At 66.6% G+C, this 55,419-nt stretch carries 53 protein-coding genes, 2 tRNA genes, 3 pseudogenes and 2 riboswitches (1 of these 60 only partly in view); of the genes and pseudogenes, 19 read left to right on the top strand and 39 right to left on the bottom strand.

What is annotated here, in order from left to right:
* Positions 1-24: 24 nt before the first annotated feature.
* On the bottom strand, positions 25-1,794 hold the full coding sequence (locus FHW94_RS16005; RefSeq protein ID WP_246866178.1) for an amidohydrolase: 1,770 nt from the start codon (positions 1,792-1,794) through the stop codon (positions 25-27).
* Positions 1,795-1,894: 100 nt separating this feature from the next.
* On the opposite strand from FHW94_RS16005, the gene FHW94_RS16000 reads away from it, so the two are divergent.
* On the top strand, positions 1,895-3,061 hold the full coding sequence (locus tag FHW94_RS16000) for an aminotransferase (protein WP_168556826.1): 1,167 nt from the start codon (positions 1,895-1,897) through the stop codon (positions 3,059-3,061).
* A 107-nt stretch (positions 3,062-3,168) separates the two neighbouring features.
* Complete coding sequence (locus FHW94_RS23735; RefSeq protein ID WP_168556825.1) at positions 3,169-3,363, top strand: YqaE/Pmp3 family membrane protein; 195 nt, start codon at positions 3,169-3,171, stop codon at positions 3,361-3,363.
* Positions 3,364-3,370: 7 nt separating this feature from the next.
* Here FHW94_RS23735 and FHW94_RS15990 read toward each other — a convergent pair whose 3' ends face one another.
* The 4 genes from FHW94_RS15990 to FHW94_RS15975 all read right to left on the bottom strand — a co-directional run bounded on the left by FHW94_RS15990 (position 3,371) and on the right by FHW94_RS15975 (position 6,417).
* On the bottom strand, positions 3,371-4,063 hold the full coding sequence (locus FHW94_RS15990) for a glutamine amidotransferase (protein ID WP_168556824.1): 693 nt from the start codon (positions 4,061-4,063) through the stop codon (positions 3,371-3,373).
* 72 nt (positions 4,064-4,135) lie between these two features.
* Positions 4,136-4,309: a hypothetical protein gene (locus tag FHW94_RS15985; protein ID WP_168556823.1), complete on the bottom strand. Its 174-nt coding sequence runs from the start codon at positions 4,307-4,309 to the stop codon at positions 4,136-4,138.
* Positions 4,310-4,616: 307 nt separating this feature from the next.
* Complete coding sequence (locus FHW94_RS15980) at positions 4,617-4,775, bottom strand: hypothetical protein (RefSeq protein WP_168556822.1); 159 nt, start codon at positions 4,773-4,775, stop codon at positions 4,617-4,619.
* 49 nt (positions 4,776-4,824) lie between these two features.
* Complete coding sequence (locus tag FHW94_RS15975; RefSeq protein WP_168556821.1) at positions 4,825-6,417, bottom strand: isocitrate lyase; 1,593 nt, start codon at positions 6,415-6,417, stop codon at positions 4,825-4,827.
* A gap of 146 nt (positions 6,418-6,563) precedes the next feature.
* Here FHW94_RS15975 and FHW94_RS15970 point away from each other — a divergent pair, with 146 nt between their 5' ends.
* The 5 genes from FHW94_RS15970 (at position 6,564) to FHW94_RS15950 (ending at position 11,066) form a co-directional block, all read left to right on the top strand.
* Positions 6,564-7,982 (top strand): helix-turn-helix transcriptional regulator, encoded by a 1,419-nt coding sequence (locus tag FHW94_RS15970; protein WP_168556820.1) that lies wholly within the window; start codon positions 6,564-6,566, stop codon positions 7,980-7,982.
* Positions 7,983-8,169: 187 nt separating this feature from the next.
* Positions 8,170-8,679 carry an N-acetyltransferase gene (locus tag FHW94_RS15965; protein WP_168556819.1) on the top strand — a complete coding sequence of 170 codons (510 nt, stop codon included), beginning with the start codon at positions 8,170-8,172 and terminating at the stop codon, positions 8,677-8,679.
* 22 nt (positions 8,680-8,701) lie between these two features.
* A complete protein-coding gene (locus FHW94_RS15960) occupies positions 8,702-9,277 on the top strand; it encodes a DUF1285 domain-containing protein (RefSeq protein ID WP_168556818.1) in 576 nt (191 codons plus the stop codon).
* Entirely contained in the window at positions 9,277-9,885 is a 609-nt protein-coding gene (locus FHW94_RS15955; protein ID WP_210425698.1) for a CoA pyrophosphatase, read from the top strand. The genes FHW94_RS15960 and FHW94_RS15955 overlap by 1 nt, the downstream gene beginning before the upstream one ends.
* Positions 9,882-11,066, top strand: coding sequence for a CCA tRNA nucleotidyltransferase (locus tag FHW94_RS15950; protein WP_168556816.1), 1,185 nt, complete (start codon positions 9,882-9,884; stop codon positions 11,064-11,066). The genes FHW94_RS15955 and FHW94_RS15950 overlap by 4 nt, the downstream gene beginning before the upstream one ends.
* Positions 11,067-11,085: 19 nt before the next feature.
* Here the strand turns inward: FHW94_RS15950 and cobU are convergent, their stop codons facing one another.
* The 14 genes from cobU to cbiE are packed head-to-tail and all read right to left on the bottom strand — an operon-like array spanning position 11,086 to position 22,706.
* Entirely contained in the window at positions 11,086-11,604 is a 519-nt protein-coding gene (cobU, locus tag FHW94_RS15945) for a bifunctional adenosylcobinamide kinase/adenosylcobinamide-phosphate guanylyltransferase (RefSeq protein WP_168556815.1), read from the bottom strand.
* Positions 11,597-13,054, bottom strand: coding sequence for a cobyric acid synthase (locus FHW94_RS15940; protein WP_168557003.1), 1,458 nt, complete (start codon positions 13,052-13,054; stop codon positions 11,597-11,599). Before FHW94_RS15940 ends, cobU begins: the two co-directional genes overlap by 8 nt.
* Before the next feature lie 2 nt (positions 13,055-13,056).
* A complete protein-coding gene (gene cbiB, locus FHW94_RS15935; protein ID WP_168556814.1) occupies positions 13,057-13,998 on the bottom strand; it encodes an adenosylcobinamide-phosphate synthase CbiB in 942 nt (313 codons plus the stop codon).
* Complete coding sequence (locus FHW94_RS15930; protein WP_246866205.1) at positions 13,991-14,977, bottom strand: aminotransferase class I/II-fold pyridoxal phosphate-dependent enzyme; 987 nt, start codon at positions 14,975-14,977, stop codon at positions 13,991-13,993. Before FHW94_RS15930 ends, cbiB begins: the two co-directional genes overlap by 8 nt.
* The gene (gene cobS / locus FHW94_RS15925) at positions 14,974-15,696 is read right to left on the bottom strand and encodes an adenosylcobinamide-GDP ribazoletransferase (RefSeq protein ID WP_168556812.1); all 723 of its coding nucleotides are present in this window, start codon (positions 15,694-15,696) and stop codon (positions 14,974-14,976) included. The genes FHW94_RS15930 and cobS overlap by 4 nt, the downstream gene beginning before the upstream one ends.
* A complete protein-coding gene (locus FHW94_RS15920; RefSeq protein ID WP_168556811.1) occupies positions 15,693-16,262 on the bottom strand; it encodes a histidine phosphatase family protein in 570 nt (189 codons plus the stop codon). The genes cobS and FHW94_RS15920 overlap by 4 nt, the downstream gene beginning before the upstream one ends.
* Positions 16,259-17,275 (bottom strand): nicotinate-nucleotide--dimethylbenzimidazole phosphoribosyltransferase, encoded by a 1,017-nt coding sequence (cobT, locus tag FHW94_RS15915; protein WP_168556810.1) that lies wholly within the window; start codon positions 17,273-17,275, stop codon positions 16,259-16,261. The genes FHW94_RS15920 and cobT overlap by 4 nt, the downstream gene beginning before the upstream one ends.
* Positions 17,272-17,679, bottom strand: coding sequence for a DUF1636 domain-containing protein (locus FHW94_RS15910; RefSeq protein ID WP_168556809.1), 408 nt, complete (start codon positions 17,677-17,679; stop codon positions 17,272-17,274). Before FHW94_RS15910 ends, cobT begins: the two co-directional genes overlap by 4 nt.
* A gap of 23 nt (positions 17,680-17,702) precedes the next feature.
* Positions 17,703-18,311 (bottom strand): cob(I)yrinic acid a,c-diamide adenosyltransferase, encoded by a 609-nt coding sequence (cobO, locus tag FHW94_RS15905; protein WP_168556808.1) that lies wholly within the window; start codon positions 18,309-18,311, stop codon positions 17,703-17,705.
* Positions 18,298-19,065 carry a precorrin-6A synthase (deacetylating) gene (gene cobF, locus FHW94_RS15900; RefSeq protein WP_168556807.1) on the bottom strand — a complete coding sequence of 256 codons (768 nt, stop codon included), beginning with the start codon at positions 19,063-19,065 and terminating at the stop codon, positions 18,298-18,300. The genes cobO and cobF overlap by 14 nt, the downstream gene beginning before the upstream one ends.
* Positions 19,062-20,372 (bottom strand): cobyrinate a,c-diamide synthase, encoded by a 1,311-nt coding sequence (locus FHW94_RS15895; RefSeq protein ID WP_168556806.1) that lies wholly within the window; start codon positions 20,370-20,372, stop codon positions 19,062-19,064. Before FHW94_RS15895 ends, cobF begins: the two co-directional genes overlap by 4 nt.
* Positions 20,369-21,133, bottom strand: coding sequence for a precorrin-4 C(11)-methyltransferase (gene cobM / locus FHW94_RS15890; RefSeq protein WP_168556805.1), 765 nt, complete (start codon positions 21,131-21,133; stop codon positions 20,369-20,371). Before cobM ends, FHW94_RS15895 begins: the two co-directional genes overlap by 4 nt.
* Positions 21,130-21,507 (bottom strand): cobalamin biosynthesis protein, encoded by a 378-nt coding sequence (locus FHW94_RS15885; protein ID WP_168556804.1) that lies wholly within the window; start codon positions 21,505-21,507, stop codon positions 21,130-21,132. The genes cobM and FHW94_RS15885 overlap by 4 nt, the downstream gene beginning before the upstream one ends.
* On the bottom strand, positions 21,504-22,706 hold the full coding sequence (gene cbiE / locus FHW94_RS15880) for a precorrin-6y C5,15-methyltransferase (decarboxylating) subunit CbiE (RefSeq protein ID WP_168556803.1): 1,203 nt from the start codon (positions 22,704-22,706) through the stop codon (positions 21,504-21,506). Before cbiE ends, FHW94_RS15885 begins: the two co-directional genes overlap by 4 nt.
* On the opposite strand from cbiE, the gene FHW94_RS15875 reads away from it, so the two are divergent.
* On the top strand, positions 22,705-23,466 hold the full coding sequence (locus tag FHW94_RS15875) for a cobalt-precorrin-6A reductase (protein WP_168556802.1): 762 nt from the start codon (positions 22,705-22,707) through the stop codon (positions 23,464-23,466). The two genes, cbiE and FHW94_RS15875, sit on opposite strands and share 2 nt — an antisense overlap.
* Here the strand turns inward: FHW94_RS15875 and cobJ are convergent.
* The 7 genes from cobJ to FHW94_RS15840 form a co-directional block, all read right to left on the bottom strand.
* On the bottom strand, positions 23,430-24,191 hold the full coding sequence (gene cobJ / locus FHW94_RS15870) for a precorrin-3B C(17)-methyltransferase (RefSeq protein ID WP_168556801.1): 762 nt from the start codon (positions 24,189-24,191) through the stop codon (positions 23,430-23,432). The two genes, FHW94_RS15875 and cobJ, sit on opposite strands and share 37 nt — an antisense overlap.
* Positions 24,188-24,919: a precorrin-2 C(20)-methyltransferase gene (gene cobI / locus FHW94_RS15865; protein ID WP_168556800.1), complete on the bottom strand. Its 732-nt coding sequence runs from the start codon at positions 24,917-24,919 to the stop codon at positions 24,188-24,190. The genes cobJ and cobI overlap by 4 nt, the downstream gene beginning before the upstream one ends.
* Positions 24,916-25,545 (bottom strand): precorrin-8X methylmutase, encoded by a 630-nt coding sequence (locus FHW94_RS15860; RefSeq protein WP_168556799.1) that lies wholly within the window; start codon positions 25,543-25,545, stop codon positions 24,916-24,918. The genes cobI and FHW94_RS15860 overlap by 4 nt, the downstream gene beginning before the upstream one ends.
* A complete protein-coding gene (locus FHW94_RS15855; protein WP_168556798.1) occupies positions 25,529-26,671 on the bottom strand; it encodes a cobalamin biosynthesis protein CobG in 1,143 nt (380 codons plus the stop codon). The genes FHW94_RS15860 and FHW94_RS15855 overlap by 17 nt, the downstream gene beginning before the upstream one ends.
* Complete coding sequence (cobN, locus tag FHW94_RS15850) at positions 26,668-29,928, bottom strand: cobaltochelatase subunit CobN (RefSeq protein ID WP_168556797.1); 3,261 nt, start codon at positions 29,926-29,928, stop codon at positions 26,668-26,670. The genes FHW94_RS15855 and cobN overlap by 4 nt, the downstream gene beginning before the upstream one ends.
* An 11-nt stretch (positions 29,929-29,939) precedes the next feature.
* The gene (gene cobW, locus FHW94_RS15845; RefSeq protein ID WP_168556796.1) at positions 29,940-30,977 is read right to left on the bottom strand and encodes a cobalamin biosynthesis protein CobW; all 1,038 of its coding nucleotides are present in this window, start codon (positions 30,975-30,977) and stop codon (positions 29,940-29,942) included.
* A gap of 192 nt (positions 30,978-31,169) precedes the next feature.
* Positions 31,170-31,393, bottom strand: a riboswitch (cobalamin riboswitch).
* 69 nt (positions 31,394-31,462) lie between these two features.
* The gene (locus tag FHW94_RS15840; protein ID WP_349237533.1) at positions 31,463-32,509 is read right to left on the bottom strand and encodes a HoxN/HupN/NixA family nickel/cobalt transporter; all 1,047 of its coding nucleotides are present in this window, start codon (positions 32,507-32,509) and stop codon (positions 31,463-31,465) included.
* Positions 32,510-32,673: 164 nt separating this feature from the next.
* A riboswitch (cobalamin riboswitch) is annotated at positions 32,674-32,913 on the bottom strand.
* Positions 32,914-33,092: 179 nt separating this feature from the next.
* On the opposite strand from FHW94_RS15840, the gene FHW94_RS15835 reads away from it, so the two are divergent.
* A complete protein-coding gene (locus FHW94_RS15835; RefSeq protein ID WP_168556794.1) occupies positions 33,093-34,055 on the top strand; it encodes a hypothetical protein in 963 nt (320 codons plus the stop codon).
* Between the two features lie 18 nt (positions 34,056-34,073).
* Here the strand turns inward: FHW94_RS15835 and FHW94_RS15830 are convergent, their stop codons facing one another.
* Positions 34,074-34,934 carry an oxygenase MpaB family protein gene (locus FHW94_RS15830; protein WP_349237532.1) on the bottom strand — a complete coding sequence of 287 codons (861 nt, stop codon included), beginning with the start codon at positions 34,932-34,934 and terminating at the stop codon, positions 34,074-34,076.
* Between the two features lie 132 nt (positions 34,935-35,066).
* Positions 35,067-37,328: a TonB-dependent receptor gene (locus FHW94_RS15825; protein WP_168556792.1), complete on the bottom strand. Its 2,262-nt coding sequence runs from the start codon at positions 37,326-37,328 to the stop codon at positions 35,067-35,069.
* Between the two features lie 916 nt (positions 37,329-38,244).
* Here FHW94_RS15825 and FHW94_RS15820 point away from each other — a divergent pair.
* A complete protein-coding gene (locus tag FHW94_RS15820) occupies positions 38,245-39,141 on the top strand; it encodes a LysR substrate-binding domain-containing protein (protein WP_168556791.1) in 897 nt (298 codons plus the stop codon).
* An 899-nt stretch (positions 39,142-40,040) separates the two neighbouring features.
* Positions 40,041-41,216 (top strand): hypothetical protein, encoded by a 1,176-nt coding sequence (locus tag FHW94_RS23080; protein ID WP_210425697.1) that lies wholly within the window; start codon positions 40,041-40,043, stop codon positions 41,214-41,216.
* A gap of 20 nt (positions 41,217-41,236) precedes the next feature.
* Here the strand turns inward: FHW94_RS23080 and FHW94_RS15810 are convergent, their stop codons facing one another.
* The 3 genes from FHW94_RS15810 to FHW94_RS15800 form a co-directional block, all read right to left on the bottom strand.
* A complete protein-coding gene (locus FHW94_RS15810; protein ID WP_168556790.1) occupies positions 41,237-45,547 on the bottom strand; it encodes an ATP-binding protein in 4,311 nt (1,436 codons plus the stop codon).
* A gap of 213 nt (positions 45,548-45,760) precedes the next feature.
* Positions 45,761-46,063, bottom strand: coding sequence for a type II toxin-antitoxin system RelE/ParE family toxin (locus tag FHW94_RS15805; protein WP_168556789.1), 303 nt, complete (start codon positions 46,061-46,063; stop codon positions 45,761-45,763).
* Positions 46,064-46,065: 2 nt separating this feature from the next.
* Complete coding sequence (locus FHW94_RS15800; protein ID WP_168557001.1) at positions 46,066-46,311, bottom strand: type II toxin-antitoxin system ParD family antitoxin; 246 nt, start codon at positions 46,309-46,311, stop codon at positions 46,066-46,068.
* A 207-nt stretch (positions 46,312-46,518) separates the two neighbouring features.
* Between FHW94_RS15800 and FHW94_RS15795 the strand changes: the two are divergent.
* From FHW94_RS15795 to FHW94_RS23350, 4 genes and pseudogenes are all read left to right on the top strand, one after another.
* A pseudogene (locus tag FHW94_RS15795) lies at positions 46,519-46,923 on the top strand (tyrosine-type recombinase/integrase); the annotation flags it as partial.
* A pseudogene (locus FHW94_RS15790) lies at positions 46,922-47,501 on the top strand (arsenical-resistance protein); the annotation flags it as partial. The pseudogenes FHW94_RS15795 and FHW94_RS15790, both read left to right, overlap by 2 nt.
* A 2-nt stretch (positions 47,502-47,503) precedes the next feature.
* Entirely contained in the window at positions 47,504-48,262 is a 759-nt protein-coding gene (gene arsH, locus FHW94_RS15785; protein ID WP_168556788.1) for an arsenical resistance protein ArsH, read from the top strand.
* Positions 48,263-48,563: 301 nt separating this feature from the next.
* Positions 48,564-48,840 (top strand): annotated as a pseudogene (locus FHW94_RS23350) (transposase); the annotation flags it as partial.
* Positions 48,841-48,924: 84 nt separating this feature from the next.
* On the opposite strand, the gene FHW94_RS15780 reads toward FHW94_RS23350, so the two are convergent.
* Positions 48,925-50,139, bottom strand: coding sequence for an integrase arm-type DNA-binding domain-containing protein (locus FHW94_RS15780; protein WP_168556787.1), 1,215 nt, complete (start codon positions 50,137-50,139; stop codon positions 48,925-48,927).
* A gap of 163 nt (positions 50,140-50,302) precedes the next feature.
* A tRNA-Thr gene (locus tag FHW94_RS15775) sits at positions 50,303-50,378 on the bottom strand.
* 206 nt (positions 50,379-50,584) lie between these two features.
* Between FHW94_RS15775 and FHW94_RS15770 the strand changes: the two genes are divergently transcribed.
* Together FHW94_RS15770 and FHW94_RS15765 are read left to right on the top strand one after the other, a co-directional pair.
* Entirely contained in the window at positions 50,585-50,833 is a 249-nt protein-coding gene (locus FHW94_RS15770; RefSeq protein WP_168556786.1) for a DUF465 domain-containing protein, read from the top strand.
* 149 nt (positions 50,834-50,982) lie between these two features.
* Positions 50,983-51,059, top strand: a tRNA-Met gene (locus tag FHW94_RS15765).
* Positions 51,060-52,588: 1,529 nt separating this feature from the next.
* Here the strand turns inward: FHW94_RS15765 and FHW94_RS23345 are convergent.
* From FHW94_RS23345 to FHW94_RS23595, 6 genes are read right to left on the bottom strand one after another with little or no spacing between them, the layout of a single operon-like run.
* Positions 52,589-52,747: a hypothetical protein gene (locus tag FHW94_RS23345; protein ID WP_246866176.1), complete on the bottom strand. Its 159-nt coding sequence runs from the start codon at positions 52,745-52,747 to the stop codon at positions 52,589-52,591.
* Positions 52,747-53,025 (bottom strand): hypothetical protein, encoded by a 279-nt coding sequence (locus FHW94_RS15750; RefSeq protein ID WP_168556785.1) that lies wholly within the window; start codon positions 53,023-53,025, stop codon positions 52,747-52,749. Before FHW94_RS15750 ends, FHW94_RS23345 begins: the two co-directional genes overlap by 1 nt.
* Positions 53,022-53,879, bottom strand: coding sequence for a DNA adenine methylase (locus tag FHW94_RS15745; protein ID WP_168556784.1), 858 nt, complete (start codon positions 53,877-53,879; stop codon positions 53,022-53,024). The genes FHW94_RS15750 and FHW94_RS15745 overlap by 4 nt, the downstream gene beginning before the upstream one ends.
* A complete protein-coding gene (locus FHW94_RS15740; RefSeq protein ID WP_168556783.1) occupies positions 53,876-54,499 on the bottom strand; it encodes an MT-A70 family methyltransferase in 624 nt (207 codons plus the stop codon). Before FHW94_RS15740 ends, FHW94_RS15745 begins: the two co-directional genes overlap by 4 nt.
* Positions 54,499-54,798, bottom strand: coding sequence for a hypothetical protein (locus tag FHW94_RS15735; RefSeq protein ID WP_168556782.1), 300 nt, complete (start codon positions 54,796-54,798; stop codon positions 54,499-54,501). Before FHW94_RS15735 ends, FHW94_RS15740 begins: the two co-directional genes overlap by 1 nt.
* Positions 54,799-54,800: 2 nt before the next feature.
* Positions 54,801-54,923, bottom strand: coding sequence for a hypothetical protein (locus tag FHW94_RS23595; protein ID WP_282599593.1), 123 nt, complete (start codon positions 54,921-54,923; stop codon positions 54,801-54,803).
* A gap of 28 nt (positions 54,924-54,951) precedes the next feature.
* Between FHW94_RS23595 and FHW94_RS15730 the strand changes: the two genes are divergently transcribed.
* Both FHW94_RS15730 and FHW94_RS15725 read left to right on the top strand, forming a co-directional pair.
* Positions 54,952-55,188: a hypothetical protein gene (locus tag FHW94_RS15730; protein ID WP_168556781.1), complete on the top strand. Its 237-nt coding sequence runs from the start codon at positions 54,952-54,954 to the stop codon at positions 55,186-55,188.
* Positions 55,185-55,419, top strand: partial view of a hypothetical protein gene (locus tag FHW94_RS15725; RefSeq protein ID WP_168556780.1) — the 5' portion only. 230 nt of this gene lie beyond the right edge of the window; the window shows 235 of its 465 coding nt (coding positions 1-235); the start codon lies at positions 55,185-55,187; the stop codon falls past the right edge of the window. The genes FHW94_RS15730 and FHW94_RS15725 overlap by 4 nt, the downstream gene beginning before the upstream one ends.

Raw genomic sequence — 55,419 nt, 5'->3', positions numbered from 1 at the left:
CATGGCCGCGCTGCCCATGGGCGTTTACCCCCGGGTTCGGCTGTCATAGACCAGCTTGCCGCCCACAAACGTCATGTCCACCTTGCCTTTGAGCAGGGCTTCGGGCGCAACCGTCAGCGGATCGAACGGCAGCACGATCATGTCGGCCAGCTTGCCCGGTTCCAGCGTGCCTTTCTGGTTCTCTTCCCATGAAAGCCAGGCGCCGTTGGCGGTGTACATGCGGATCGCCTCGGCCCGCGACACCGCTTCTTCCGCGCCATGCACCGCGCCGCTCGGCCCCTTGCGCGTGATCGCCGCATAGAGGCCGACCAGCGGCCCCACCGGCAGGTTGTCGCTGCCAAAGGCCATGAACAGCCCGAACTTCTTCACCGGCGTGGCGATCGCATTGTTGTGGGCCAGCCGCCAATCGTCGAGCACCTGGGTATAACGGTCTTCCAGGTTGTAGAGGAAATTGGGCTGCTGCGCGATCATCACATGATCGCGCGCCATGGTCTGCATCGTCGCCACTGGCGGCAGAATGGTGAAATGGTCGGTGAACCAGCGGCGATCGGCGGGCTTGTGCGCCGGATCGGGGATCGTGCCCAGCGCCTTGTCATAGGCGGCGACGGTCTGGACGATGGCCGCATCGCCGATGCAGTGCAGCCCCAACTGCCAGCCCGCCCTTGCGGCGGTATCGACCATCGCCTGCAATTGCGCATCGGTGAACCGCCCCTTGCCGCGAAAGCCGGGCTGGCCCTTGTAATCGGCCAGGAGCCAGGCGGTCGGCCCGGTAAAGCCGCCGTCCACCGCGTTTTCACCGATCGCGCCCAGCCGCACGCGGTTGTCGCCATAGCCGGTGTGGTGCGGAAAGGCCTTGAGCCGCTCTGCCCCGGGATAGCTGATGTACATGGTTACGCGGGGCAGGCTGTCGCCCATTTCCGCATAGAGGGCGCGCGCGCGGCGAAACGTCATGCCCGCGCCCAGCAGGTCCAGCCCCTGTTCGCCCGGCTTGGGCCCGCCCGCGCCATAGGGTTCATCGTCGATCGATCCGCTGGCATCGTGGAAACTGGTGATGCCCAGCGCCAGGATCGATTTGAGCCAGGTGACCGTCGCCGGCTTCATCACGTCCCAGCCGGGCTGCGGGATCAGGCGCAACACCGCGCCATAGCTTTCGCGGATGATCCCGTTGGGTTCGCCGCCCGTATCATGTTCGATCAGGCCGCCGGCCGGATCGGGCGTGTTGCGATCGATGCCCGCCAGTTTCAGCGCCAGCGAATTGGCCACCGCCGAATGGGACCCGGCCCGCACCAGCAGCACGGGATTGTCGGGCGCCGCGGCATCGAGATCGGCGCGGGTGATATTGCGCTTTTCCGCCAGGTTGGCTTCCTGCCAGCCATAACCGGTGATCCACTGGCCCGGTCCCAGCGCGTGCGCCTTGTCGCGCAGCATGGCCTGCACCTCGGCCATGCTGGTGGCCGACGCCACGGCAATGTCGCTCGGCTTGATCGGGGCGGGATGCAGGTGCGTGTCGATGAAACCGGGCATCAGGGTGCGCCCGTGCAGATCCACCACGTTTCGGGCGCGATAGCGGGCCAGCAGCCCTTCCCCGCCCACGGCAACAATACGATCGCCTTTGACGGCCACTGCCGAGGCCACGGAAAACCGCCTGTCCACCGTCAGGACATGGCCGTTGTGCAGGATCAGGTCAGCCTGCACGGCGCCGGCATGCCCCCGGGCCAGCGCCACCGGCGCTGCCCCTGCCGCCGCCACCGTCATTGCCGCTGCGGCCACGCCGCAAAGCCACGTCCTGCCCATGATCTGCCTGCCCCCTTGATCGTTGCCAGCCACGCTAGCAAATTGTGATCGCAGTGCAACGGCCCTTGCCGCGCGGTGTCGCGCGCATAGAATGGCCGCCATGACCACGCCGTGCCTGAACCCGCTGTACGCCCAGATGCCGACCACGATTTTCGAGGCCATGTCGGGCCTGGCGCGGCAACACGGGGCGATCAACCTGGGCCAGGGCTTTCCCGATGGGCCGCCCCCGCCCGCGCTGGCGCAGGCCGCCGCGCGCGCCATGGCAGAACGATCGCAGCAATATCCGCCGATGGCCGGCGTACCCGAACTGCGCGATGGCGTGGCCGCGTTCTATGGCCGGCGCCAGGGCCTGGCCCTTTCGCGCGAGCACGTGATTGTCACCTCGGGCGCGACGGAGGCGGTGGCCGCCGCAATCCTGGCCACGGTGCAGCCCGGTGACGAGGTGCTGGTGCTGGCCCCGGCCTATGACGCCTATGCCCCGTTGGTGCGCCGCGCCGGGGGCGTGCCGGTGTTCGTCGCGCTCCGCCCGCCGGCCTGGGCCATGCCGATCGACGCCTTGCACGCCGCGATCACGCCACGAACGCGCGCGCTCATTCTCAACGATCCGCTCAATCCCACCGGCACCGTGACCACCGCTGCCGAGCGCGCCGCATTGGCTGCACTGTGCGTGAAGGCCAATCTTGTCGCCATCTGCGACGAGGTGTGGGAAGTGGTGCGCTTTGATAGCCAGCCTCACGCGTCGCTGATGGCCGAGCCGGGCATGGCCGCCCGCACGATCAAGATCGGTTCGGCCGGCAAGATCTTCGGCGCCACGGGCTGGAAAGTGGGTTGGCTGGTGGCCGATCCGGCGCTGGCGGCCGTGGTGGCCCGTGCACACCAGTTCCTTACCTTCACCACGCCGCCGATGCTGCAATGGGCCGTGGCCGAGGGGCTGGCCGATGATGCGCTGATCGATAGCCAGGTGGCCGACTGGGCCGCTTCGCGTGCGGCGCTGCTGCGGGCCCTTGCGGCCCATGGCTTTGCCGTGCTGCCGGGCACGGCCACGTGGTTTTCCTGCATCGACCTGGCGCAAAGCGGCTTCACCCTGGATGACACCACCTTTGCCACCCGCGCCGTGGCCGAAGCCGGCGTCGCCACGATCCCGCTGTCGGCCCTCTGGGAAGGGTCGCCCGCGCCGCGCCACATCGTGCGGCTGTGCCACTGCAAGCCGGCCGCAATGGTGGAGGAAGCCGTGGCGCGCCTGGCAGCGTGGCGGGATGGGCTTTGACGCCTATCGCCTGCCGACGCCCATCGGCCCTTCATCGACAAGGCATTGCCCGCCGTCGCCGGCTTCCTATCTTCAACAGGCTCGCAACCGAAATCCCGGAGAATGCCGTGCTCTACCTTGTGGCGATCCTGTTTCCGCCGCTCGCGCTGTTGCTGGTGGGCAAGCCATTCCAGGCGGTGCTCAACCTGTTCCTGTGCCTGTTGTTCTGGATTCCCGGTGTCGTGCACGCGCTGTTCGTGGTGCATTCGGCCAAGGCAGACGCGCGCACGCAGCGCATCGTGACGGAACTGCGCCGGCGCTGAAGCGGGCCTAGGCCAATCCTGCCAGCCATTCCCCGATCATGGCCCGGCCGGCCTGAACCGCGCCACCGCCGTGGGCATCGTGCGCGTGGCGCAGCGAGGCCTCGGTGTGGCCGGCGGCCGAAACATCCTCGGGGGATTGCTCGATCCAGGCGTCAAACCGCGGATCTTCGCCCATTTCGGCGTGGAATTGCAGGGCCAGCAGGTTCTTGCCACGGCGAAACGCCTGGTGGGCATAGACATGGCTTGACGCCAGCAGTTCCGCATTGGGTGGCAGCGTGAAGGTGTCGCCATGCCAATGCAGCACCGGCACGCCGGCAACATGGCGCAGCGGGCTGTCGGCAACGTGCACCTGCACGGGGTGGAAACCCACTTCCTTGGCATGGCCGCGATAGACATCCGCGCCCAGCGCTGCGGCGATCATCTGCGCGCCAAAGCACACCCCCAGCGTGGGCCGGTCGGCTGCCAGGCGCAGTGCCAGGCGGCGCATCTGGCAGCGGATCCAGGGATGCTCGATCTGGTCATAGATGCCCATCGGCCCGCCCATCATGATCAGCAGGTCGGGCTCGCGCAGGTCCAGCGCCGGAAAGGCCGGATCGGACACATCGATCCGGTCAACCACATAACCGGCCTCTTCGATCGGCTGACGATAGCCGGCCACCCCTTCGTAGGGCACGTGGCGGATGATCAACGCAGACTTCATGGGCCTCTATCGTGAACAATCGGTTTCAGGCGGGCAAGCGCACCCTTGGGGTTTTCTACAGGGGTCTTGTCGTCACAGGCCCAGCCGGCGGAAAAATTCCTCCGCCGTGCTGGGCCGTTCGCCATCCGGCCGCGCGGCGCCCAGCGTGCCCCACGAAGGGTGCGGCAGGGGCGCGGCAACGCGAAGGGATGCCGGCTGGCGGGAAATTCGGCGGGCCAGTTTGGGCTGGGCAAGCAAACGGGACATTCGCATTCTCCTTTTTACGGGGCCGAACACGAACCTGGCCACATGGCCTCGCTTTCGTGCGCTTTAGCTTTTGGTGACGCGGAGCAAGCTGGCAGGATCAAAAGCCGCGATCGGACATGCCGATGCATTTTCTCTACTGATTCGGTTGATAAAGGTCATTCGAGAAATGCTGAAGGCTGCCCAAGATTTCCTTGGCCTGTCGAGCACGCCAAGCCCCGGCCAAGAAGAAGGCCCGCCGCGCGCCCTTGGGCGTGCGACGGGCCAGCCTTTCCTCCCCAGGAAAAGCGAAGTCGTCCGATCCTTCGGCTTAGCGCCCGATGGCGCTGCCGAGGCGGTGATAGAGGTGCGAGAACTTCACCGATTCGGGCTTGTCCTCGATATCCTTGAGGTAGTGCAGCACGGCCTCGCGGATCAGCTTGAAGTCCTCGGTCGAGAGGACTGCACGGGCACGGGCAGGTTCAGCCATTGTCCTTCTCCTTCGTGTTGGGTTCGCTTCTCTTGATTCTTGGCCCGGCTCAGGCCGCGAACTGGTTCATCGTGTTGTGTGCGCCGCCGGCCTTGAGCGCGGCTTCGCGGGCGAAGTATTCCTTGTGATCGTCGCCGATGTCCGATCCGGCCATGGCCTGGTGCTTGACGCAGGCAATGCCCTGGCGGATTTCCTGGCGCTGCACGCCTTTCACGTAGCCCAGCATCCCGGCCTCGCCGAAGTATTCGCGGGCGAGGTTGTCGGTGCTGAGCGCGGCGGTGTGATAGGTCGGCAGCGTGATCAGGTGGTGGAAAATGCCCGCCTCGCGCGCCGCATCGCGCTGGAACGTGCGGATGCGCTCGTCGGCCTCTGCCGCCAGCGGCGTTTCGTCATAGTCCACGCTCATCAGCCGCGCCCGGTCATAGCCGCTCACGTCCTTGCCTTCCGCCGCCCAGGCGTCGAACACCTGCTGGCGGAAATTGAGCGTCCAGTTGAAGCTGGGCGAGTTGTTGTAGACCAGCTTGGCATTGGGGATCACTTCGCGGATGCGCGAAACCATCCCGCCGATCTGGCCGATGTGCGGCTTTTCGGTTTCGATCCACAGCAGGTCCGCACCGTTCTGCAGGCTGTTGATGCAATCGAGCACGCAACGGTCTTCCCCGGTGCCGGGGCGGAACTGATAGAGGTTCGAAGGCAGGCGCTTGGGCTTCACCAGTTGCCCGTCGCGGGTGATCAGCACGTCGCCATGGCCCAGCGTGGCGGCGTCGACCGGCTCGCAATCAAGGAAGCTGTTGTACTGGTCGCCGATGTCGCCGGCTTCGCGGGTGAAAGCGATCTGCTTGGTCAGGCCCGCACCCAGCGAGTCCGTCCGCGCCACGATCACGCCATCGTCCACGCCCAGTTCGAGGAACGCGTAACGGACCGCGCGGATCTTGGCGATGAAGTCCTCGTGCGGAACGGTGACCTTGCCATCCTGGTGGCCGCACTGCTTTTCATCGGAAACCTGGTTTTCGATCTGGATGCAGCAGGCGCCCGCCTCGATGAACTTCTTGGCCAGGAGATACGTCGCCTCGGCGTTGCCGAACCCGGCGTCGATATCGGCCACGATCGGCACGATGTGCGTTTCGTGGGTGTCGATATCGTGCTGGATCTTGGCCGCACGCACCTGGTCACCTGCCGCGCGCGCCGCGTCCAGATCGCGGAACAGCTGGTTCAATTCGCGCGCATCGGCCTGGCGCAGGAACGTGTAAAGCTCTTCGATCAACGCGGAAACGCTGGTCTTCTCGTGCATCGACTGGTCGGGCAGCGGCCCGAATTCGCTGCGCAGCGCGGCGACCATCCAGCCCGACAGGTAGAGGTAGCGCCCCTTGGTGGTGCCGAAGTGCTTCTTGATGGAAATCATCTTCTGCTGGCCGATGAAGCCGTGCCAGCAGCCCAGCGACTGGGTGTAATTGGCTGGATCGGCATCATAGGCAGCCATGTCGCGGCGCATGATCGCGGCGGTGTAGCGCGCGATGTCCAGCCCGGTGCGAAAGCGGTTCTGCAGGCGCATGCGCGCCACGCTCTCGGCGGCGATGCCGTCCCAATGGGTATTGGGCGTGATCGTGCGATCGGCCTCGATGATCGATTGCTGGTACGTCATGGCATGTGCCCCTTCCGGTATGCGTGATCCTTCGCTGCAACCGGAATTACTGCTGCATGATGCACTGCGGAATGCGTTGCGGGGTCATGTTGTCAAACTTTACAGCTTTTGCTTGTAAAGTTGTACAGGCCTGACAAGATGCCGCCATGGCCCGACCATCCGCCCCATCCCGCCCGCTCTACCTAGGCCCGCGCATCAAGCGCCTGCGCCGCGAACTCGGCCTGACGCAGCAGGCCATGGCCGAGGACATGGGCGTTTCGCCCAGCTACATCGCCCTGATCGAGCGCAACCAGCGCCCGTTGACGGCCGACCTGCTGCTGCGCCTTGCCGCCACCTATCGGCTGGACATGGCCGACCTCGCCGCCCAGGACCGCGACGATCACGCCCGCCGCCTGGCCGAGGCGCTGCGCGATCCGCTCTTTGCCGAAATCGACCTGCCCGCGCTGGAAGTGGCAGACCTCGCCACCAGCTTCCCCGGCATGACCGAGGCGATGCTGCGCCTGCACGGCGCCTATGCCCGCGCGAATCAGGCCTTGGCAGAAGGGCGCGAGGCCCATGCCGCCACCCCGGCTGCGGACCCGATGGGCGAAGCGCGGCGCTTCATGGGCGCGCGGCAGCACTGGTTTGCCGCGCTCGAAACCCGCGCCGAAGCCCTGGCCACCGAAATCGACAGCGCAGGCGGTAGTGCCGAATGGCTGCGCCAGGCCGGTGTGCGCGTGCGCGCCATGCCGGCCAGCGTGATGATGGGCGCGCTGGCCCGCTATGACCGGCACAACGAACAGCTCCTGCTCGACGAGTGCCTGGGGCCGCAGCGCCGCGCCTGGCAGATCGGCCTGCACATTGCCTATACCAGCCTGCGCCCCGATATCGCCGCGATCGTGCGCGGCGAAAGCTTTGCCAGCGCCACCGCCGCGCAACTGGTGCGCCGCGCCCTGGCCGAACTGGGCGCGGCGGCGCTGCTCATGCCCTATGACCGCTTTGCCCGCGCCGCGCAGGCCCTCGGCCACGATCCGCAGGCGCTGGCAGACCTGTTCGGCCTGGAATGGCAGCACGCCGCGCTGCGCCTTGCCACGCTGAACAAGCCCGGCCACGAAGGCGTACCATTCTTCTTGGTGGAGCAGGATGCTGCCGGCAACGTTACGCGGCGCATGGACGGCGCCGGTTTTCCGTTTGCCGCGCCCTCGGCCGCAGGGGGCGGCGGCTGCCCGCTGTGGACCCTGCACCAGGCCTTTGCCCGGCCCGGTGAAGTGCTGACACAATGGCTGGAAATGCCCCATGGCGAGCGCTTCTTTTCGGTCGCTCGCACCGTGGACGTGCCCACCGGTCCCGGCCTTCCCCCGGTGCGCCGGGCGATGGCATTGGTCTGCCCGGCGGCCCACGCACCCCGCGTGGCCGCCGCCCGCGGCGCGGATCCGCAAGCAACGCCGGCAACGCCGGTGGGCGTGACCTGCCGCCTGTGCCAGCGCACCGAGTGCCCGGCCCGCGCGCAGCCGCCACTGGGCCGCGAAATCCTGCCCGACGATTATCGCCGGGCCGCCGTACCCTTCGTGTTCAGCGAGAGTTGAGCGCCAACCAACAATAGGCCTCTCCTCTGAAGAGGATGGGGAGAAACGAAACTCATCCCCGTTCGGGCTGAGCCTGTCGAAGCCCCCCGCCCCACCGCCGCCGGCCCCCAATCGCTTGCACCCCCGCCCCCCGGCAGCTATCGGCCGCGCGACTTTTCGCGATTCCCGCAAAACCTAAGGCGCCCCCTTGTCCACGATCATTCCCCTGGCCGACGTCGATCCGCAACTGGTCGAAGAGCTGCTCGATGCCGCATTCGAACCGGAACGCCGCCAGCGCACGGCCTATCGGTTGCGCGAGGGGCTGGAATGGCTGCCTGGCCTGTCGTTTGCCGCGCTCGACGACGAGGACATGCTCGCCGGCACGATCCAGTGCTGGCCCGTGGCGCTCACCACGCCCGAAGGCCGCCGGGTGCCGATGATCATGGTCGGCCCGGTGGCGGTGATGCCTGGCCAGCAGAGCCGCGGCTATGGCAAGGCGCTGGTCACGGCCAGCCTGACGGCGATCGATCCGCGCGCACCGCTGCCGCAGGTGATGATCGGCGATCCGGAATACTACGAACGGTTTTTCGGGTTCAGCAATGCCCACACCGGCGGCTGGCAGCTTCCCGGCCCGTTCGAGCAGCACCGTCTGCTGTGCCGCACCGCCAATCCTGCCATTCTCCCGGCCGAAGGCATGCTGGGGCCTTGGCGGGGCTGATCAAGTCTGGCACTTGCGAGGCGTGCCCTACGATCCTCCCCCCGAGCTGGCCGGTCTTTCGCTGAGCGAAATCGCCGTGCTGGCGCAAAGCCGCCGCCTGCCCCCGCTGGACCAGTGGAGCCCCGCCCACAGCGGGGAAAGCCACATGCGCATCCAGGCCGATGGCACCTGGCTGCACGAAGGCAGCCCGATCACCCGCCCGGCCATGGTCCGCGCCTTTGCCACGCTGCTGATGCGCGACGCAGACGCGCAGCACTGGCTGGTTACCCCGCACGAGCGCCTGGCCATTGCGGTGGACGATGCCGCGCTGATCGCCATCGACATGGAAGTGCGGCACGATCCCGCCACTGGCGAAGCGGTGCTGGCCTTCCGCCTCAACACCGACGATATCGTGCTGTGCGGGCCCGAGCACCCCTTGCGCGTGGCCGGCACGCCCGATGTGCCCGCATTCTACCTGGCGGTGCGCCACGGCGTGGAAGCGCGCCTCAACCGCAGCACTTATGGCCAATTGGTGGCCCATGCCCTTGATGTGTCCCCGCCCGAAGCGCTTGGGGTTTCCAGCCGGGGGGCCCACTTTGCCCTGGTGCCGCCAGCGTGATGGCTTCGCTGTTCGACCGCCTGCGCGCCTTGCACCGCGCCGGGCATGACGGGCCCACTCCCGATCTGATTGCCGATTGGCGCGTGTTGCCGCCGGGCGGCTTGCGCGCGGCGGCCGTGCTGATCGCCGTGACCGACCGCGCCGATCATCCCGATGGCCCCGGCGTGCTGCTGATCCACCGCCCCAGCCACATGCGCGCCCATCCCGGCCAGGCGGCGTTTCCGGGCGGCAAGATCGAACCGGGCGAAACACCGGTCGAAGCTGCGCTGCGCGAGGCGAACGAGGAACTCGGCATCGATCCGGCCGACGTGCGCGTGATCGGGCCGACCGATCGCTATCGCACCGGCACCGGGTATGACATCACGCCCGTTCTGGCTGTGGTGCCCGAAGGCCTGGCGCTCCAGCCCAATCCGGCCGAAGTGGCCGGCTGGTTCGAACCGCCACTGGCCTTGCTGATGGACCGCCGCCGCCACGGCTGGGTAGAGGCGGAATGGAACGGCCAGCGCGGCCGCACGATCGAGCTGATCTGGCAGGGCCACCGCATCTGGGGCGTGACCGCCGCGATCATCGCCAACCTCGCCAAACGCCTGGAATGGCCCGCCGCATGACCACAACCCTGCCCGCCGCCCCCTGGACCGCCCGCCAAGACCTGGCCACGCTGGTGGCCGCGCTCGATCCCGACGGGGCAGGCACCTGCCGCTATGTCGGCGGCGCGGTGCGCGACACATTGCTGGGCATCGATGTGAAAGACATCGACATGGCCACGCCGCACCGGCCGGAGGAAACCCAGGCCCTGCTCAAGGCCGCCGGCATCCGCCAGGTGCCCACCGGCCTTGCCCATGGCACGATCACCGCCGTGCTGCCCGGCGGCCCGGTGGAAATCACGACCCTGCGGCGGGATGTGTCCACCGACGGGCGCCACGCCACCGTGGCGTTTTCGCAGGAATGGCACGAAGACGCCGCGCGGCGCGATTTCACCATCAACGCGCTCTATGCCGATCCGCGCACCCTGGAAATCAGTGACTATTTCGGCGGGGAGGCAGACCTTTCCACCCGCACCGTGCGCTTCATCGGCGATGCGCAGCAGCGCATCCGCGAGGATTACCTGCGCATCCTGCGCTATTTCCGCTTCCAGGCGCGCTTCGGCTCACTGCCCGCCGATGCTGAGGCAGAGGCCGCCTGCGCCGCGCTGGCGCCGGGGATGAAAGGCCTCTCGCGCGAGCGGATTGCCAGCGAACTGCTGGGCCTGCTCGCCCTGCCCGATCCCGCGCCCACCGTCACGCGGATGGCGCAGCTGGGCGTGCTGGGGCAAGTCCTGCCCGAGGCAGACCCCGCCGCCCTGCCCGCGCTGATCGCGGCCGAAGCGCGCGAGGGGCTGGCCCCCGATGCCCTGCGTCGCATGGCCGCGCTGCTGCCGGCCGATCCGCCGCTGGCCGACCAAGTCGCCGCCCGGCTGCGCCTGTCGGCCGCCCAGCGCAAGCGCCTCGCCAGCGCCGCCGCGCGCACCGTGCTCGATGGCGCCCGCCCGGCCCGCACCCTGGCTTATGAGCTGGGCATGGCAGAAGCCATCGACCGCCTCGCCCTCGCCGGCCGCGGCACCGCAGACCTGGCGGACTGGACTGTCCCGCGCCTGCCGCTCAAGGGCGGGCAGATCGTGGCGCGCGGCGTGGGCGCCGGGCCAGACGTCGCCCGCACCTTGCGCGCCGTGGAAGCCCGCTGGGTCGCCGAAGGCTTCCCCGACGAAGCCCGCGTGATGCAACTGCTGGACGAAGAACTGGTAAATCGCTGACCTGAGACTCCCCCTCCTCTCAAGCGGAGGGAGCTTTAAGGGTTAGCGCCAGCCCCGCACAGACCAGCACCGCCTCGTCGCAGCAGGCCGCCATGCGCTGGTTGGCCCAGCCCGCCTCGTCGCGAAAGCGCCGCGCCAGGGCATTGTCGGGCACGATACCCTGGCCCACTTCGTTGCTCACCAGGATCACCAGCCCCGCTGCTCCGGCCACCGCGCGCTCTAGCGCGTCGAGCGCCCCGGCCATGTCCCGCTCGGACAGCATCAGGTTGCTGAGCCACAGCGTCAGGCAATCGACCAGCAGCACCCGGCCCGGCGCCGCTTCCCGCGCAATCGCTTCGGCCAAATCGAGCGGCGCTTCCACCGTCTGCCAGCGCCCATCCCGCTCCGCCTGGTGCTGCGTGATCCGCGCCGTCATTTCCGCGTCGAATGCCTGCGCCGTGGCGAGATAGACCGGTGCCAGCCCGCTCGCCTCGGCGCGTATCTGGGCATGGCGGCTCTTGCCCGACCGCGCCCCGCCGATCACGAAGAGGCTAGGCATCGTGCGCCGCCAGGGCCAGCAATCCGTCTATATCCATGTGCCGCTCCAGTTCCTGCGCGATCTCGTCCAGTGCGGCATCCACCACGGCATCGTGATCCGCCCCGTCAGACGGCGCGCCCAGCCAGGCCAGCAGTGCCCCGCGCAAACCCGGCCCACCCAGCGCGCCATGGACATAGCTGCCGATCACCTGCCCCGCCGCGTCCATCGCCCCATCGGCGCGCCTGCCGTCCAGCAGGGCAAAGGGCCGCGCGCAATCGGGGCCTTGCGTTTCGCCCATGTGCATCTCGAACCCGGTGAACGCCTGCCCCATTGCCTGCCCCTGCACCCGGCGCAGCGCCTTGTCGGGGGTCAACACCGTCGTCGCGTTCAGCAGGCCCAGCCCGGCCACTTCGCCCGATGGCCCTTCGATGCCCAGCGGATCGGCAATCGTCAGGCCCAGCATCTGGTATCCGCCGCAAATGCCCAGGATGCGTCCGCCGCGCCGATGGTGGGCCAGAATATCGATATCCCAGCCTTGGGCGCGCAGGGCGGCCATGTCGGCCAGCGTGGCTTTCGATCCGGGCAGCACGATCAGCGCGCAATCGGCGGGGATCGGCCGGCCGGGCGGCACCATCACCAGCTCCACCCCGCTTTCGCCTTTCAGCGGATCGAGATCGTCGAAATTGGCAATGCGCGGCAGGATCGGGCAGGCAATCCGCAAGGCGCCGGGACGCGGCACGGCGTGGCGTTCCAGCACGACCGCGTCTTCGCTGGGCAGCCGCGCGCTGGCCGCCAGCCAGGGCACCACGCCAAACCCGCGCCAGCCCGAACGCGCTTCGATCTGGCGATAGCCATCCTCGAACAGCGCCACATCGCCCCGGAACTTGTTGATGACAAAGCCCTTGATCATGGCGGCGTCTTCCGCATCGAGCACCGCGCGGGTGCCCACCAGCGCGGCGATCACCCCGCCCCGGTCGATATCCCCCACCAAAACCACCGGCACCCCGGCGGCGCGGGCAAAGCCCATGTTGGCAATGTCCCCGGCGCGCAGGTTGATTTCGGCGGGCGAGCCTGCGCCCTCCACCAGCACGAGATCGGCCCGCGCGCGCAGCCGTTGCCAGCTGGCCAGCACTTCGGGCAGCAAGGCGGCGCGGCCCATGCGGAAATTGCCGCTGCCCAGCGTGCCGCGCACTTTGCCATGAACCACCAGTTGCGAGGTGTGATCGGCCTGGGGCTTGAGCAGCACGGGGTTCATGTCGGTGTGCAATTCCGCGCGGCAGGCCAGCGCCTGCAACGCCTGCGCCCGGCCGATCTCGCCGCCATCGGCGGTGACGGCGGCGTTGTTGGACATGTTCTGCGGCTTGAACGGCAAGACCCGCAGGCCCCGGTTGGCCGCCGCGCGGCACAGCCCCGCCACCAGCACCGATTTGCCCACGTCAGACCCGGTGCCCTGCACCATCAACGCACCCATCATCATCCTTTCCATGCCCACAGCGCGGCCGCCCCGGCCATCAGCAACACACAGGCCCGGCGATAGAGCGCCAGCGCGCGCTGCACATCCCCCGCATCGGCCTCGGCGCGCCCCCCGCCAATCCACGCCTTGTCATGCACCACGCCGTCATAGGCCACTGGTCCGGCCAGGCGCAGGCCCAGGGCGCCGGCCATCGCCGCCTCCGTCCAGCCCGCATTGGGCGAGGCATGGCGGCCATGATCGCGCCACAGCACCGCCCAGCCACCTCCACCCGCCAGGCACAGCAGCACGGCTCCCAGCCGCGCCGGCACCAGGTTCAACACATCGTCCAGCCGCGCCGCTGCCCAGCCGAACGGACCCCACGGCGCCTCGCGATGGCCGATCAGGCTGTCAGCGGTGTTGATCGCCTTGTAGGCCCAGAGGCCCGGCAGTCCGCCCACGACCAGCCAGAACAGCGGCGCGGCCACGCCGTCGCAGAAACTTTCGGCCAGGCTCTCGATCGCGGCGCGGGCCACGCCGGCGACATCGAGCGTGGCGGTATCCCGTCCCACGATCATCCCCACCGCACGCCGCGCCGCCGGCAGATCGCCCTGCGCCAGTGCCACGCCCACCGGCCGCACATGATCGTGCAGGCTGCGCAGCGCCAGCCACGGCCAGGCCAGCAAAGCCACCGCCGCCCAGGCCCATGGCCCCAACAGCCAGCCGGCCAGTGCCTGCAACAGCCAGCCGCCGCCAATCGCCAGCGCGAGCAGCACCAGCGCGGTGAGCGTGCCCATGGCTCGCCGCCGTGCCGCGCTCCAGTGTTGCCGGTTCCAACCCCGTGCGCACCAGCCGATCACGCGGGCAAAGCCGCCCACCGGATGGCCCAGGCGCGCATAGAGCGGCGCGGGCCAGCCGATGGCCGCGTCCACCAACAACGCCGCCAGCACCATGGGTTCAGCCATGATCGGGCTCGATACATTCGGGCAGGGCCTCCACCAGTCGCGCCAGCGCCACTGCATCGCCGGGCAGGCCCAGCCGCAGCCAATCAGGTCGCGCAGCAAAGGGCCGCGTCAGGATATGTTGCCGGGCAAGGCGATCGAACAGGGCCGCCCCATCCACGCCGCGCACCAGGCGGAACAACGGGCACATGCCCCCGGGCGCATAGCCTTTGGCCGCCAGCGCCGCATCGAGCGCGGCGGCCTGCGCGGCCAAATCGACCCGCGCCTGCGCAATCCAGCCCGCGTCGCGATAGGCCGCCGTGCCGATGGCCAGCCCCGCCGCACTCACCGGCCAGGCCCCCAGCCGCGACCGCACCTGTTCGAGCAGCAGACGCGGCCCCAGCACAAAGCCCAGCCGCACGCCCGCTAGCCCAAAGAACTTGCCGAACGAGCGGAACACCACCAGCCGCCGCGCCTCGCCCACGTCCCCGGCCAGGCTCTCACCGGGATGCGTGTCGGCAAAGGCCTCATCCAGCAACAGCCAGCCCATACGTCCGCGCCGTTCCAACAGATCGCGCATGGCGGCGCGGGGTAGCAAACGGCCATCGGGATTGGCGGGATTGGCCATGACCAGATGCCCGCCATCGGCACCCGCCAGATCATCGACCGCCACGCTATCGCGCAGCATGGCGGCATGGGTGCGATAGCCATGCGCGGCATGGAAGCCCGCCTCACCGATCAGATCGCCCACCAACCGCAGGCCGATCTCGGTGCCCGGCACGGCGCAGACATGATCGACCGCGCAGCCGAAATGCCCTGCCGCCGACCGCTCCAGCGCGTGCAGCGCCGCTTCATCGGGCAGCGCCTGCCAATCCACCGGCACTTGCGCGGCGTGGGGCCAGACACGCGGGTTGATTCCGGTGGAGAGGTCCAGCCAATCGCCATCGCCATAGCGCCCCCGCGCCGTGGCCAGCCCGCCGCCATGCCAGGTGAACCGGTTCAGCTCCACAGCCGCGCCTCCACGCAAAGAGCCAGCAATAGAGCGGCTTCGTTCCATTCGATCCCGGCGCCATGGCCATCGCCGGAAATCCCGCCGATCCGCGTAGCCAGCCACCGGCCCCACAGCGCGATGGCCGGCACCGCCACCAGCAGCGCCGGATGCCAGCACGCCGCGAGCAGCAATGCGCCCGCCCACAGTGCCAGATCGCGCCGCCGGATCGCTCCGGCAAAGCGCGCGCCCAGCCCGGCATGGAGTGGCACCATCCAGCGCGCCCAGACCAGCGGGCCGATGCGCGCCGCGAACGGCACCAGCACCACGGCCGCCAACCCATGCTGCACCGCCACGGCGTGCAGCAAAACCAGCTTGGCCATAAGCTGCATGACCACGGCCACCACGCCAAAGCTGCCCACATGGGGATCGGCCAGCACGGCCAGCAGCCGCGCGCGGTCCTTGTGCGCGGCGCCGCTGGCATCGGCCATGTCGGCCAGGCCATCGAGATGCAGCGCGCCGGTGATCCACACCCAGGCGACCACGCCGGCCAGCGCGCCGGTCCACGCATCGATCCACGCCCCGGCCCAGGCGGCGCCGGCCACAACAGCGCCCACGATCAGGCCCACGGCGGGAAACCAGCGCATGCAGGCAGCAAAATCCGCCTCATCCGCCATGACCGGCGGCAGCGGCAGGCGGGTGAGGAACTGCGTTGCCAGGATCAGCCGCTTCATGCCGCCAGCCCCACGATCTGCGCCACGCGCGGCTTGACGGGCCATACCTTCAGGCTGAGCAGCGCGGCATAGGGCAAGTCAAACGCCCAGGCCTGTTCCGGCGCCAAGCCGCACAACGCCGCCAGTGCCGCGCGCATCGCCCCGCCATGCGTTACCACCAGGGTATCGACCGGGGCGAGCGCGGCCAGCGCATCGGCCACGCGGGCGCGCAGGGCTGACCAAGGCTCGCCACCGGGCGGGGCGTGGACATCGGGATCGCGGTAGAACGCCGCCAATGCCGCCGGTTCGATCTGCGCCGGGGCCATGCCGTCCCACGCGCCGAAATCCAGCTCTCGCCAGCGCGGATCGGCCTTTGCCACCAGGCCCAGCGGCGCGGCGATGGCCTGGGCCGCTGCCCGGCAGCGTTGCAGGTCTGACGTGATCACCTCTGCCACGCGCAAGCCCTGCGCGCGGGCCACGCAAGCAGCCAGCCCATGTGCCGCAGAGGGCATATCACGATGCCCCAGCAGCAGCCCCGTCTGTTCGGGCGCGCCATGGCGCAGCAGATGCAGCAGGAATGCGGTCACAGCCGGGCGGCCACCCCGGCTTCGTCGAACGTGGCCATCTGCGCATGGGCGGCCAGCGCGGCGCGAATCACGCCCACCGCCACCGCCCCGCCGCTGCCCTCGCCCAGCCGCATGTTCAGGCTGAGCAGCGGATCAAGGCCCAGCCGCGCCAGCAGGCGCACATGGCCCGTTTCCGCCGAACAGTGCCCGGCCAGGCAATGGTCGACGATCCCCGGCGCCTGCACCGCCAGCGGCGCCACCGCCGCGCAAGTGATGAACCCATCGAGCACCACCGGAATGCGCAAGGCCCGCGCGCGCAGCACGGCGCCGGCCATGGCGGCAATTTCCCGCCCGCCCAGGCGGCGCAGGGTTTCAAATGCCTGGTTCGGCGCATCGGCATGCCGGGCCAGCGCGCTTTCGATCACCATGGCCTTGCGCGCCACGCCACGTGCATCCAGCCCAGTGCCCGGCCCGGCCCAATCCGCCGCACTGCCACCGAAACTGCGCGTGCAGAGCGCGGCGGCGGCGGTGGTGTTGCCAATGCCCATTTCGCCCAGCGTCAACAGATCGAGATCGGGCGTCACCACCTCCGCCCCGGCGTTGAGCGCGGCCAGGCATTCCGCTTCGCTCATCGCCGGGCCAGCCGTGAAATCGGCGGTGGGGCGATCGAGATCGAGCGCCACCACGCGCAAGTCCATCCCGGCCGCCCCGGCCAGCGCGTTGATCGCGGCGCCCCCGGCGGCAAAGTTGGCCACCATCGCGGCCGTCACGCTGACCGGAAAGGCGCTGACGCCGTGCACGGCAAAGCCGTGGTTGCCAGCAAAGATCGCGGTGCGCCCCTGGCCGATGGCGGGCCTCTCGCGCCCTTGCCACCCGGCCATGAACACGGCGATTTCTTCCAGCCGGCCCAATGATCCACGTGGCTTGGTCAAGACCGCCTGCCGCGCACGCGCAGCAGCAATGGCACCAGCATCAGGGGCCGAGAGATCGGCCAGCGCCGCAGCAAAGGCGGCGGGAGAGGCAAACACGCTCATACCGCAACAAACCCGGCGGGCGGGGTGCGGGTGATGAAATGGCCTTTCACGCCTTGCGGCCATTCCTTGAACGGCACGCGGCCATGCTCGCTTTGCGCATAGGCGGCCGCATAATCGAGAATGGCGGTGGCGGCCGCTTCATCGGGCGCGAACCGGCCCAGCACATAACCCACTTTGCCCGGCGCACGCAGGTGCACCGTGCAATGGTCCTTGCAGGCAAACAGGCAGGGCATTTCCTGCAAGGCGATGCCGGCATAGCGCGCATCGCCCTGCTGCACCGCGCGCAGCGCCTCCAGCAGGCGCGCGCCGCCGCGCTGGCCATTGTCATCTTCGCGCACGTCGGCGCTCATTCGGCAAGTGTTGCAGGCCACGATGGCGGGGCCATCGTCAACGGGTGTGAGCATGGGGGTATCCTTCAACGGGGGGATCAGAATTCGATGCCTGCTTGCGCTTTGACGCCAGAGCGGAAGGGGTGCTTCACTTGGGCCATTTCGGTGACCAGATCGGCCGCCTCCACCAGCGCGTCGGGCGCGTTGCGGCCGGTGACGATCACGTGCTTCATCGCCGGGCGCGCGGCGAGCACGGCCAGCACTTCGTCGAGCGGCAGGTAATCGTAGCGCAGCACGATGTTCAGCTCGTCTGCCAGCACCATGGCATAGGCCGGATCGGCGATCATGCGCGCCACTTCCTCCCACGCGGCGCGGGCGGCCGCCACATCGCGCGCGCGGTCCTGCGTGTTCCAGGTGAAGCCTTCGCCCATGGCCTTGAAATCGACGTGATCGGGAAAGGCATCGAACACGCGCCTTTCCCCGGTGGTCATCGCGCCTTTGACGAACTGCACCACGCCCACGCGCATGCCGTGGCCCACCGCGCGCAGCACCATGCCCATGGCGGCGCTGGTCTTGCCCTTGCCCTTGCCGGTGTGGACGATCAGCAGGCCCTGTTCGCGGGTCTTGGTGGCCATGATCTTGCTTTGCGCGGCCTGCTTCTTGCGCATTTTTTCGGTGTGGCGCGCCTCTTGATCAGCAGTTTGCATCGCCCTTGTCCTTTTTCAGCAGATAGATGTCCATGATCCAGCCGTGCTGCGCGCGCAGCGCGGCGCGGCGGGCCAGAATGCGCGGGGCAGCCTGGGCCAGGGGGCCATGCTCCAGCGCCTGTTGCGCCATGCCCAGATATGCGCCCCACCAGATGGCAATGCCCGCCGGATCGAGCGCCTGAAACGCGCCGCCAGCATCGAGCATGACCACCACATGCAGCGCCCCCGGCGGCCAGCCATGCGCGCGTAGCAAGCGGCCGGTGGTGATGGTCACCGGCCCGGCCAGGGGGTTGAGCGGAATGGCATGGGCGGCGGTGAGCGCCTGCACGCTGGTGATGCCCGGCACCACGTGGATCGACAGCGGCAAGCCTTGGCCCGCCAAATGTGCGGCAATGCGCAAGCTGCTGTCATAAAGCGTGGGATCGCCCCAAACGAGCAAGGCCGCCCGCCCGCCCTGCGGCAGGGCCTGCGCCAGGGCGGCCTGCCACACCCCGGCAATTGCGTGGTGCCAGGCGTTGACCGCACCGGCATAATCGCCCGCGCCATCGCGCACCGGCATGGCAAATTCCACCTGTGGCACCGCGCGGGTGAGCACCGCCGCGCAGATCGTGCGCCGCACATCGATCAACCCGGCCTTGTCCGCGCCTTTATCCGGCAGCAGGATCACATCGGCCGCATTCATCGCCTGCACGGCAGCCAGCGTCAGGTGATCAGGATTGCCCGTGCCGATGCCGATCAGATCGAGGTGGATCATGCCTGCCCCGCGATCATGTGGAAGAACGTGCCGGTCACTTGCCCGCGCCGCGATCCGCCTTCGGCCACCACGGCGCCATTGGCATCGCTGACGCTGGCCAGGGCCTGGTCGGGCTGGGACAGGATCGTGGAGTAATGGAATTCATGCCCGCGCAGGCTGGTGCCCGCCGCCATCGCGCCCACCGGCGCCAGCAGCCGCGCCGCGCGATAGCCCAGGTGCAGGCGCCGCGCGGCATGGCTGGTTTCCAGGCCGAGCAACCCGGCCATGGCGTGGCGCGTGCCGGCCTTGTCCACCAGCCCCTGCCCCAGCACCATGTATCCGCCGCATTCGCCATGGACGGGCCGCGTCTGCGCATGATGGCGCAGGCCGGCTAGGAAGTTTCCTGCGGCCGCGATGCGCCCGGCGTGCAGTTCGGGGTATCCGCCCGGCAGCCACACCATGTCCGCATCGGGCGCGGGCGCTTCATCGGCCAGCGGCGAAAACGGCAGGATCTGCGCGCCCGCAGCCTGCCAGCCAAGCAGCAGGTGCGGATAGAGGAACGAAAACGCCGCATCGCGTGCCACGGCCAGGCGCTGCGCCGGCGGGGGTGGCAGCTGGGCCGCCGATGGCTGGGCCGCCTGCCCTGATGCCGCCGCGATCAGCGCGGCAAGGTCCACATGATCGCGCACGAACGCCGCCAGCTTGTCCAGCGCGCTGTCGAGATCGGCGTGTTCCTGCGCCTGCACCAGGCCCAGGTGCCGCTCCGGCAAGGCAAGGTCTGTGCGGCGCGGCAGGGCGCCCAGCACCGGCAGACCCACTTGCGCCATACCGGCGCGCAGCAGGCTTTCATGGCGCGGGCTGGCCACTTTGTTGAAAATCACCCCCGCCACGCGCAAGGCCGGATCGAAGCGGGCAAAGCCCAGCGCCGTCGCCGCCGCCGATTGCGCCTGGCCCGAGGCATCGAGCACCAGGATCACCGGCCAGCCCATGCGCCGCGCCACATCGGCACTGGCACCGTTGCCGGTGGCGCCTGTGCTAGCGACGCCATCGAACAGGCCCATCGAGGCTTCGGCCACGGCAAGGTCTGCGCCCTGCGCCTGGCCGGCCAGCGCATCGATCAGGCCGGGCGCCATGGCCCAGCTATCGAGGTTGAACGACGCGCGGCTCGCGGCGGCGCGGTGAAACGCCGGGTCGATATAGTCCGGCCCGTTCTTGAACGGCTGCACCGCCAGCCCCTGCTGCACCAGCGCGCGCAGGCAGCCGAGCGTGAGCGTGGTCTTGCCCGCGCCCGAACTGGGCGCCGCGATCATCAGGCCCGGCACGCTCATGCGCCGGCCTGCTGCGGGCGGAAGCGCCGCTCATAATCGGGGGCATAGAGACTGCTGGGCGCAAAATCGCTGGCGCCCAGCACACGGCCCACCAGGATCAACGCGGTGCGCTCCATGCTGCCGGCCACCGCCGCTTCCACGCTGGCCAGCGTGGCGCGCACCACGCGCTCCTCGGGCCAGCTCGCGCGCCAGACCACCGCCACCGGGCAATCGGCGCCATATTCGGGCAGCAGATCGGCCACCACTTGCCCCAGATTGTGGATCGAGAGGTGAATGGCCAGCGTCGCCCCGGTTCGGGCAAAGGCCGCCAGGTTTTCACGCGGCGGCATGGCACTGGCGCGGCCGGGCGTGCGGGTAAGCACGAGCGACTGGCCCAACGCGGGCAGCGTCAGTTCCGCTTCCAGCGCGGCAGCGGCGGCGGCAAAGGCCGGCACGCCGGGGGTGATGGTGAAGGGAATGCGCAAGGCCCGCAGCGCGCGCAACTGCTCCCCCATGGCCGACCACACCGAAAGATCGCCCGAATGCAGCCGCGCCACATCATGCCCGGCGGAATGGGCAGCGGCGATTTCGGCCATGATCTGGTCAAGCGAAAGCGGCGCGGTGTTGATGATGTGCGCGCCGGGCGGGCAGTGATCGAGCACGGCGGCCGGCACCAGCGAGCCGGCATAGAGGCACACTGGGCAGGCCGCGATGCGATCCCGCCCGCGCAGGGTGAGCAGATCGGGCGCGCCGGGGCCGGCGCCGATGAAGTGGACGGTCATCGTTCTGTGCTTTCGGCAAGGGCGCAAGTGGCCAGGCGATCGGGCGAAATATGGCGCGCGCTCAGCAGGCGGGCATGGGGGCCAGCACCGGCCAGCGCGGCCGCTTCGGCAAGGCTGCCGATGCCGCGCGCATGCAGGCTGGCGGGCGATTGCGTGGGCGTGGCGCAACGGGCCAGCTGTTCGGGCGCGATCGGCAGCAGCGGCAGGCCGAGCGCCTGGGCGAGCGGGGCCAGCGCGGCGGCCTTGTCTGCCGCCGTGGCCAGATGGGTGACGGGCGGATGGCCTTGTTGCGCCAGGGCCAGGGCGGCGCGCAATGCGGCGGGCGTGGCAACGCCGCGAAAGCCGAAGCCGGCAACAATCGCATGGCCGATCATCGCACCGCGCTCCACTGCACCAGCGGATAGCGCGCTTTCCACCCGCGCCGGCTGCCCAGCGCGGTGGCATCGGCCAGTTCGATGCGCAGCAGGCTGCCACCGGCCTGCGCGTGCCACTGCGCCAGCAATGCTTCGGATTCCAGCGTGACGGCGTTGGCCACCACACGCGTGCCCTTGGGCAGGCACGCCCACAGCGCATCGAGCAGCGCCGGGTTCAGCCCGCCACCGATGAACACGGCATCGGGTGGCCGCCCATCGGGCAGGCAGGCCGGCGCGCGGCCGGTGATCACATGCAGGCGGTCCACCCCCAGCGCCATGGCATTGGCGCGCGCGCGATCGGCACGCAAGGGATCGGCCTCCACCGCCACCGCCCGGTTGGCCGGGTGGGCCAGCAGCCATTCGATGCCGATGGAGCCGGAACCCGCGCCGATGTCCCACAACAGCTCCCCCGCGCGCGGGGCCAAGGCGGCCAGCGTCAACGCGCGCACGGGCGCCTTGGTGATCTGGCCATCGGCGGCGAACAGCGCATCGGGGCGGCCCGCGGTGACCGGCATGGCCAGCCCGTCTCCCGCCACGGCCAGGCCCACCGCCACGGGATGGGCCACGTCTGCCAGGGCAAAGCCATCGGCGCGCACCTGCCGCACCCGTTCGCGCGGGCCGCCCAGCGCCTCCAGCACATGAAGCTGGGTTTCGCCAAACCCGGTGGCGACGAGATAGGCAGCCAGATCGGCCACGGCGGCGCCATCGCGCAGCAGCACAAGCGCGCGGGCGCCGGGCGCCAGATACGGGCGCAGGCGCGAGAGGGGCGCGGCGTGCAGGCCCAGGCACGCGCAATCCTGCAAGGCCCAGCCCAGCCGCGCCGCCGCCAGGGCAAACGTACCGGGCGCGGGATGGGCCACCCATTCGTGGGGCAAGAGATGCGCGGCCACACTGCTGCCTGCGCCGAACCAGAACGGATCCCCTGATGCCAGCATGGCCACACGCCGCCCGCGCAAGGCCAGAAGCCGTTCGATTCCGTCGGCAAATGGCACTGGCCATTCGATGACCCGCGCCGTAAGCGGGCCAGCCAGGGCGAGATGGCGCGGCGGGCCGATCACCACGTCTGCCCCGGCCAAGGCCGCGCGGGCGGCGGCGGAAAGGCCATCGCGGCCATCCTCGCCCATGCCGATGATGCTCAACCAGGGAGCCGGTTCAGACATGCCAGAGATCCTGATTCTGGGCGGCACGACCGAGGCGAGCGCGCTGGCGCAGCTGCTGGCCGCGCGGGGTCTGGCCGCCACGCTCAGCTATGCCGGGCGCACCCAGGCCCCGCGTGCGCAGCCGGTGCCGGTGCGCATCGGCGGGTTTGGCGGGGTGGAGGGGCTGGCCGCCTATCTGCGCGAACACGGCGTGACGCATCTGGTGGACGCGACCCATCCCTTTGCCGCGCAGATGAGCGCCCATGCCGTGGCGGCCGCGCAGGCCGCTGGCGTGCCGCTGATCGCCCTCACCCGCCCGGCCTGGCAGACGCAGCCGGGCGACGCCTGGACCCGCGTGGCCGATGTGGCCGGCGCGGTGGATGCCCTGGCCGGGCCGGCGCGGCGCGTGCTGCTGGCGCTGGGGCGGATGCATGTGGCAGCCTTTGCCGCGCAGGGGCAGCACCACTATGTGCTGCGCTTTGTCGACACGCCCGATGCGCCGCCGCCCCTGCCCGATCACACGCTGGTGGTCGATCGCGGGCCCTTCACCGTGGAGGGCGATATGGCCCTGCTGCAACGCCATGCCATCGGCCTGGTGGTGTGCAAGAACGCGGGCGGCAGCGGCGTGCAGGCCAAGCTGATCGCCGCGCGCGCGCTGGGCCTGCCGATGATCATGATCGACCGGCCAGACTTGCCCCCGCGCCACGAAGTGCACGATCCGCAAGCGGTGCTGGACTGGATCGCTCATGCCGCGGCCCCATCAAGGCTGCGCGGGGTGTAAAGCACCGGGCCAGTGGCGCGGGCGATCATGCGCGTCTGGCTCGATCCCACGATCACCACGGTGCGCATGTCGGCCATGTCGGGCTGCGCCTGCGCCAACGTGACGATGCGCAAGTGCTCCTCGGGCGTGGAGACGGCGCGGGCGAACAGGACGAGGCGCGCCGGGCCGCAGCATTCGCGCAGCACGGCCAGCGCGCGGGCAAACCCCTCGGGCCGCGCGCGCGAGCGGGGATTGTAGAACGCCATGGCGAAATCCGCCTCTGCCGCCAGACGCAGCCGCCGCTCGATCACCGCCCAGGGCTTGAGATTGTCGGACAGGTTGATCGCGCAGAAATCGTGGCCCAGCGGCGCCCCGGCGCGCGCGGCAGCGGCCAGCATCGCGGTGATCCCCGGCAGCACGCTGACCGGCACATCGGCCCAGCGCCGGGCATTTTCTTCCAGCACTTCACAGACGGCGGCCGCCATGGCGAAGACGCCGGGATCGCCCGAGGAAACCACCACTACCTGCCGGCCCTGCGCCGCCAGATCGAGCGCATGGGCGGCGCGTTCGCGCTCCACCCGGTTGTCCGACGGGTGCAGCGTGAGGCCGGGGCGCGGCGCCACGCGGGCAACATAGGGGATATAGCCGATCACGTCGGTCGCGGCATCGAGCGCGGCGCGCACCTGCGGCGTGACCATGGCCTCCTCGCCCGGACCAAGGCCGACGATGGCCAGCGTTCCGGTCATGGCCGGCGTCCCTGGCCGTGGATCAGCAGGATGGAGAAATAGGGCGTGACTTCGCTCGCCTCCATCAGTGGCGTCACCCGCTGGGCCGGCATGGCGGCATATTCCACCAGCCAGGCCGCACCCTCGCGCCCGGCAGCGGCCACGGCGCGGCGCAGCTTGGGCAGGTTGCGGCCGATCTTCATCACCACCAGCGCATCGGTATCGCGGATGCGGCGGGTGAGTTCGTCTTCGGGCAGCGTGGCCATGGCCACGGTCAACACATCGTCACCCCAGGTAATCGGCAGGCCGGTGGCGTTCCAGGCGCCGGCCATGCCGGTGATGCCGGGCACCACCTGCACCGGCACCTGGCCCGCCAGGCGGCTGTGCAGGTGCATGAACGAACCGTAGAAAAAGGGATCGCCTTCGCACAGCACGACCACGTCTTCCCCGGCGCGCGCCACGACGAGCAGCCGCGCCGTGCAGTCGGCATAGAATTCCGCCAGCATGGCGTTGTAGCGCGGGTCGCTGACCGGGATTTCGGTGGTGACGGGGTATTCTAGTGGAATTTCCACCACATCGGCGCGCAGCAGATCGGCGGCGATGCGGCGGGCCTGGCCGGGGCGGCCGGCCTTGCGGAAATAGGCGACATGGCGCGCGCCGCGCACCAGCCGGTCGGCCCGCACGCTGAGCAGGTCGGGGGCACCGGGACCGAGGCCGACGCCGTGGATCGTGCCGATAACGGCGCTCATTCCGCGTCGCTCGCCAAGGCGTTGATCGCGGCCACGGTGATCGCGCTGCCGCCCAGGCGCCCGTCCACCACGCAGCAGGGCACGCCCTGCCAGCCCCACAGCGCCGCCTTGGATTCGGCCGCGCCGACAAAGCCCACCGGGCAGCCGACAATCGCCGCCGGGCGCGGGCAGGCCGGGTCTTCCAGCATGTTCAGCAAATGGAACAGCGCGGTGGGCGCGTTGCCGATGGCCACCACGCTGCCGGCCAGATGCGGCCGCCACAATTCCAGCGCGGCGGCAGAGCGGGTGTTGCCCATGGCCTGCGCCAGCGCAGGCACCTGCGGATCGTGCAGCGTGCAGACCACGGCGTTGCCGGCCGGCAGGCGCGCACGGGTGATCCCTTCGGACACCATGCGTGCATCGCACAGGATCGGCGCCCCGGCGCGCAGCGCGGCGCGCGCGGCATCGTCAAAGCCAGCCGAAAAGCGGATGTGCCGGGCCAGGTCCACCATGCCGGCAGCGTGGATCATGCGCACCGCCACCGGCTCTTCACGCGGGGCAAAGCGCGCCAGATCGGCCTCTGCCCGGATCGTGGCGAAGGACTGGCGATAGATGGCCGCGCCATCCGTTTCATAGCTGTGCGGCATCGGTCAGCCTTTCGAAATGGGCGAGCAGGTCTTGCGCGCAAAGCGGTTCGCCGGTGGCAGTGCCGGCCGTGGCATCACGCGCCAGATCGAACCGGCCATCGGCGCGGCCGGTCAGGACATGGGCGGCAGGGCGGCTGGACGCGCAGCCCTTGGCGCAGCCAGAAACGTGGAGTGTGCCGCGCACCAGCGGCGCCAACGCCAGGGCAAGATCGCGCGTGGGCACATGGGCCTGCGGGCAAGCCGGCGCGCCGGGGCAGGCCTCCACCTGCAAGACCGGATCGGCAGGGTCGGCCATCAGGCCGGGGACCGGCCCAGCGCCGGCGCCCTCCACCACCATGACGCGCCACGGGGTCAGGCGTAGGGCCTGCGCACCGGGCACATCGAGCGCGGCGACAAGCGCGGCGGCATCCACCCGGCCGAATGGCGCGCCATGGGCCATGCCCAGCGCACCGGGACCGGGGCGCAGCGGCGCGGCGGACGCGGCCGGGGCTTCCTGCCCCGTGGCCCAGGCGGGCAGCGGCGTGGGGTGGCGAGCCATGCGCCCTGCCAAGCCGCTGTTTGCAAACCAGCGGGCCAGCGCGATCAGGCCATCGGCTTCCCGGCCCGGCACCAGTGCCACGCCCGTGGCGCGCCCGGCCGCGCGCAGGATCAGGCCACCGCCCACACCCCGCTCCACCCGGAAATCGCCCGGTTCGCCCAGCAGCATGGGCGCGGCGCCCGCGTCGATCACGAAACCCACCTTGCCCGGAAGTGCAGGCAGTTCGGGCAGGCGCGCCAGCAATTCCGTCGCCACGCGCGCGGTATCGTCGCCCATGATCCAATCGGGGGCGACCAGCACATTGGCGCGGCGCTCCGCCACCGGATCGGCGTCTACCAGTCCCAAGGCCAGCAAATCGTGCAGCGCGGCCTGCCAGCCGGCTTCGTCCAGCCCGCGCAGTTGCAGGTTGGCGCGGCGCGACAGGTCGATCAGGCCGTTGCCATGGCGCGCGGCCAGCCCGGCCAGCGCCAAAGCATGTTCCCGCGAAAGCCGGGCCAGGCGCGGCTTCACGCGCAGCAACAGACCATCGCCCGCCGCCATCGGGCGCCAGGCATCGGGGCACCAGCCGGCAATGCGAAAACCGCTCATGCCAAAAGCTCCGCCAGGATGGCGTTGCGCCGCGTGGGCCACAGGCCCGCCGCATGGAGCGCGGCAAAGCGCTGCTGCATCGCCGACAGCGCACCGGGATTGTCGCGTTCCAGAAACGCGCGCACTTCGGGCGTGCCCAGCGTGGCCTGGTAATAGAGGTCGATCAGGTGCGCTGGCACACTGCCGGGCGCCAGATGGGCAAAGGCGCCCAGGTGATCGAGCGTGGCGGCCAGTTCTGCCCCGCCGCGAAAGCCGTGGCGCATCATGCCGGCAATCCACCCCGGCTGCGCCGCGCGGGCGCGCACCACGCGGGCAACCTCTTCATTCAGGGTGCGCGCCACGGGCCGGGCGGGATCGCGATGATCGAGGTGATAGAGCGCCGCGTTGCCGCCCGCCACGCCTTGCGCGGCGGCAAAGCCGGCCTCGTGCGCGGCATAGTCCATGCTCAGCAGCAGGTCGGTTTCGGGCAAGTCCTGCGCATGGACAAAGGCATCGGCCGCCGCCACGCGGGCGCGCAGGCCGGCGGCATCCTCTTGCGCTGCATCGAGCGCGCGGGAAGAGGCAGCCAGCCAGGCTTCGCCAGCGGCACGGCGGCTGGCCGCGTCATAGGTTTCGGCCGCTTCACCCAGCCCCAGGCCATAGCGGCCCGGCGCCGGGCCATAGACGCGCGGCGCGGGCGCTTGCCCAGCGAAAGGGTTCCACTCGGCCGGCTCATCGCGCCCGCACAGCGCCCGCACCGCCTGGCCAAACAGCACGGGCAGCATGGGAAAGGCATCGCGAAACAGGCCCGAAACCCGCAGTGTCACGTCCAGGCGCGGATGGTCGAGCGTGGCCAAGGCCAAGATCTCCACGCCGGTCACCCGCTCGCTGGTACCGTCCCAGATCGGCGCCGCGCCCAGCAGGTGCAGCGCCATGGCAAAGTCTTCGCCACCCGTGCGCATCGTGGCCGATCCCCACAGGTTCACCACCAGCGCGCGCGGATAATCGCCATGGTCCTGCAAATGGCGGCGCACCAGTTCCTGCGCCATGGCCACCCCCTGCGCATGGGCGGCGCGGGTGGGCAGGCTGCGCGGATCGACGGCATAGAGATTGCGCCCGGTGGGCAAGACATCGGCCCGCCCGCGCCAGGGCGAACCCGCCGGCCCGGCCGCCACGCGCCGCCCGGCCAGGGCGGCCAGCAGGCCAGCGCGCTCTGCCGCGCCCTGGCTGCCGCGCCCGAACACGTGGAGGCCATCGCCATACTGACTGTCTTTCACGTCGCACACGAAGCGGTCGATCCGGGCGATGGCTTCGGCCGGGCTGGCATCGGGGCCGAGGCCCAGTTCGGTTTCCAGGCCCAGGCCTTGCGCCTCTGCCCGGATCGCGCCGATCAGCCGATCCCGCCGCGCGGGATCGAGGCCCACGGCCCCGGAAAATTCATCGAGCAGCGCCTCCACCCGCGCCAGGCCCGCGCCGCTTGCCACCCGCACCGGTGGGGGCGGCATGTGGCCCAGCGTGACCGCGCCGATGCGCCGCCGCGCCTGCGCCGCTTCGCCCGGATCGTTGACGATGAACGGATAGATCACCGGCAGATCGCCGATCAGCGCCTGGGGCCAGCATTCGTCGCCCAGCGCCACCGCCTTGCCCGGCAGCCATTCCAGCGTGCCATGCGCGCCCATGTGCACCAGCGCGTCCACGCCCTGTGCACGCAACCAGAGACAGAACGCCACATAGCCATGGCGCGGGCAGCGGGTGAGATCGTGATAGCCCTCGTCTCGTCCGGCCATGTCGCCGCGTTCGGGTTGCAGCGCGATCAGGGCATGGCCGGCGCGCAAGGCGGCAAAGTGGAATGCGCCGTCGCGCACCGCTGGCTCCGCCTCTGGAGCGCCCCAGCTTTGCGCCAGGTCTTGCTGCAAGGCGGGCGCCAGCTCTGCCAGCGCGGCACGATAGGCGGCCAGCGGCCAGGCCAGGGTTTCACCCGCCAGCCGCGCCGCCAGATCGCCCACTGGCGCGATGGCATAGCCGGCACCGGCCAGATCATCGAGAACGGCGGCTGTCGAAGCCAGCGCATCGAGACCCACCGCGTGGGCCATGGCATGGGCCTTGCCGGGATAAGTGGAGAGCACCAGGCCAACCTGGCGCTCTGCCGCCGGGCGCTGCGCCAGCGCGATCCACGCCGCCACGCGGCCGGCGATGGCGGCAATGCGCGCGGCATCGGGCACATGGACCTGGCGGGCAAAGCCCAGCGCGGCGTCCTGCGCCACGGCCTGCTTGAAACTGGCCACCCCGGCAAACACGCGCCCGTCGATTTCCGGCAGGACGACATGCATGGCGAGGTCTGCCGGCGCCAGGCCGCGCGCAGAGGCAGCCCAGCCCTCACGCGTGCCGGTGGCCAGCGCCACCTGGAACACCGGCGCGCCGGTCTGGTCGAGCGGGCTGTGCCCGGCCTCGTCCCGCGCGGAAAAGGCCGTGGCGTTGACGATGGCGGCGGGCCTGAGCCGGTTCAGCGCGGCTTCGACCAAGGCGCGCGATTGCGGCTCTTTCAACGACGTGACGTAAAGCCCCAGGGCGCCGATGCCGTGTGCCGCGAGGGCCGCGATCAGCGCGGCGATCGGCGCGCAATCCTGCGCCGCCAGGGTGGAGCGATAGAACACCACCAGCGCCAGGGGCTGGGCCGGATCGGCCTGCCAGGCCAGCGGATCGCAAAGGCCGCCCCGCGGGTGCCAGCCCCCGGCCATCGGCAGCGGCGGTTCCGCGATCGCAGCAGAGGCCCCAAGGCCCAGCCCGGCCTCTTGCGCCAGCAGGGCGAGCGCGGCAGCCATGCCTTGCGCGCCGCCCGCGTCGCACTGCCGCGCCAGTTCGCGCAACGGCGCCGCCTCCAGCGTCGAGGCGGCATCGAGCTGGGCATCGGCACGCCCATCTGCCGGCAAGACCGCCAGCGCGATGCCGCGTTCGCGGGCAAGTTGCGCCACCTGGGCCAGGCCATAGCGCCACCACGCCACCCCGCCGATCAGCCGGATGAGAATGCCGCGCGCGCCGGCGAGCGTGCGCTCCACATAAGTATCGACGGAAAGCGGATGTTCCAGCGCGGCCAGATTGGCCAGGCGCAGCGTGGGAAACGCCGGATCGCGCGCGCGCGCCAAGTGCCAGGCGGCGGCACAGGCAGCCAGGTCGCTGTCAGAGAAAGACAGCACGACCAGGTCTGCCGGGGCCTGCCCCAGGTCTTGCGGCACGGCGGTTTCTTCCAGGCCGTGGCTCTCGCGAAAGAGGACGTGCATCGCGCCTGCCCTCAGGCCAGCAGCGCCGCCCGGATCGCTTCCGGCTCCAGCCGCTCCCGCTCGGCAATCGCCACCAGTTGCCCGCTGCGCGGCTCGCCCGCCCGCCACGGCCGGTCATAGTGATGGCGCACGCGCGCGCCCACCGCCTGGACCAAAAGGCGCATCGGCTTGCCCGCCACCGCGACATGGCCTTTTACCCGCAGCACGCCATGCTCTGTCGCCAGGCGCGCGATGCGCGTGGCAAGGTCTGCCGGATCGGCGATTTCGCCCAAGGGCACCACGGTGCTGGCAAAATCGTCGTGCTCGTGATCGTCCGCGCCATCGTGGTGCGACGGGCGCGCGGCAATGTCGTCTTCGGCCGCCGCGTGCAGGCCCAAGATCACGCGCGGATCGGCGGCGCCTTCGGCCAAGTCGATCACTGGCACGGGGCGCGGCGCGGTTTGCGCGATCACCGCCCGCGCCTGCGCCAGCCCGTCCGGCCCGGCCAGATCGCCCTTGGTCAGCAGCACCATGTCGGCACAGGCAAGCTGGTCCTCGAACACTTCGGCCAGCGGGGTTTCGTGGGTCACGCCCGGATCGGCGGCGCGTTGCGCCTCAAGCGCCACCAGATCGGGGGCGAAGCGGCCGGCGGCCACGGCCTCGGCATCGGCCAAGGCCAGCACGCCATCGACGGTGATGCGGCTGCGGATCGCGGGCCAGTCGAACGCCTTGAGCAGCGGCTTGGGCAGCGCCAGGCCGGAAGTCTCGATCAGGATATGATCGGGCCGGGGATCGAGCGCGAGCAGGCGCTCTACCGTGGGAATGAAATCGTCGGCAACGGTGCAGCAGATGCAGCCATTGGCCAGCTCCACGATGTTTTCGGCCGGGCAATCGGGAATGGCGCAGGATTTGAGGATGTCTCCATCCACGCCCAGCGTGCCGAATTCGTTGACCACCACCGCCAGCCGGCGCCCGCCGGCGTTGCGGATCAAGTGGCTGATCAGCGTGGTCTTTCCCGCGCCCAGAAAGCCGGTCACGATAGTGACGGGCACTTTTGCCAGATCCGGCATGCACAAAACCCTTCCGCGCGCCAGCGACGGACAAAGGCAGGGCTTCACCGGAACGATCCGGCCGGGCGCGCGGCGGCGGGCCGGCGCACGAAGGCGCCCGCCACAACGCAAGCCCGTGCAGCCCAAGCCGCACAAGTCTTCGTCGCCCAGACGGAAGTGTTACCGTGCCCGGACCATCCCCTGGATCAAGGCAAGAGCGACCAGTGCGCCGGCAGGTCTCCTGGCTCGTGGGTCAGGGCTTGATGCACGCCTTCCCAGGCACTTGGTGCCCAGTGGCCGCCCCCGGCCAAAACCGGAGACAAAGTGCATCGCGCTCGCCACTTACAGTTGCAGGGACAGCTGCGGACTTGGGGCAAAGCCCCGCACCGCATTCCCGATTAAGCCCCTCTCGGGGCACCGACGCGATCTTTGCGAACGACGGGCCAGGCCCGTCCTTCGTGGCTGCATCTAGCCCAGTTCGAAAGCCAAGCCAACTGTCCTTGGCATCAGGATGGTTCTGCCACCTCGATCTCGTCCAGCCGTTGCCAGCGATAGATTGCCAGGCTGGCCAGCCAGCACAGCGCGAACAGGCCAATGATGGCAAAGCCCAGGCCATTGAAATTGCCGGCCAGATCGGCGGCCAGGCGAAAGGGCGCACTGCCCAGCCCCAGCTTCTGCCCGATCAGCGCGGCCGCCTCGATCCCGCCGATCACGATGGCCACCAGCGCGGAAACCAGCGTGATGGTGATATTGTAATAGAGCTTGCGGATGGGTTTGACGAAGGCCCACTCATAGGCGCCGAGCATGACCACGCCATCGATGGTATCGACCAGCGCCATCCCCGCCGCAAACAGCGCGGGCAGCACCAGCACGGTGCCCAGCGCCAGCCCGCTCGCCGCCTGGCTGGCCGAAAGGCCGAGCAGCGCCACTTCGGTGGCGGTGTCGAACCCCAGGCCGAACAGGAAGCCCAGCGGCGCCATGTGCCAGCTCTTGGTGACCAGGCGGAACATCGGGCGGAACAGGCGCGAGAGCAGCCCACGCCCAGCCAGCAGCAGGTCGAGGTCTTCCTCCACATAGGCGCCCCCTGCCCGCACATGGGCAAACGTGCGCCAGACGCCACGCAGGATGATCAGGTTCATCGCCGCGATGGTGAACAGGAACAGCGCCGAAACCGTGGTGGCGATCACGCCGCCCACCTCGCGCCAGGCACCAAACCGGGCGAGCGCCGTGGCGGTGAGCGCCACCGCCACCGAAGCGAGCGCGATGATCGCGGCATGGCCCAGCGCAAACCACAGGCCCACGGCGACGGGCCGCTGCCCCTGTTGCATGAGCTTGCGCGTGACATTGTCGATCGCGGCGATGTGATCGGCATCGACCGCATGGCGCAAGCCAAGGCCCCAGGCGAGCAGCGCGGTGCCGAGCATCAGCGGTTGGGCGTGGAACAGGCCCAGCGCCCAGACCCAGGCAAGCCCATTGGCAAGGACCAGGCAGGCGATAAGCACGGTGATGCGCCGCCGCAGCGGCGACGCGGAAAAACGGGATGATGCAGGCACGAACAGACACTCCGGCCAGGGTTGCGACTGGACCGGACACGCTTGTTGCGCGCGCACGCCACGCATGGCGCCCGCGCAGCCGCGCCCGGCCGCGATGGCGTCGCTCTGACGGAATGAACCGTGCCGCAGCCATCCCCTGGGCCAAGGCCATCCCCCGGACGGAGGAACGAGCGACCTGCGCCGGCCGGTTTCCTGGCTTGCGGGTCAGGGCTTGATGCATGCCTTCCCAGGCCTCGCCCGTCTTGGCGTCCGGCCCAGTGGCTGCTTTCCCGCCGATACCGGGAAAGCGGTATGCATCGCGCTCGCCGCTTACAGTTGCAGGGACAGCCACGGATTTGGAGCACCAGGCCCCGCACCGCGTTCCCGATTGAGCCCTCTCGGGCACCGGCGCGATCTTGCGCCCGGCGATTGCGCACCGGGCGGCAAGGGCATAGCCAGCACTCCGCCCCGGCGCAATGGCAAGCCGCCAAACCGCCCCGCTGCGGTTGCAAGCCCCTCACAATTCGGCAAACATGCTGCAACGTGTCGGGCAGGAGACGTTTTCGTGCAGCAGGTCGCGCATCGCAAACAGCATCGCAGACTGGTGACGCTGGTAGCACCGGCCACGGTGCTTGGGCTCGCGGCCCTGGCCACGCGGCTGCCGCTGGCCCAACGCTACCCTGCGCTCGCCCTGGCGCTGTTTCTCTGGCTTGCCGCCGACAGTCTGATGCTGGCCCGCCTGGCCGACGCCGATGGCAAGCGCCCGGCGGCAAACCAGATCGTTGCCACGCTCGCCGCTGCCTGCGCCATCGTGGCGATTGCCTCACCGCCGCCCTTGCAGGCCGCGCTACGCACCATGCCGGCAGCGCTTGGCGGCATGGTGCTGGTCCTGCTGGCACATGTCGGCATGGCAACCGTGCGCGCGCGGGGTATCGTTCTGGGTGCCGATCGGGATGCGCGATGGGAACGGGCCGCAGCGCAGTTTCTTCCTGCGCCGCTGGTGCGGTTCGCCAGGCTTGAACTCGCCGTCCTGCACATCGCCTTGCTGCGCTGGGGCGGACCGGCGGACGTTCCCCCCGGCGCGCGTGCCTTTGCCTATCACCGCCACCTGACGCCGATGGCCATCGCATTGCTATCGCTATCGGCGATAGAAGTTGCGGTCTACCATCTGTTCCTTGGCCACTGGAGCCGCGTGGCGGCGCTGGCGATGTTCATGGTGAGCGACCTGGGCCTGGTCTACCTGGTCGGACTGGTCAAATCGTTCCGCTTTCGCCCCATCCTGATCGACGGCGATGGCGTGCGCGTTCGTGCCGGCTTCCTGATCGACCTGCTGGTGCCCCTTGCGCAGATCGACCGCGTCACCATGGCGTTCAGGGGTGACGAGATTCGCGATTCCGGCACGCTCAACGCGGCGCTGCTGGCTTGGCCCAATGTGGTCATCTACCTGCGCGCGCCGGTCGTTCGCACCACCTGGCTGCGCCGGGGCGCCTATCAGCGCGTGGCTTTTCGGCTCGACGAGCCCGAGCCGTTCGTGCGCCTGCTGCACTGGCGGCTGGAGAACCCCTAGGGCGCTGACGGCAAGCCTTCAGTGTACAGAGGAAAACGCCCATTGCAGCGTGCGCGCCATGGCAAAGGCGCCGCCGCGCACGATCGGCAAGGCAGGCAGCATCACGTGCCGCTGGTGCAAGGCCTTGGCCCAGGGCGGCATGAGATCGACCGCCGCCTGAAAAAGCACATGCTGTGCCGGCGCGGCGGCCAGCGAGGGCGCGGGTTGCGACAACACCATGCGGGCGACCTCGCGCGTGCGTTGGTCGGCTCGCAGTTCGGGGCGGAATGCCGCCATCAGTGCCTCCGCCTCGGCGCGGGTTTCCGGGACCGGATCGGCGTCCAGCCGCCGCGCAACCAGGCCTGCCTGCCTGATATAAGTATCCTGGTCGGCGCGCGTCATGCCCGGTTCGCCATAGGCGATCCAGGCGTCGAGAAAGCATAGTGCCTCGCACACGTGAACCCAGGCCAGCAAGCGCGGATCGCTGGCGCGATAGGGCGTGCCATCGGGCAAAGTGCCTTGCACATGCGCATGGACGGCTTTCACTTTGTCGATCGCAGCATCCGCCAGGGCACGATCGGCATAAGTCGTCATGGCAATGAACCGCGCGGTACGCCGCAACCGGCCGGGCATGTCGTTGCGGAACGTGCTGTGGTCCCACACCCCGGCCAGAGCGGCGGGGTGCAACATCTGCAACAGCAGCGCCGCGACGCCGCCGATCATCATCGTGGTCACATCCCCGTGCACCCGCCAGATCACCGAATCGCGCGCGAACAATGCATTGTCCGATCGCACGACCGGACTTTGCCCCCTCGCCCGATCGTGGAACACCGCCTGCACCTGCGAAACGAGCAAGCGCCGCAGCAGCGCGGTTGGGGCAAGGTCCGTCGGGCTGGTCACGCCGCAAGGATTGCCCGAAAGGCGGCCGGCGCGCCAGCGGTTAGCGACAGGCCAGGGCCTGATGCTGCAGGCCATGAGCACCCCCGTGGTGACCATGGCCTGCAGAGAAGCAAAGAACCAACCGGCGCGGGTTCAGAAGTTGAAGCCGAGACGGGCGCCAAAAGTGCGGGGCGGACGCAAGCCAACCACCGGCAGACCGAGCACGGGATGAACGAACGACATCGACTTGATCACGCGGTCTTCGATGTTGTCGACAAAGCCCGAAACCGAGAAGCGGTCTCCCGCGGCGTGCCAGGTGAGCGTGGCGTTCGAAACAGTCGTGGCGTCCTGGTATTGCCCAGAAACATACTCCTCGCCCAGCCAGTACCCGCTTTCGATCCGCGTGCCGACCTGCGCATCGATGCGCGATCCACCCGCCAAATCAAACGTATGGCGATAGGACAAGTTCACCGTCCATGTGGGCGAAAGCGGCACGGTGCGTCCCGCACAATTGACCTGAACCGCAGCTTGCCCGGCAATGGCCGTCGTGGGGCAGCTTGTCTGCGCCGGGCCATTGGCGGTGCTTTGGGTATAGGTGAATTCCTTGTAGCGGGAATGCAGGTACTGCACGTCTGCGCTCAGCGTATCGCTCGGTGCGGGCTGCCAGGTTATTTCCACTTCCGAGCCATAGATTTCGGCCTTGCCGGCATTTTCGGTGATGAGGTCGAAGCCGGCCGGCTGGATCGGGCCAAGGTGCGTCACCTGCTTGTTGCGGTAATCCCAATAGAACAATTCGGCGTTGACCTGGAGCGTGTTGCCAAGGAAGCGGTTCTTGCTGCCGATCGTATAGGCCGTAAGCGTTTCGGGCTTGTAGGTGTTGGGCGGCTGCGAGCCGAAGAACCCGCCAGCCTTGAAGCCGGTTCCAACGTTGGCATAAAGCAGCGACTGCGGGCCGGCGTCGTATTCGACACCACCTTTCCAGGTTACGCGGTTGGCAGTCAGGTCACCGCTGAGCGCGGCATAGCAGGCGCCCGTCCTGGCATCATAGGGCGCGCAGGTGGAAGTGGATTGCCCAGCCCCCAGCGGCGAACCGTGGTTGCCCGCCTGCGTCTTGTGCTCGTGCGTGTAGCGCAGGCCGCCCGTCAGGCGCAGGCCATCTGCCAGGGCAAAGGTCAACTGGCCGAAGGCGGCATAGCTGCGGGTGTTGAGCAGCGGATTGGTATAGCTGAACGATACCCCCTGGTTGGCAAACAGGTTGAAATGCAGGTCTTCGTTATAGAAGAAGCCGCCCAGCAACCACTGGAGCCGCGCCGTCTTGTTGGACGAGGCCAGCCGCGCTTCGAGCGAGGTGGTCTTGGCATTTTCCGAAACCTGCAACGGAAAGCCGGGGTTGTACTGAAGATAATCGTTGCTGCTGTCCCGATAGGCCGGAATGACCGTCAGCGTGGCATTGTTGAACGCATATTCGGCTGTCGCCGAAACGCCCACGTTGTTGGCATTGACATAGCCCTTGTCGGTAAATGCCGGCAGCAGATTGGGATTTTGTCCGCCCGTGATGCCAAGCGAGACATTGCGCAGCAGCGCATTGCTGCCATCGGCCGTGGGCCCGGCATAGGCATTGGAAGACAAGAACGGCGAAAACACGGCGCCCGGTCCCTTGCCCCCCTGGTGCGCATAGTCGCTGGCGATCAGGACGTGAAAGCGGTCGCTGGCGACGAGTTTCAACTGGGCGCGCACCGCTTCGCTGCGATCGTCGTTATAGCCATCGGAGAAATAGCCATCACGGCGGGTGATCTGCCCGGCCACGCGGAACGCCGAACCGCCACCGAGCGGCGCATTGAGCGCCAGTTCGCCGCGCCACAGATTGTAGTTGCCCACTGTCACGTTGCCGCTGGCTTCATAGACATCGTCGGGCTTGTGCGCGATGATGTTGAGCGCCCCTGCGGTTGCATTGCGGCCATAGAGCGTGCCCTGCGGCCCCTTGAGCACTTCAACGCGGTCAAGGTCGTAAAACAAGCCGTCGGCGCCAGCCGAGCGGGCGATGTAGACCCCATCGAGGTTTACCGCCACGGCCGGTTCGGCATAGGCATTGCCGGCAAAGTTGCCCACGCCGCGCACCGTCACTTGCGTACCGGCCCCGCCCGACGCCGCCAGCTTGAGCGCCGGCACCAGTTTGGAAAGATCTTGCGGCTGGCTGACGCCAGCATTGACCAGCGACGCGGCATTGACTGCCGAAACCGCCACGGCCACGCGCTGCAGGTTTTCCGAGCGCCGCTGCGCCGTCACCACGATATCGCCGATCCCGGTCTGCGGTGCTTCTGGCGTGGTTGCCGCGCCGGCGTCTTGCGCCTGGGCCAGCGATGGGCTGCTTGCCAGGGCACATGCCGCCGCCGACCACAACAGATATTTGGTCATCAAACCTCTCCCTTGAAATCCCGGCCTTTTCCGCCGGTTTTAAACTGCGCCGTTGTGGCGTCAGGCCTGTGCGAAGTTGGCGCCGTGGATCACCGCAAACGCCAGGATTCCCACCCGGCAGCCACACCCGAATGCAAACCCATGGCTTTCGATGAATGCGACGCCAATTGGCGTGCCCGTGGCGATCGGCCCGCTTGGGCAGAGCGTTCTCATCGTTTGCTGAAACGCGCCAACTTCATGCGCCAAGCCCTCCTCCGCGCTGGCGGCGCTAACGGCCACCTAACTGACCAGATCCCCATTAATGTACGATCTAGTCATTGTCACGCGAAATATGCGGCAAGCAGCCCTCGCCGCCCGCCGGGCACCACCGCGCCGCAGGCTGAACGCCTGCAACCGCGGTGAACCGGCGGGCTTTTGCCGCAGCCACCATCAGGGAGGATTTGCAAAACGCTGCGCAGCATGGGCGCACGAGACCGTCGGGCAGGATGCGGGCGACACAGCCGCAGGGAGCAGCGCTGGCAGCCGGCTTGGTTGGCGCCGGATCAGATCCGCGCCCGCTCTGTCCTCAGCAAAAAAAGCGACAAGGCGGGCGATGCCGCCAGCGCGCTGGCCCGCAAACTCATAAGCCTGGACTATGGCCGGGCGCGGTGTTGGTCCCTCTTTTGCGGGATGCTCCACGGGCTGTCGAACGCCGTTCGCACGTAGACGGCAGAGACGCCCAGCATAGTCTCCCAGAGCAAAGACAATCTGGTGAAATGGTGCGATGGTTGGCGATCCATACAGGGCACAGGTGCATGGTTCATGGCTGGCTATCCTTGCGGCGGCGGTGAAAACTGCCATCCGGAATACCCAGCCCACGCCCGTTCTGGCCAACCAATTGATCGACAGAGATCATTACCTGTGTTTATGATCTTGCATGCGCAAGATTCCCCCCCTGGCGGCCGTTCGGGTGTTCGAAGCGGCGGCGCGACATGAAAACTTCACCGCCGCCGCCCAAGAACTGGGGATGACCCAGGCTGCTGTCAGCCACCAGATTCGCCTGATCGAAACCCATCTGGGCCAGCAGCTGTTCCGGCGCGAGCGCCAACGCGTGGTCCTGACCGACGCAGCGCGGCGCGCGGCGGCAAACCTTGGCAAAGGCCTCGACATGATCGAGGCCGCCTTTGCCGAGATGCGCGCCGATGACGAAGGCACCCTGACGATTTCGACCACGCCCACATTTGCCAATGCCTGGCTGGCATGGCGGATCGGCCGCTTCCAGATGTGCTATCCCGATATTGCCGTGCGTCTGTTGATGCAGGAAGGGCTGGCCGACTTTGCCGGCGATGGCATCGATGTGGCGGTGCGTTCAGGATACGGACCCTGGCCCGATCTTGCGACGCATCGCTTGATGGAGCAGGATTTTACCCCGATGTGCAGCCCGGCATTCCTGGCGGCACAGGGTGGACAGATCCTGGCCGAGGACCTGCTCCGCCTGCCCCTGATCAGCCCGCATGATCCCTCGTGGGCCTGCTGGCTGCAGCAGGCGGGGCTGACACGGGCAGACGAAGCATCCTTGCAGGGCATGCGCATGGATTCGCAGGCAAACGAAGGCCATGCGGCAATGGCGGGCCAGGGCGTGGCGATGCTGACGCCGTTTTTCTGGCACCAGGACATGGCCGAAAAGCGTTTGGTTCAATTGTTTCCCCAGGTGTCCAGCCTGGGCATGGCCTATTGGATCGCCTATCCCGACCATCGCCGCCGGTCCCGCAAGATCCGTCGCTTTTGCGAATGGCTGCTGGCCGAAATCGGGACATTCAAGCAGCCATCCTGAAATCGCCGCCCTTCACCGGAAAGGGCAATGTGGGCGCCAATGTCCTGGCCGGGGGCCGAGGCGAAGGACGTCCTCTAACGACCTGGACGGGGCAGACACGCACTATGGCTGGGGCGGCAACGACGCGCTGGTGGGTGGCCTCGGGACGGTCGCAGCGACGGGCACAACGACCCATTTAACCCAAATGGAATCTGGGCTTAAACGTGGTTCCAATTTTCCGGAGAAGTCATTTCTCGCTTTGAACGCAAAGGAACAAAATGACTTTGATGGTAGCGGAGGAGGGATCGGCCCGTCTATCCTGCAATGTTGATTTTAATTACAATATTAGCTTCATGGGGGAACGCGCCACCCCTAAAAATACCCCCACTTTTGCCATTCTCGACGAATCGGGTATTAGTAGCGACAAAGTGATGCCGCAGTTTCTCAACCGGCACAGCAGCCCAATCAAGACTTCTCTATCATGTTTGGCCCATCATCGTAGATTAGCGGATGACGTCCGCCCCACGAGCAGACCGCCCGCTTCCGACAGGCGCCAGCCCGTTCTCACCTACCCCATCGGCCAGCGAATAACCGCTTGTGCTTGAAGCCGACGTCCGCTTTTGTCAAAACCCGTCAGCCAATACCCTACGGACGAACGAACGGCTCTGGTCGACTGCTGCTGGGACATTTCTGCCGGTCGCTGCCGCAACTGGGTATGTCTGGTTCCGCCGAAACCGGCCGTTCGTGAAGCCGGGCAAGCCCTCCCTCGTATATCTAGGCCTGCGGACGCTGCGGACTTTCCGACTTAAACGTGAAAACTGGTAAGCGGACAGGCTCCAGCCGCCCTGCGGCTAGAACACGGGCCGAATGCAACGCAAAAATTCGCTGGCCAATCCTTTCTGTTTGTCGAGAATTAACAGATGGACGATGATGCAATAACGCCCGTACCCGGCACCGGACACAACCATGGCAAGCCGATTTTGCTGGCAGAGGTTGAGCTGATCGGTGTTGCTGCCGAGTCCGTCCAAGGTGGCGGTGAAGCGAAGATTTGGACCCGTCTAGCACTTACGTCGGATGATCCCGGCTTTCAGATGATCGCTGAAAATCTCAGCAGTGCGCTATCGCATCTGGCTCATCAAGCTGGGACAGTGGTCGATCTCTCGCGGGCAAACTGTATCGTGCTTGTCGTTCGACCGGACAAGCAGGCGGAATTGTGGATCGACGGAGCGGCGACTTGTTTGCAAATGATGTTGAAGCGCTCCGTTGCTGCTTTGGCGCCCGTTTTCGAGACAGATATCGCCGATGTAATCGGTATGTGGTTTCCTGCACTCAGCATCGATCGTTCGGATCGCTTGCTGGTGTTGTTTCGGGAGAATTGGGGATTCGGCCTATTTTTCGATCTGGCTCCCGATGGAGAGCTGGACATCGAACATTCGCAGCAGGAGTTGGGTCGTCTGTACCGCCGGCTCAAATTCCGCCAGCTCTATGGCGTCCTGGCCAACAATCATGTGTTCGACCGGCTGGTTGCCGCCGGGTGGTTTCCGTTCGTGGAGCTTCTCGGGAGCGAGTTCCAGGAATTGGTAAACCACTGTTCCGCAGGTTTCGCGATGGACGAGATCGAAGCCAAGCTGGTTGCAAATTTTGATGATGTTCGCCTCGACCATATGGTGGCCCGTTGGGAAGCAAAAGCGAACCTAAAGGACAAGATGCCACTGCTGCGAGAGGCTGTCCGGTATTTCAAGGCACGAGAACCGATCGCGTCCATCAAGATCGCCATCACCGAAATCGAAGGCGTGCTGCGCGCCGAAGCGCCCGCCCCGTCGCCCGGCGGTCGCCTGAGCATGAAGGATTTGCTGGAGCACGCCATCGATTCAGCGATCAAAAAAAGCGGTGGGCCAGACACTTTGCTCCTGCCCGACGCGTTCGCCCTCTACCTGCGCGAGTACACGTTTGCGCAATTCGATCCCTCGCAAGGAATGGGGCAAGCTGGCTCGCGCCATGCCGTCGGGCATGGAGCCGCAGCGGCCGACAGCTATACCGATGCGCGAGCGCTTCAAGCCCTACTTACGATCGACCAATTAGCTTTCTACACCTAAGTCCTCAAGGCTAGGCCTCATCAGGCGGCTGCCCGCTTCGCTTCGGTCGGCAGGCGCGGGCGTAAATCCAAGATGTGGACCTGCAGACGGAGCGTGCCTCCGAGGCTTGACACGATGCGTGCCGCCTCATCCCGGAGCAAGCTGGCCAGTTCATCCAAACCTATCCGCGATCCGGTATCTGGGTGTTCCCACTGCCGGTCCGCAGCGAGGGTAATCAGCAAGCAGCCGGATCGGCTTGTCTCAGCCGCCATATATTTTGTGACGAGTTGGTCCTTGATGGTATCGCGTAGATCGCGCGCACTACGTCCATCGGCCAGCTTGAGTTCGATAATGGCTTCATGAGCGGAAATGGTGGAGCGGAGCCGGATATCAGTTTCTTTTTCATCCGCCGTCGCCGCTTCCTGATCGATCTTGTAGAGCCCATTCGCATAGTGGCTCAACTCGCGCGCGATCTCGCGGCGCATAACTCGCTCGTCGGTGATGCCCGCCCAAGCTTCGCGCGGGGACACATCGCGCAATAGCAGATCATCGATGTCGTCCAGCCGATCGACCATTACGGCAAACATTGCTTCATTGGTAGCGGGAGGAGCCTCGCCGGTCTGGTCGAGAGCGACCGCTTGAGCGTCGTCGAGTGCGATCGAATCGACCTCCCCGGCCCAATGCTCTTCCGCCACCGCAAGAATGCGATCCTTGAAATGCTCGCAAAGCGGATCGGCGGCCATCTCTAGCTTTGCCGCCCATCCTTCCTCACCATTCGCCTCGAATATGGCGCTGACGATGGCATTCCGCCCACGTTCCGCATGATCGCGCTCATCGGGCGAATAGCTGCCCTCGTGCTCAACATCGTCGGCCAACCGAACATGATGATAGGATAGCCTAAGCAAGCGCAGGAGGATCGCAGGGGTGAATTGGGCGTTCGATAGATCGACGCCGTCGTGCCGATCACCAAAGAGCGAGGAAATCCATCCCACCGCTTCGCTGCGTTGGGAGGGCTGAATATCTGCTATGCGCCTCTCCAGTGCTTCTACGCCAGCGCTGGCATCGAGGCGCATCAGGGTCGGTAGCCACACGTGAGCAAATGATGCAGGAATATTATCACGCAGCCGCTGGTTGGCGAGATCACGCAAATGCGTCCGTGTCTCCTCATCACCATGTTTCATGAGGATATCGACAACCCGACCAAGGCGATTTGCCGCGCCGTCTTTGTCCTCATTGTGCCCGACAACATCACCACGATCATTTAGCCAGGTCCGAAGACGCGGCAGGAAGGCAGCGACCACCGCGTTGGGCGCATGACCGATGCTTTGCAACAGCATTGAGTGCCATTGCGCCCCCGCCTCGCTTCTCAGTTCAAGACTCAGTTCCTCACCCAGCGTGGCATCGACCGCCAATGGATGGATATCCGCCAGTGCCTCCATCCACAAAGGAAGACCATTGAGTTCAATTGGAGCGTAGCGGGCTGCGAGCTTTGCTTCCTCATCCGAAAGTTTGGTCGCCCATGCCGGATCTTCCGCTTCGGCATAGATCGCAGCGAGCCCTAACTGCCAGCGGACGAGGTAGGTGTTCTTCTCACCGTCCGAGCGCTCGCTAGCAAGCGTCGGTCGGTCGTTTCGCCACTGCTCCATGAGGGTGAGCCGTAAACGATCCGCTGTTTCCTTGCCGAAGTTCGCTTCGATGAAACGGCGGTTCCATCCTGATTCCCGGCTATCGTCTCCGGCTTGGCTCATGGCCCGCCACAAATTCCAAGCGGTGTTCCCGCCTCGTTCGGTAGAGAACGCCTTGTCGGGCTGTTTCGCAATGTCGCGCCAGAAAACTATCCAGCTTGCACGGTTCTTCGCCTCACGCCGCTCTTGCTGCTTCTTGCGTTTCGCGTCTTCGATTTCCCAGCGCTTAAGTTCCTTGGCCTGCTCGGACGGCTTCAAGCTTTCATCGATTCTGCCAAGCAATTCCGGCTGGTCGGCAACCAGCGCTTTCAGTCCAAGCAAATGATCACGCCAAGCGTCCGGACTGGGAGCAAGACGTATCGCACCCTCTAGCAGCATGGCCCGATCCACTGGTGGGCGGGCAGCATCGGCGAGCGCCGCCATGATCCATGCCCTATCGCGTTTGGGATCGATCTGCGTAGGGCCCTCATGAAAGACAATTCTGGCGTAACGTTTCCACGGATCGGTCGTGGGGCGGAGCGACTGGAGCAGCGCGTCGTCCGCCCAAAACAGTTGGGCGCTCAGGTCCGAAGGCAAATTGGTAAGCGCACTCTTGAGCTGAACAAAGACCTCGTCGCTCCCATGCTCGCGATGCGGCAATCTCATGGCGAGGACGCTGGCTCGTAGCCAGTCACCGGTCACCTCGCCGCGCAAGCCAAGTACGCAGGCGGCGGCTAGCGCATTGGCAAGATACGGTCGATCGGCGGTAATATGCGGCCATTCGGCTTGCCATTTTAGGCCATCGGACACCAATGCAGACAGTCCATCGCGCAGTGCTTCCAAGTTAGCCCGGTTCATCCCCGCGTTGGCAATCAACCGGGGCAACTGCCAGCTCAAATTGCCAACGCTACGCTTCTCCTCTTTGAGGCGCGCCAGGATCTGGCAGAAGCGCTCAACACTGAGGTACTTAGGAAAAAGCCGAAGCACGGCCCCGCGCGCCAAATCGTCCAGCCAACGTGTGGGATTTTGTAAGATATCGTCGGCTACCTCGCTAATGCGTGGATCGTTGATGGCGATAAGCGCATCAAGGGCGACAATCCGCTCGACCCGCGAGACAGCCATGTCGAGCGCGGTCGCATAAGCGATATCCCGGCACCCGGCGATGCGTCCGGTCTCGACAAGGTTAAGCAACAACACACGGACCTCAGGGTTTTCGATACCAGTAGCCCACAAGCGATTTATTTCGTCAGACAACTCCGGCGAAGCAAATCGATGAACTTGAATATGAGGGATTCTGAGGCCGCGCCAGCCACCCTGACCATAGCGCTCGACATAAGCACGCAGTGCTTGGTTTCGCTGGGCCAGGGTCAGCGATTCCGGATCGCCATCGTTGAGCAAAACTCCAGGTTCATGGTCGCGCAGCATCTCGAAAACCAGACCGTCCGCAAGAGCGAGCCAGCCTGCGATCGGGCGCATGGACGGACGGACGATGGTTTTGCCTTTTGTCTCCACGAAGATCAGGCGCTTGAGCGCACGCGTCGTCATGCCACGTGCCCTTAGGGCCTGAATACGCTCGGCGGCGAGATTTTCCGCGACCGAACGGTGATGGAAACGTACACGTCCATAGGAGGCAAAGCCGAACAGCGCGCGTTCCAATAGCGCCTTACGCTCGTCCGCCTTCCAATCAGTTAAGATGATCGATGGATCGAAGGCGGCGGCTTCGGTTCCGGCATCGGCCTCGGCGCTATGTCGGATGGTGAGCCGACGGGTCGTCATCATGGCCAAAGCCAGACGCCCCGCTCCATCGATGGCCCTGTCGACCGAAAGTTCTGCGGGTTCCCGCCGATCCTCCCGCGGCTTCAGCTTGATGCGGATGTTGGAGGCCACCTGTTCGCGATGTGTGCGAATCCGTTTGAAATCGCGCCAGTCGGCGCAGAGTTCGAGCAAGTCCTGAGGCCGCCGCGCAAACTCCTGCGCGTTGCGTTGACGTAGATCGGCCAGCAGAGCTTGTGGATCGTCGATGCCTTGCTCGCTTGCAAACTCAGCAATCTGCTCATCCGAAAATGGCATGAGCGCGACCGTGCGCCATTCAGGGGGAGTGCTGTCCTTTTCAGATTTCTGCCGGGTCGGACGCCCATGCATCGCAACCTGCGCAAAGGTTTCACCATTGGCTTCCGTTTCGGGTTGCGACGGCACCTCAAGTATGCGTCGGGCAAGCTGTTCATCAAACGGAACGGGCCGTGTGGTTATCACGACCCGGGCGCGTGCAAGCTGTCCGGCGATAGCCTTGTTCAACCGCTTTAATGCCTGCTCAAATGAGCCGAGGCTTAGTTTCAACTCGTCAATTGAATCCAGAAAGAAGGTTGCCACGTCGGATTGCGATGCGAGCCATTCATCGAGGCGCTTCTCTTCGTCATGGTCCAGCATGGAGCGAAGATCACTAGTGGCAAGTGTCGCCAGCTCCAGGAAGAAAGCCGGTTCACCAGCATCCCAGAGGCGTTGTCGCTGGGTACGGCATTCGTAGGTTTTCCCAGCTCCGGCCTCGGAGATGATGAGAACCCGTTTGGAGCGCAACAACTCGTCCCACCCTGGCGCGTTTGACCAGCCGAGACTGACGAGGAACGACTGTTGCCCCGCCTCATCGAGCCTGCCCTCTGGAATGTCACGGAAAGAGCGTTGGACTGCCATTCGAACCTTGTTCGTGTTTTGATCTACTCATGCACCTTATGACTCGCCGGAAGCAATGCAAGCGGAACGAAAGCGTCACAGTGCAACGATAGGTTTTGGTATGAGCCGACGTTCATGCTGTCTGCTGGGAACGACCGGGTCTGGTCGGCAAGAGAAATGCCAAGTTGGGTGGGGATCTCTGCGGATTGGCCGCCAGCGCTTACCTTGCCACGGCTAACCGTCGTAATTCGAGGATATCCAATCTTCCCGACCATGCCGGACACGCAGAATGATGACCTCGTCCTCATCTCCGACATCATAAATCACCAGATGCGCCTTGTAGGGATGCACGCGGACAGGAGGTGATATTTCCTCTCGCAATCGCGCAGCTTGGGGATAGTCGGCAAGAAACGCGAAGATCGCGCTCAGCCCTTCGTGATAGGTATCGGCCTGAGGCAGTCCGAACTGCCCGATGCCTTGGAGAAAGATGGCTGTCAGATCGTCGGCGGCGGCGCGCGTTAAGCGAAAGCGAGGCACGGTCAGGCTTGCAGGCCAGCCTGGCTGATCGCTCGCGTCCGGATGTCCGCCATCGTCTCGTCGCTCAAACCGCTGGCGCGGGCCTCATCGACAAGGCGCTGCATGGCCGCGACTTTGTCGGCGCGTTCCTGGTCACGACGGATGAGATCGCGCACATAGTCGCTGGCATTGCTATACCGACCAGTGTCAGCTTGCGCTTCTACCCATTGCTTCATCGGATCGGGCAGTGAAATGTTCATCGTAGCCATGGCAACCTCCAAGGCCAAAAAATAGCAAAGATTGGCAAAGTTTGTCAATTGGTGATCGGCCGCGGCCTGTCCCCGCGAACGGGGCCGTTGTGCAGCCGACGCCATCTACGCTTCCCTCAGCACTGCTTGCCCAAGCCTCACAAATTTCCTCTGCAGGGCTGCAGCCGTTCTTCAGAATGGCCAATTTTGGCCAATTGGAGACTGATCATGGAAATGTCTGAAACCGTGAATGCGTCCCCCAAGCACCCGGTCTGGAACGCTGGGCGCGCGGTCGGCGCAAAGCGGGCGCTGAAGCCAAAGCAAATTTGGGAGATCCGCTTTTACCTCAATCAGCGCCGCCGCCTGAGGGATCGGGCGCTGTTCGACCTTGCAATCGACAGCAAGCTGCGCGGTTGCGACCTTGTTCGCATGAAAATTGGCGATCTCGTAAGCGGCGGGCAGATCCGAACGCGAGCAATCGTGATGCAGCAGAAAACGGGGCGGCCTGTTCAATTTGAACTTCTTCCTGATGCCCGGGCCAGCCTGCTGGCGTGGCTCGAACGGCGGGGTGGCACTGTGGACGATTATGTCTTTCCAAGCCGGGTTGATCACAATGGTCACCTCAGCACCCGCCTATGCTCGGCTTCCTGCCGCCGCTGCTGGGGCTCAAGGGCCATGTGATCGATGTGAGCTTCGGCACCATCGCCCAGGCTGTGCTGATCTATCTGGGCGTGCCGTTCCTCGCCGGTTTCCTGACGCGCCGCCTGCTGGTCGCCGCAAAGGGGGCGAACTGGTACGAAGGACAGTTCCTGCCCCGCATCGGCCCTGTGACTCTGGCGGCTCTGCTCTTCACCATCGTTGCCATGTTCAGCCTGAAGGGCGGTGAGATCGTAACGCTGCCGGGCGATACGCTGCGCATCGCCCTGCCGCTGGCGATCTATTTCGCGGTGCAGTTCACCATCAGCTTCCTCCTCGGCAAGTGGATCGAGGCTGATTATCCGCGCACAACTGCCGTGGCCTTCACGGCGGCAGGCAACAATTTCGAGCTGGCGATTGCCGTCGCCATCGCCGCCTTCGGCCTGGCGTCGCCTGTTGCCTTTGCGGCAGTCATCGGCCCGCTGGTCGAGGTGCCTGTGCTGATCCTGCTGGTGAATGTGGCGTTCTGGTTCGGGCGCCACTGGTTCTCCGACACCGTTCCTCTTGAGGCCTGAGTATGAGCGACTTTACCTTCACCCGCCTGCGCGACCTGCCCGATTCCGACCACCTGCCAGCGCTCAAGCCTGAATATGCCCACCTGCGCCCGGCGCTGGGGCTTGGGCCCATGGACCCGCCGCTGCGTATCCTGCGGCTCTACGGTTCGTTGCGCGAGCGCTCCTATTCGCGGCTTGTGGTCGAAGAATCGGCTCGCCAGCTGCGCTATTTCGGCTGCGAGACACGGATCTTCGATCCTTCCGATCTGCCGCTGCCCGATCAGGTGGCAGGCGACGATCACCCGGCGGTGGCCGAACTGCGGGAACTCTCGCTCTGGTCAGAGGGCCAGGTCTGGTGTAGCCCGGAGCGGCACGGCCAGATCACCGGCATCATGAAGACGCAGATCGACCACCTGCCTCTCGCCATGAAAGGCTTGCGCCCGACGCAGGGCCGCACACTGGCGGTGATGCAGGTCAGCGCCGGATCGCAGTCCTTCAATTCGGTCAACACGCTGCGGGTGCTGGGGCGCTGGATGCGGATGTTCACCATCCCCAACCAGTCCTCGGTGGCCAAGGCCTATGAGGAGTTCGACGAGGCTGGGCGCATGAAGCCTTCGGCCTATTACGACCGCATCGTCGATGTGATCGAGGAGCTGGTCCGCTTCACCGTACTCCTGCGCCCCCATGTCGATCAGCTCGTTGATCGCTATTCCGAGCGGGTCGAGCGCGACCAGCCCGTTGTAACACCGGTCGAGCGTGCCGGACTGGCCCGTTCGGGGTAGTCAAATTTGAGGTACAAAATCGGCAAGCCTCACAGTCTGAATTGCGGGTGCCGGTTAAAGGGGGTTCTGCCCTTATAAGTTACCGCCTCGCGGCACCCTTGCCCGTATATCTTGCTCATGGCCGGTTTTGACGTAGACCGACGTTCCCCGCAGCACATTCGAACGGCTTGAGTTGGTCGATGGCTGTGTAAAAACGCCGTTTCATGTTAAAGTTTTCGGGATCTCGGGAGGCTTACCGGTGGACCGTATAGTATAACGGGACCGCCTACAGAATTTTTTCACTGCCGGTATCGCTCGATGATATTTAGCTGACGATAACCCGGTTCGGGTCGCTGAGGCGCTTATCGACGAGTTGGATCTGGTGGCATTTGCCTGGGCGACGCCAGCGCCTGCTGGACGCCTGCATATCATCCTTCGACGATGCTCAAAATCCACTTTTACGGCTATCTGAACCGGATTTAGTCGAGACGGCAGCTGGAGAGCGAAGCCCAGCGCAATATCGAACTGATGTGGCGACGGGTCGATTGGCACCGGGCTTCAAGACGATCGCAAATTTCCGACGCGACAGTGGTGCGGCGAACTTAGCGAACAAGCGCCTCGCTAGAACCATTTCATCCCGTAAATTTTATGGGGTCACGGCCTAGACTGCCCAGCCGATTGCATCAGGTGCCAAACTTTGGCCGGATTATCTCGGCACCGTCACGCAGCTGGCAGAGGTAATCTGACCACCACTGCGCCATACGGACTCGCTCGTCCCAATGTGCTCCGCGGTGATAGGCGGCTCGGACGCTGTCACGTTCCCGATGCGCAAGCGAGCGTTCGATCGCATCCGGGTGCCAAAGCCCACATTCGTTGAGCAGAGTGCTCGCGATCGAACGAAAGCCATGCGACGTCATCTCATCAGGCGTGAAGCCAAGGCGACGCAAAGCAACATTCAACGTGTTCTCGCAGATCGGCTTGAGAAATGTCGAATTGGCCGGGAACAGGTAATTGCCAAGGTTGTCCATCGCTCGCAACTCGCGAAGCAGTGTTAGAACCTGGGTGGAGAGCGGAACGGCATGCGGCCTACGCATCTTGGTGCGTTCCGCCGGCACCCGCCAAACGGCCGCATCGAAGTCGATTTCGCTCCATTCCGCCTTGCGTAATTCGCCCGGGCGCAAATAGACGTGCGGAGCCAGCTGCAGCGCAATGCGCGTTTCGATTCTCCCTCCGTACCCGTCGATCGCTCTGAGAAGTTCCCCGACCTTCGCCGGTTCGAGCAGGGCTGCGTGATGCTTTACCGTCGGTGTAGTCAGCGCTCCCCGTAGGATATCCGCAGGATCGTGCTGCGCGCGCAGGGTAGCTACCGCGTAGCGAAACACGCGGCCCGAGAATGACCTCGCCCGGATTGCAGACTCAAAATGCCCCTTGCGTTCGAAGCGCCTGAGAGCCTTGAGGAGTTCGTGAGCAGATACCTCGGCGATCGGACGATGACCGACGGTCGGCTGCAATTCGTCTCGGAACCAGCGCATTTTCTTGAGCGTGGCGGGGGCCTTGCCTTCCCGCTCCATCTTTTCGATGAATTCGTCGGCGACAACCCGAAAAGTGGTGCGCGCCGCAGCTGCGGCCTCGATCTTGGCCTGGATCCTAGCGGCCAACGGGTCAATGCCACCTTCGAGCTGTTCGCGGGCCTCGTCGCGCTTCTGACGCGCCTCTTTCAGGCCGACATCGGGGTAGCGCCCGAGCGAGATTTTCTTCTCAATTCCTTTAAACCGGAACTTGACCCGCCACAGCAGGGAGCCGCTCGGATTGACGAGAATGTAGAGCCCCTTCGCGTCAGCAACCTTGTAGGGTTTTTCTCGTGGTTTCAGGGCGTTGAGCTGGATCGTGGTCAACATTGGGGGCCTCGACTTGAAAGCGTCGGAAAGGCCCCCGATTCGGGGCCCCCAATTCACCCGGACGGAGGTGGACAAAGGGGGACGTCACCGGAAGGCCGATGACCAATTATGCCTGATTTTTGGGGATTTTTGGAGCGAAAAAACGCTTGACAAAGGGGCGCCCTGGTGCCGCTTACAGGACTCGAACCTGTGACCCCCGCATTACGAATGCGATGCTCTACCAACTGAGCTAAAGCGGCTTGGCCCCGGTGGGCTGGCGGGCGATTAGCTTTGCGCGGAGGGGAATGCAATGGTTTTTGCGTGGGGTGGCGGCGGGTTTTTGGTGGATATCTTGGGAAAGCCGCGGGCGGGCGCGGAATTTCCGGGCGATTGACCAAGCGCAATGCCGGTGGGTGCAGCGCGGGCATGATCGCTTCATGACAGAAACGGCATGCAGGAGTTGCGCATGACACACGTTCCCGGCGATCTTCAGGACGCCTTTCCCGACGATGCGGCGCTGCTGCACAGTTTGCGGGCCAGGAATGCCCACGTTCACAAGCTTGTGGAGCAATATCACGCGCTCAACCGCGCGGTGCACCGGATCGAAAGCGATATCGCGCCCGCTTCGGACGAGCACCTCGAGGGCTTGAAGAAGCAGCGCCTTGCCTTGCTCGATGCCTTGGCCGAGCAACTGGCACTGGCCAAGGCAGCGTGACCCCGTCACCGCCGCCCGGCGCGGGTGGGGGGCAAGGCCGTCAAGCTTGTGGAGAACGCGGCCCAGTCGGCAAAAAGCAGGTTGACGTATCAGCCCGCGCCGCCTAGTTGGCCGCCCTACCGCGCGTCGCCAGACGCGGCGCGGCCTGGGGCGGAGTAGCTCAGTCGGTTAGAGCAGCGGAATCATAATCCGCGTGTCGGGGGTTCGAGTCCCTCCTCCGCTACCACCAGTGGCATACCTTCGGGCCTGGTGGGTCTGTTTCCCTTTGCAATATCGAGCATTGCGCCGAGTCGGCCGTGGATTTCCACGTCTAGGCCGCGGCTGTTTGCGCGGGGGTTTAGCACCACCTTTTCAACCAGGGCGCGGATGGCGTTGCGGGCGTCTCTGGCATCTTCATCCGAGCCTTGCAGGGTGTCCATGATCGTTTCGATCGCGCTGCGATAAGCCTCTGCGATGGCGGGGTGGAGCGTGATCACCTGGGCGGCCGTGCCCTCTGCGAGCTGGGCTTGCAGGGTGTCGCGTTCGGCGCGTGCGGTTTGCAGGGCCTGGACGATTTCGGGCACGTCGCCGGCGCCGGCGGTGATCGCGGCCACCAGGCGGTCTATCTGCTTTGTCAGTGCCTCGATCCGGCTGCGGTTGCGCTGCGCGGTGCTGGCGGCCTCGCGATCGAGCCGCTGGCGTTCCTGGTGATAGGTGCGGACGGCCAGGCTAACCCGTTCGGGGCTAAGCAGTTCTTGCCGCAGGCCGGCCAGCACGCGGCGTTCGAGTGGTGCGGTATCGATCTTGCGATGGTTGTCGCACGTGCCGGCGCGGCGGCTGTTGGCGCAGCCCCACTTATCGGCGCCGATCACCACGAACGGGCCGCCGCAACTGGCGCAGGTCAACAGGCCGGACAGCAGGCGCTTGGGTCGCCGCTGGCTTTTGTAATCCCAGCCCTGCTTGTTGCTCTTGGCGCCGCGGACGCGCTGCCAGCTTTCATCGTCGATGATGCGCAGATGCGGCACGGGCTCGCGCTGCCAGGTTTCGGGCGGGTTGACGCGGGGCACGCGGCGGCGGGTTTCGGGATCGCGCACCATGGTGGTGCGGCCATAGACCAGCTGGCCGATGTAGATTTCGTTGCACAGGATGCCGTTGCCGCGCACGGCATCGCCGTTGATCGCGCTGACGTTCCAGGCTTTGCCCGATGGCGACGGCACGCCTTCGGCGTTCAGGCGCCGCGCGATCGCCAGTGGGGAATCCCCTGCGAGATATTCGCGGTAGATCCGGCGCACGATTTCGGCCTGGTCGGGATCGACTTCGCGCAAGCCACCTTCGGCATTGCCCTTTGCATCGAGGCGATGGACCTTGCGATAGCCATAGACGATGTTGCCCGGCGTGCGTCCGGCGGCCACGCGCCCGCCCTGGCCTCGCCGGATCTTGTCGGCCAGATCGCGGCGGAACAGCGCCGCCATGGTGCCCTTGAAGCCGATCTGCAATTCGTCGATCGGCCCTTCCGACAGGGTGAAGATCCGCGCGCCGGCGTGGAGGATCCGCTCATAGAGATAGGCCATATCGCCTTGGTGGCGAGAGAGCCGGTCCAGCGCCTCTGCCATCACCTGATCGGCCTGGCCGGCGCGGATATGATCGACCAGGGCATTGAGGCCCGGCCGATCGCGCACGGCGCCGCTGATGGCGTAATCGGAAAAGACGGCCGTTACCGTCCAGCCTTCGCGCTCTGCCCGCTGGGTACAGACGCGCACCTGGTCTTCGATCGAGCTATCTTTTTGCAGGTCGCTGCTGAATCGGGCGTAGATCGCGGTGCGCATGGTGGCCTTGGGGCTGGGTGTGGAGCTGGGTTTGGGCATGGTGCTGCTTTGCCAGGGCGCGCGCAATGGCCATGGCGATCACGTCCACTTCCGGCAGCTGGCTGGCCATCAGCGTTCCCCCATGATCACGGTGCGCACCTGGGTGCCCAGCACCGTCAGCAGCGGCCGCGCGATATCGCACAGGCCGCGCGTGCGCAGCAGCTGCGCGTGGCGTGGGGTGGCGGTGCGCCAGCCTTCGCGGGTGCGCGTGGCGGCGGTCAGGGCTTCGCGCACGTAGTCCGGCAGTTCGGCTGCCAGTTCGGCCGGTGTGGGCAGCTGGGCCATATAGCGGCGCAGATCCGCGTCCTCGCGCCAGCCCGCGTAATCATCCATCGCGGCGGCCATCATGCCGGCACCCGCTCAAATAGCGGGCCAGCACTTCTACGCTTTATTGCCGCTTGGTTGAGCCACAGACATTCTGTCCGAGGGCTATTGCGATGTGCGCGAGCATCGATGGTAACGCACTGCCAGTCCGAAAGTCGTTCCATGTATAAATCGGTGGGATAGCCAGATAGAACGATCATCGCTTGGCTCGCGCAACACGCTTCTAACAGCGCCAAGTGATCGCCGTTGGTCATCTCAAACGCATAGGTGTGATATCGGTCTCCGGGTTTGCGGCTCTTTGTCGATCGCGTCTCTGGCATGTAGGGCGGATCGAGATAGAAGAGCGTCTCTGGACCGGCATAACGCTCAAGCAATTCCAACGCCGGGCGCTGTTCGATATTCACGCCGCGCATGCGCTCAACCGTAGCCTGCAGCGCGTCGGGCAGGTCTGCCCACTCGCCGGCAACATTGGTGGTACCGCTTGTTCCGTCGCTGCGGAATCCGGTCGGTCGGTCCATCCGCGCGCCGCCGGTACCATGAGCCATGTGCGAGCGAACTACGGCCCGCCGCGCGCGCTCAACTTCATCCTCACACGGCTGAAACGCCGCCAGATACTCAGCACGCGCATAGGGGGTGAGCCGCAAAGCCTCCAGCAGCTCCGGTGCTCGATTGCCGCGCAGCACCGAAAACAGGTTCACCAGCTCGCCGTCGAGGTCGTTGTAGATCTCGTTATAGGAGCGTTCTTTCTGGAGCAGCACAGAACCGGCCCCGCCGAACGGTTCGACGTAGATGAGATGTGATGGAAAGTGGGTAATGATCCATTGCGCCAGGCGGAACTTGCCGCCAAGCCAGCGCAGGACGGGGCGAGAGGGCTTCATGCCGGCACCTGCGGGAACTTGCCCACTTCGTTGCCCCAGGCGGCCCAGCCTTGGCGCGTGGTGCGGCTGAAAAATTCGATGTAGCGGCCGGGCACGGGTGGGCCGAACAGGGCTTCCAACCGGGTGTATTGCTCATCGGGCTTGCGGCTGTGTTCGCGTGCCGGCGCGACGATCAACTGGCGCTGCGCGTGATCGAGCACGGGCATGCCGCGCCCGCGCTTGAACAGGAGGCAGGGCTCCACCTGTTTGCGGGTGTAGCGGCCCATGCTGATGCGCGGTTCCAGGATATCGCCGGTGAACAGGTCGATCTGGTTGGCATCGATCAGGCGTTGCTTGGCCCAATAGAACAGATCCGTGACGTAGCTGTAGCCATGGGCGCGGGCGAGATCGAAGGCCTGTTCCAGGTGCGTGCCGATGACCCACATGGCGATCACCGAATCGCGCGCCATCATGCTGCCGATCGGCAGGGCCTGCATCTCTTCGAGCGTCATGGTGGGATAGGGATCATCGGCTTGCGTGGGCACGGCATCGGTGCCGCTCCAGGTGCGCGTGCCCCATGGTGGGTCCATCAGGGCCACGCGCGGCTTGGCTGGATTGGTCGAGGCGGCGGGCTTGGGCATCAGTTGCGCGGGCCGCCGTCGAGCTGGTTGGCGGCGGCAACGATTGAGGCGGCAAAGTCGCGTGCTTCATCGGCCGTGAATGCCGTAACCGACCCAAGGCGGACGCCGGCATGTTGCGCGACTGCCACCAGGCCGATGAATGGGCCCGCATCATCGTTGCCTGTCATGAGTGTGAAGCACAGCGATTCCGCGACAATGGACTGGCCTTCAGGGAAAGTGACCAGTTGCGGTGCAAGGCCGCGCGCCAGCGTGCGATCGATGCGCGAGTCGGCGCCGATCGGCATGGTGGAGCGTTCCATGGTCAGGCCTCCGCTTCTTCGTCGGCTTCGGCCAGGGCCTTGGTTGCCACGTCGGCATTGGCCTGGGCGGCTTCCTGTTGAGCAGCCGCCTGTTCGGCTTCGTATTGGGCGGTAGCGGCTTCCATCTGGGCGACCAGTTCTTCGGGCGTGATCTTGACCAGGACGGCTACGCGCGAGCAGTTGATGACGGGCCTGCGCCAGGCGCTGCCGCCGATCGCGGCCTTTGCCGTGGGGCGCGGCTATGTCGCCGGCGACACGGCGGCGCTGATCGGCGCGCTGGTGGCCATCGTGTGGCCGATCATCGATGGCCAGCGCCGCACGTATAAGCGCAGCCGCACTTTGGCCGCTCTGGCGGCGCGGGTGCCCGATGATGTGGCGGTGGTGAAATGATCGCGAGCTTGTGGGCCCGAGCCTGGCTAAGGCTATCCCGACTGCTGGCGCCGCTTCTGCTGCCATTGCTTCTGTGTGCGCTCATCCTATCGGTGGGAGGCTGGATCTGGCAAACCGTGCGGATCGATGGACTGCGCATTTGGCCAGTAAAGATCACCGGCTTGCGCACCGAGCGCGATCAGTGGCGCAGTGCTGAACACGACTGGCGCCGCGCTGCGACGATCATGCGGG

Origin of the sequence: Novosphingobium sp. SG720, assembly GCF_012275365.1 — a bacterium.
Taxonomy (GTDB): domain Bacteria; phylum Pseudomonadota; class Alphaproteobacteria; order Sphingomonadales; family Sphingomonadaceae; genus Novosphingobium; species Novosphingobium rhizosphaerae.
Note: the sequence above shows the minus strand (reverse complement) of the source record. Positions and strands in the feature narration are given on the sequence as shown.

Coding starts and splice junctions, on each gene's coding strand:
- cobT (WP_168556810.1), bottom strand. CDS start 17,275: ATGAGCGTGTTTGCCTCTCCCGCCGCCTTTGCTGCGGCGCTGGCCGAT.
- FHW94_RS15770 (WP_168556786.1), top strand. CDS start 50,585: ATGACACACGTTCCCGGCGATCTTCAGGACGCCTTTCCCGACGATGCG.
- cobJ (WP_168556801.1), bottom strand. CDS start 24,191: ATGACCGGAACGCTGGCCATCGTCGGCCTTGGTCCGGGCGAGGAGGCC.
- FHW94_RS15855 (WP_168556798.1), bottom strand. CDS start 26,671: ATGAGCGGTTTTCGCATTGCCGGCTGGTGCCCCGATGCCTGGCGCCCG.
- FHW94_RS15780 (WP_168556787.1), bottom strand. CDS start 50,139: ATGTTGACCACGATCCAGCTCAACGCCCTGAAACCACGAGAAAAACCC.
- FHW94_RS15955 (WP_210425698.1), top strand. CDS start 9,277: ATGGCTTCGCTGTTCGACCGCCTGCGCGCCTTGCACCGCGCCGGGCAT.
- FHW94_RS16005 (WP_246866178.1), bottom strand. CDS start 1,794: ATGGGCAGGACGTGGCTTTGCGGCGTGGCCGCAGCGGCAATGACGGTG.
- arsH (WP_168556788.1), top strand. CDS start 47,504: ATGAGCGACTTTACCTTCACCCGCCTGCGCGACCTGCCCGATTCCGAC.
- FHW94_RS23345 (WP_246866176.1), bottom strand. CDS start 52,747: ATGGCCAGCCAGCTGCCGGAAGTGGACGTGATCGCCATGGCCATTGCG.
- FHW94_RS15740 (WP_168556783.1), bottom strand. CDS start 54,499: ATGCCCAAGCCCGCCGCCTCGACCAATCCAGCCAAGCCGCGCGTGGCC.
- cobN (WP_168556797.1), bottom strand. CDS start 29,928: ATGCACGTCCTCTTTCGCGAGAGCCACGGCCTGGAAGAAACCGCCGTG.
- FHW94_RS15825 (WP_168556792.1), bottom strand. CDS start 37,328: ATGACCAAATATCTGTTGTGGTCGGCGGCGGCATGTGCCCTGGCAAGC.
- cobO (WP_168556808.1), bottom strand. CDS start 18,311: ATGCAAACTGCTGATCAAGAGGCGCGCCACACCGAAAAAATGCGCAAG.
- cobS (WP_168556812.1), bottom strand. CDS start 15,696: ATGAAGCGGCTGATCCTGGCAACGCAGTTCCTCACCCGCCTGCCGCTG.
- FHW94_RS15940 (WP_168557003.1), bottom strand. CDS start 13,054: ATGGGTGCGTTGATGGTGCAGGGCACCGGGTCTGACGTGGGCAAATCG.
- FHW94_RS15985 (WP_168556823.1), bottom strand. CDS start 4,309: ATGTCCCGTTTGCTTGCCCAGCCCAAACTGGCCCGCCGAATTTCCCGC.
- FHW94_RS23080 (WP_210425697.1), top strand. CDS start 40,041: ATGGACGATGATGCAATAACGCCCGTACCCGGCACCGGACACAACCAT.
- cbiB (WP_168556814.1), bottom strand. CDS start 13,998: ATGGCTGAACCCATGGTGCTGGCGGCGTTGTTGGTGGACGCGGCCATC.
- FHW94_RS15800 (WP_168557001.1), bottom strand. CDS start 46,311: ATGGCTACGATGAACATTTCACTGCCCGATCCGATGAAGCAATGGGTA.
- FHW94_RS15990 (WP_168556824.1), bottom strand. CDS start 4,063: ATGAAGTCTGCGTTGATCATCCGCCACGTGCCCTACGAAGGGGTGGCC.
- FHW94_RS15820 (WP_168556791.1), top strand. CDS start 38,245: ATGCGCAAGATTCCCCCCCTGGCGGCCGTTCGGGTGTTCGAAGCGGCG.
- cobM (WP_168556805.1), bottom strand. CDS start 21,133: ATGACCGTCCACTTCATCGGCGCCGGCCCCGGCGCGCCCGATCTGCTC.
- cobU (WP_168556815.1), bottom strand. CDS start 11,604: ATGCCTAGCCTCTTCGTGATCGGCGGGGCGCGGTCGGGCAAGAGCCGC.
- FHW94_RS15875 (WP_168556802.1), top strand. CDS start 22,705: ATGCCAGAGATCCTGATTCTGGGCGGCACGACCGAGGCGAGCGCGCTG.
- FHW94_RS15885 (WP_168556804.1), bottom strand. CDS start 21,507: ATGATCGGCCATGCGATTGTTGCCGGCTTCGGCTTTCGCGGCGTTGCC.
- FHW94_RS23595 (WP_282599593.1), bottom strand. CDS start 54,923: ATGGAAGCCGCTACCGCCCAATACGAAGCCGAACAGGCGGCTGCTCAA.
- FHW94_RS15970 (WP_168556820.1), top strand. CDS start 6,564: ATGGCCCGACCATCCGCCCCATCCCGCCCGCTCTACCTAGGCCCGCGC.
- FHW94_RS15750 (WP_168556785.1), bottom strand. CDS start 53,025: ATGATGGCCGCCGCGATGGATGATTACGCGGGCTGGCGCGAGGACGCG.
- FHW94_RS15950 (WP_168556816.1), top strand. CDS start 9,882: ATGACCACAACCCTGCCCGCCGCCCCCTGGACCGCCCGCCAAGACCTG.
- FHW94_RS16000 (WP_168556826.1), top strand. CDS start 1,895: ATGACCACGCCGTGCCTGAACCCGCTGTACGCCCAGATGCCGACCACG.
- cobW (WP_168556796.1), bottom strand. CDS start 30,977: ATGCCGGATCTGGCAAAAGTGCCCGTCACTATCGTGACCGGCTTTCTG.
- cbiE (WP_168556803.1), bottom strand. CDS start 22,706: ATGTCTGAACCGGCTCCCTGGTTGAGCATCATCGGCATGGGCGAGGAT.
- FHW94_RS15745 (WP_168556784.1), bottom strand. CDS start 53,879: ATGAAGCCCTCTCGCCCCGTCCTGCGCTGGCTTGGCGGCAAGTTCCGC.
- FHW94_RS15910 (WP_168556809.1), bottom strand. CDS start 17,679: ATGCTCACACCCGTTGACGATGGCCCCGCCATCGTGGCCTGCAACACT.
- FHW94_RS15980 (WP_168556822.1), bottom strand. CDS start 4,775: ATGGCTGAACCTGCCCGTGCCCGTGCAGTCCTCTCGACCGAGGACTTC.
- FHW94_RS15895 (WP_168556806.1), bottom strand. CDS start 20,372: ATGAGCGTGCCGGGCCTGATGATCGCGGCGCCCAGTTCGGGCGCGGGC.
- FHW94_RS15735 (WP_168556782.1), bottom strand. CDS start 54,798: ATGGAACGCTCCACCATGCCGATCGGCGCCGACTCGCGCATCGATCGC.
- FHW94_RS15810 (WP_168556790.1), bottom strand. CDS start 45,547: ATGGCAGTCCAACGCTCTTTCCGTGACATTCCAGAGGGCAGGCTCGAT.
- FHW94_RS15860 (WP_168556799.1), bottom strand. CDS start 25,545: ATGCCGCACAGCTATGAAACGGATGGCGCGGCCATCTATCGCCAGTCC.
- FHW94_RS15975 (WP_168556821.1), bottom strand. CDS start 6,417: ATGACGTACCAGCAATCGATCATCGAGGCCGATCGCACGATCACGCCC.
- cobF (WP_168556807.1), bottom strand. CDS start 19,065: ATGATCCACCTCGATCTGATCGGCATCGGCACGGGCAATCCTGATCAC.
- cobI (WP_168556800.1), bottom strand. CDS start 24,919: ATGAGCGCCGTTATCGGCACGATCCACGGCGTCGGCCTCGGTCCCGGT.